This window comes from Streptomyces sp. NPDC087270, from assembly GCF_044744625.1.
Taxonomy (GTDB): Bacteria; Actinomycetota; Actinomycetes; order Streptomycetales; family Streptomycetaceae; genus Actinacidiphila.
Map to the genome: position 1 here is coordinate 276177 of NZ_JBIUYR010000004.1, position 56038 is coordinate 332214.

The 56038-nt window shown below is 73.4% G+C and carries 54 protein-coding genes (2 of these 54 only partly in view); 32 read left to right on the plus strand and 22 right to left on the minus strand.

Annotated features, from left to right (window positions below):
* The 3 genes from ACIPAE_RS10295 to ACIPAE_RS10305 form a co-directional block, all read right to left on the minus strand.
* Window positions 1-106: the 5' end (the start) of a DEAD/DEAH box helicase gene (locus ACIPAE_RS10295; protein ID WP_402444205.1), read on the minus strand. Its footprint begins 1541 nt before the window's first position; the window shows 106 of its 1647 coding nt (coding positions 1-106); it begins with the start codon at window positions 104-106; its stop codon lies beyond the left edge, outside the window.
* A gap of 219 nt (window positions 107-325) precedes the next feature.
* A complete protein-coding gene (locus ACIPAE_RS10300) occupies window positions 326-529 on the minus strand; it encodes a cold-shock protein (protein ID WP_010986199.1) in 204 nt (67 codons plus the stop codon).
* 280 nt (window positions 530-809) lie between these two features.
* Window positions 810-1580 (minus strand): hypothetical protein, encoded by a 771-nt coding sequence (locus ACIPAE_RS10305; RefSeq protein ID WP_402444207.1) that lies wholly within the window; start codon window positions 1578-1580, stop codon window positions 810-812.
* A gap of 344 nt (window positions 1581-1924) precedes the next feature.
* On the opposite strand from ACIPAE_RS10305, the gene ACIPAE_RS10310 reads away from it, so the two are divergent.
* Together ACIPAE_RS10310 and ACIPAE_RS10315 are read left to right on the plus strand one after the other, a co-directional pair.
* The gene (locus tag ACIPAE_RS10310; protein ID WP_402444209.1) at window positions 1925-2725 is read left to right on the plus strand and encodes a hypothetical protein; all 801 of its coding nucleotides are present in this window, start codon (window positions 1925-1927) and stop codon (window positions 2723-2725) included.
* Entirely contained in the window at window positions 2722-3594 is an 873-nt protein-coding gene (locus ACIPAE_RS10315) for a class F sortase (RefSeq protein ID WP_402444211.1), read from the plus strand. The genes ACIPAE_RS10310 and ACIPAE_RS10315 overlap by 4 nt, the downstream gene beginning before the upstream one ends.
* A 12-nt stretch (window positions 3595-3606) precedes the next feature.
* On the opposite strand, the gene ACIPAE_RS10320 is transcribed toward ACIPAE_RS10315, so the two are convergent.
* Entirely contained in the window at window positions 3607-4584 is a 978-nt protein-coding gene (locus ACIPAE_RS10320) for a D-alanyl-D-alanine carboxypeptidase (RefSeq protein ID WP_328466264.1), read from the minus strand.
* A 209-nt stretch (window positions 4585-4793) separates the two neighbouring features.
* Between ACIPAE_RS10320 and ACIPAE_RS10325 the strand changes: the two genes are divergently transcribed.
* The 3 genes from ACIPAE_RS10325 (at window position 4794) to ACIPAE_RS10335 (ending at window position 7831) form a co-directional block, all read left to right on the plus strand.
* Entirely contained in the window at window positions 4794-5528 is a 735-nt protein-coding gene (locus ACIPAE_RS10325; RefSeq protein ID WP_402444213.1) for an alpha/beta fold hydrolase, read from the plus strand.
* Window positions 5529-5819: 291 nt separating this feature from the next.
* Window positions 5820-6971, plus strand: coding sequence for an ATP-binding cassette domain-containing protein (locus ACIPAE_RS10330; RefSeq protein WP_402444215.1), 1152 nt, complete (start codon window positions 5820-5822; stop codon window positions 6969-6971).
* Window positions 6968-7831 (plus strand): ABC transporter permease, encoded by an 864-nt coding sequence (locus ACIPAE_RS10335; protein ID WP_329367329.1) that lies wholly within the window; start codon window positions 6968-6970, stop codon window positions 7829-7831. Before ACIPAE_RS10330 ends, ACIPAE_RS10335 begins: the two co-directional genes overlap by 4 nt.
* A 104-nt stretch (window positions 7832-7935) precedes the next feature.
* Here the strand turns inward: ACIPAE_RS10335 and ACIPAE_RS10340 are convergent, their stop codons facing one another.
* Window positions 7936-8307 carry a CrcB family protein gene (locus ACIPAE_RS10340; protein WP_329374158.1) on the minus strand — a complete coding sequence of 124 codons (372 nt, stop codon included), beginning with the start codon at window positions 8305-8307 and terminating at the stop codon, window positions 7936-7938.
* A gap of 2 nt (window positions 8308-8309) precedes the next feature.
* On the minus strand, window positions 8310-8783 hold the full coding sequence (locus ACIPAE_RS10345; protein WP_366414036.1) for a CrcB family protein: 474 nt from the start codon (window positions 8781-8783) through the stop codon (window positions 8310-8312).
* Window positions 8784-8994: 211 nt separating this feature from the next.
* Between ACIPAE_RS10345 and ACIPAE_RS10350 the strand changes: the two genes are divergently transcribed.
* The 11 genes from ACIPAE_RS10350 (at window position 8995) to ACIPAE_RS10400 (ending at window position 18821) form a co-directional block, all read left to right on the plus strand.
* Window positions 8995-9954, plus strand: coding sequence for an urea transporter (locus ACIPAE_RS10350; protein ID WP_329367333.1), 960 nt, complete (start codon window positions 8995-8997; stop codon window positions 9952-9954).
* A 51-nt stretch (window positions 9955-10005) separates the two neighbouring features.
* On the plus strand, window positions 10006-10311 hold the full coding sequence (locus tag ACIPAE_RS10355) for an urease subunit gamma (protein ID WP_328466252.1): 306 nt from the start codon (window positions 10006-10008) through the stop codon (window positions 10309-10311).
* 5 nt (window positions 10312-10316) lie between these two features.
* A complete protein-coding gene (locus ACIPAE_RS10360) occupies window positions 10317-11252 on the plus strand; it encodes a sirohydrochlorin chelatase (protein ID WP_402444218.1) in 936 nt (311 codons plus the stop codon).
* Window positions 11249-11704, plus strand: a complete 456-nt coding sequence (locus ACIPAE_RS10365) for an urease subunit beta (RefSeq protein WP_402444220.1) — start codon at window positions 11249-11251, stop codon at window positions 11702-11704. The genes ACIPAE_RS10360 and ACIPAE_RS10365 overlap by 4 nt, the downstream gene beginning before the upstream one ends.
* The gene (gene ureC, locus ACIPAE_RS10370) at window positions 11704-13428 is read left to right on the plus strand and encodes an urease subunit alpha (RefSeq protein ID WP_402444222.1); all 1725 of its coding nucleotides are present in this window, start codon (window positions 11704-11706) and stop codon (window positions 13426-13428) included. Before ACIPAE_RS10365 ends, ureC begins: the two co-directional genes overlap by 1 nt.
* A 3-nt stretch (window positions 13429-13431) precedes the next feature.
* Window positions 13432-14307, plus strand: coding sequence for an urease accessory protein UreF (locus ACIPAE_RS10375; protein WP_402444223.1), 876 nt, complete (start codon window positions 13432-13434; stop codon window positions 14305-14307).
* A 61-nt stretch (window positions 14308-14368) separates the two neighbouring features.
* Entirely contained in the window at window positions 14369-14989 is a 621-nt protein-coding gene (gene ureG, locus ACIPAE_RS10380) for an urease accessory protein UreG (RefSeq protein WP_328466242.1), read from the plus strand.
* A gap of 1 nt (window position 14990) precedes the next feature.
* The gene (locus tag ACIPAE_RS10385; RefSeq protein ID WP_366413320.1) at window positions 14991-15953 is read left to right on the plus strand and encodes an urease accessory protein UreD; all 963 of its coding nucleotides are present in this window, start codon (window positions 14991-14993) and stop codon (window positions 15951-15953) included.
* 97 nt (window positions 15954-16050) lie between these two features.
* Window positions 16051-17400, plus strand: coding sequence for an ammonium transporter (locus ACIPAE_RS10390; RefSeq protein ID WP_402444225.1), 1350 nt, complete (start codon window positions 16051-16053; stop codon window positions 17398-17400).
* Between the two features lie 161 nt (window positions 17401-17561).
* Window positions 17562-18104 carry a hypothetical protein gene (locus ACIPAE_RS10395; RefSeq protein WP_329367349.1) on the plus strand — a complete coding sequence of 181 codons (543 nt, stop codon included), beginning with the start codon at window positions 17562-17564 and terminating at the stop codon, window positions 18102-18104.
* A gap of 117 nt (window positions 18105-18221) precedes the next feature.
* Window positions 18222-18821, plus strand: a complete 600-nt coding sequence (locus ACIPAE_RS10400; protein WP_402444226.1) for a hypothetical protein — start codon at window positions 18222-18224, stop codon at window positions 18819-18821.
* A gap of 66 nt (window positions 18822-18887) precedes the next feature.
* Here ACIPAE_RS10400 and ACIPAE_RS10405 read toward each other — a convergent pair whose 3' ends face one another.
* Complete coding sequence (locus tag ACIPAE_RS10405; RefSeq protein ID WP_402444228.1) at window positions 18888-19811, minus strand: zinc-binding alcohol dehydrogenase family protein; 924 nt, start codon at window positions 19809-19811, stop codon at window positions 18888-18890.
* An 85-nt stretch (window positions 19812-19896) separates the two neighbouring features.
* Here ACIPAE_RS10405 and ACIPAE_RS10410 point away from each other — a divergent pair, with 85 nt between their 5' ends.
* Window positions 19897-20328, plus strand: a complete 432-nt coding sequence (locus ACIPAE_RS10410; protein WP_402444230.1) for a MarR family winged helix-turn-helix transcriptional regulator — start codon at window positions 19897-19899, stop codon at window positions 20326-20328.
* 279 nt (window positions 20329-20607) lie between these two features.
* A complete protein-coding gene (locus ACIPAE_RS10415) occupies window positions 20608-22704 on the plus strand; it encodes an ABC transporter ATP-binding protein (RefSeq protein WP_402444232.1) in 2097 nt (698 codons plus the stop codon).
* Here the strand turns inward: ACIPAE_RS10415 and ACIPAE_RS10420 are convergent.
* Together ACIPAE_RS10420 and ACIPAE_RS10425 are read right to left on the minus strand one after the other, a co-directional pair.
* Window positions 22683-24128, minus strand: coding sequence for a hypothetical protein (locus ACIPAE_RS10420; protein WP_402444234.1), 1446 nt, complete (start codon window positions 24126-24128; stop codon window positions 22683-22685). The two genes, ACIPAE_RS10415 and ACIPAE_RS10420, sit on opposite strands and share 22 nt — an antisense overlap.
* 148 nt (window positions 24129-24276) lie before the next feature.
* On the minus strand, window positions 24277-25275 hold the full coding sequence (locus ACIPAE_RS10425) for an aldo/keto reductase (RefSeq protein ID WP_402444236.1): 999 nt from the start codon (window positions 25273-25275) through the stop codon (window positions 24277-24279).
* Between the two features lie 288 nt (window positions 25276-25563).
* Here ACIPAE_RS10425 and ACIPAE_RS10430 point away from each other — a divergent pair, with 288 nt between their 5' ends.
* Window positions 25564-26490 carry a DUF5937 family protein gene (locus tag ACIPAE_RS10430; RefSeq protein ID WP_402444238.1) on the plus strand — a complete coding sequence of 309 codons (927 nt, stop codon included), beginning with the start codon at window positions 25564-25566 and terminating at the stop codon, window positions 26488-26490.
* Between the two features lie 129 nt (window positions 26491-26619).
* Here the strand turns inward: ACIPAE_RS10430 and katG are convergent, their stop codons facing one another.
* Window positions 26620-28857, minus strand: a complete 2238-nt coding sequence (katG, locus tag ACIPAE_RS10435) for a catalase/peroxidase HPI (RefSeq protein ID WP_329367364.1) — start codon at window positions 28855-28857, stop codon at window positions 26620-26622.
* A 338-nt stretch (window positions 28858-29195) separates the two neighbouring features.
* On the opposite strand from katG, the gene ACIPAE_RS10440 reads away from it, so the two are divergent.
* A complete protein-coding gene (locus ACIPAE_RS10440; RefSeq protein ID WP_328466221.1) occupies window positions 29196-29606 on the plus strand; it encodes a Fur family transcriptional regulator in 411 nt (136 codons plus the stop codon).
* A gap of 38 nt (window positions 29607-29644) precedes the next feature.
* On the opposite strand, the gene ACIPAE_RS10445 is transcribed toward ACIPAE_RS10440, so the two are convergent.
* A complete protein-coding gene (locus tag ACIPAE_RS10445) occupies window positions 29645-30748 on the minus strand; it encodes a MerR family transcriptional regulator (RefSeq protein ID WP_402444241.1) in 1104 nt (367 codons plus the stop codon).
* Window positions 30749-30823: 75 nt separating this feature from the next.
* Window positions 30824-31603, minus strand: a complete 780-nt coding sequence (locus tag ACIPAE_RS10450; protein ID WP_402444243.1) for a DUF4232 domain-containing protein — start codon at window positions 31601-31603, stop codon at window positions 30824-30826.
* A 175-nt stretch (window positions 31604-31778) separates the two neighbouring features.
* On the opposite strand from ACIPAE_RS10450, the gene ACIPAE_RS10455 reads away from it, so the two are divergent.
* Complete coding sequence (locus ACIPAE_RS10455; RefSeq protein WP_402444245.1) at window positions 31779-33263, plus strand: helix-turn-helix domain-containing protein; 1485 nt, start codon at window positions 31779-31781, stop codon at window positions 33261-33263.
* Window positions 33264-33379: 116 nt separating this feature from the next.
* Here the strand turns inward: ACIPAE_RS10455 and ACIPAE_RS10460 are convergent, their stop codons facing one another.
* Both ACIPAE_RS10460 and ACIPAE_RS10465 read right to left on the minus strand, forming a co-directional pair.
* Window positions 33380-35557 (minus strand): alpha-L-rhamnosidase C-terminal domain-containing protein, encoded by a 2178-nt coding sequence (locus ACIPAE_RS10460; RefSeq protein WP_402444247.1) that lies wholly within the window; start codon window positions 35555-35557, stop codon window positions 33380-33382.
* A 307-nt stretch (window positions 35558-35864) separates the two neighbouring features.
* Complete coding sequence (locus ACIPAE_RS10465; RefSeq protein WP_402444249.1) at window positions 35865-36749, minus strand: helix-turn-helix transcriptional regulator; 885 nt, start codon at window positions 36747-36749, stop codon at window positions 35865-35867.
* Between the two features lie 211 nt (window positions 36750-36960).
* On the opposite strand from ACIPAE_RS10465, the gene ACIPAE_RS10470 reads away from it, so the two are divergent.
* On the plus strand, window positions 36961-38013 hold the full coding sequence (locus ACIPAE_RS10470) for an aldo/keto reductase (protein ID WP_329367377.1): 1053 nt from the start codon (window positions 36961-36963) through the stop codon (window positions 38011-38013).
* An 88-nt stretch (window positions 38014-38101) separates the two neighbouring features.
* Entirely contained in the window at window positions 38102-39583 is a 1482-nt protein-coding gene (locus ACIPAE_RS10475; RefSeq protein WP_402444251.1) for an MFS transporter, read from the plus strand.
* Window positions 39584-39660: 77 nt separating this feature from the next.
* On the opposite strand, the gene ACIPAE_RS10480 is transcribed toward ACIPAE_RS10475, so the two are convergent.
* The 3 genes from ACIPAE_RS10480 to ACIPAE_RS10490 form a co-directional block, all read right to left on the minus strand.
* Window positions 39661-40170: a hypothetical protein gene (locus ACIPAE_RS10480; RefSeq protein WP_329367380.1), complete on the minus strand. Its 510-nt coding sequence runs from the start codon at window positions 40168-40170 to the stop codon at window positions 39661-39663.
* 146 nt (window positions 40171-40316) lie between these two features.
* Window positions 40317-40916, minus strand: coding sequence for an HdeD family acid-resistance protein (locus ACIPAE_RS10485; protein ID WP_402444253.1), 600 nt, complete (start codon window positions 40914-40916; stop codon window positions 40317-40319).
* Window positions 40917-41030: 114 nt separating this feature from the next.
* Window positions 41031-41399, minus strand: coding sequence for a DUF4267 domain-containing protein (locus ACIPAE_RS10490; protein ID WP_402444255.1), 369 nt, complete (start codon window positions 41397-41399; stop codon window positions 41031-41033).
* A 95-nt stretch (window positions 41400-41494) separates the two neighbouring features.
* Between ACIPAE_RS10490 and ACIPAE_RS10495 the strand changes: the two genes are divergently transcribed.
* Window positions 41495-42076, plus strand: a complete 582-nt coding sequence (locus ACIPAE_RS10495) for a TetR/AcrR family transcriptional regulator (RefSeq protein ID WP_328466193.1) — start codon at window positions 41495-41497, stop codon at window positions 42074-42076.
* Window positions 42077-42212: 136 nt separating this feature from the next.
* On the opposite strand, the gene ACIPAE_RS10500 is transcribed toward ACIPAE_RS10495, so the two are convergent.
* Together ACIPAE_RS10500 and ACIPAE_RS10505 are read right to left on the minus strand one after the other, a co-directional pair.
* Window positions 42213-42878, minus strand: coding sequence for a nitroreductase (locus ACIPAE_RS10500; RefSeq protein ID WP_366413305.1), 666 nt, complete (start codon window positions 42876-42878; stop codon window positions 42213-42215).
* A 146-nt stretch (window positions 42879-43024) separates the two neighbouring features.
* Window positions 43025-45202 carry an acyltransferase family protein gene (locus tag ACIPAE_RS10505; RefSeq protein WP_402444258.1) on the minus strand — a complete coding sequence of 726 codons (2178 nt, stop codon included), beginning with the start codon at window positions 45200-45202 and terminating at the stop codon, window positions 43025-43027.
* A 405-nt stretch (window positions 45203-45607) separates the two neighbouring features.
* On the opposite strand from ACIPAE_RS10505, the gene ACIPAE_RS10510 reads away from it, so the two are divergent.
* The 8 genes from ACIPAE_RS10510 to ACIPAE_RS10545 all read left to right on the plus strand — a co-directional run bounded on the left by ACIPAE_RS10510 (window position 45608) and on the right by ACIPAE_RS10545 (window position 53169).
* The gene (locus tag ACIPAE_RS10510; protein WP_366413303.1) at window positions 45608-46507 is read left to right on the plus strand and encodes a S8 family serine peptidase; all 900 of its coding nucleotides are present in this window, start codon (window positions 45608-45610) and stop codon (window positions 46505-46507) included.
* A complete protein-coding gene (locus ACIPAE_RS10515) occupies window positions 46504-47265 on the plus strand; it encodes a GAF domain-containing protein (protein ID WP_402444260.1) in 762 nt (253 codons plus the stop codon). The genes ACIPAE_RS10510 and ACIPAE_RS10515 overlap by 4 nt, the downstream gene beginning before the upstream one ends.
* Before the next feature lie 55 nt (window positions 47266-47320).
* Complete coding sequence (locus ACIPAE_RS10520; RefSeq protein WP_402444262.1) at window positions 47321-47464, plus strand: hypothetical protein; 144 nt, start codon at window positions 47321-47323, stop codon at window positions 47462-47464.
* A gap of 279 nt (window positions 47465-47743) precedes the next feature.
* A complete protein-coding gene (locus ACIPAE_RS10525; RefSeq protein WP_328466179.1) occupies window positions 47744-47908 on the plus strand; it encodes a hypothetical protein in 165 nt (54 codons plus the stop codon).
* 228 nt (window positions 47909-48136) lie between these two features.
* The gene (locus ACIPAE_RS10530) at window positions 48137-49378 is read left to right on the plus strand and encodes a radical SAM protein (RefSeq protein WP_402444264.1); all 1242 of its coding nucleotides are present in this window, start codon (window positions 48137-48139) and stop codon (window positions 49376-49378) included.
* A complete protein-coding gene (locus ACIPAE_RS10535) occupies window positions 49375-50604 on the plus strand; it encodes a glycosyltransferase (protein WP_402444266.1) in 1230 nt (409 codons plus the stop codon). Before ACIPAE_RS10530 ends, ACIPAE_RS10535 begins: the two co-directional genes overlap by 4 nt.
* A gap of 108 nt (window positions 50605-50712) precedes the next feature.
* Entirely contained in the window at window positions 50713-51519 is an 807-nt protein-coding gene (locus tag ACIPAE_RS10540; protein ID WP_402444268.1) for a class I SAM-dependent methyltransferase, read from the plus strand.
* A 120-nt stretch (window positions 51520-51639) separates the two neighbouring features.
* On the plus strand, window positions 51640-53169 hold the full coding sequence (locus ACIPAE_RS10545) for an MFS transporter (RefSeq protein WP_402444270.1): 1530 nt from the start codon (window positions 51640-51642) through the stop codon (window positions 53167-53169).
* A gap of 80 nt (window positions 53170-53249) precedes the next feature.
* On the opposite strand, the gene ACIPAE_RS10550 is transcribed toward ACIPAE_RS10545, so the two are convergent.
* The 3 genes from ACIPAE_RS10550 to ACIPAE_RS10560 form a co-directional block, all read right to left on the minus strand.
* Window positions 53250-54344 (minus strand): SIS domain-containing protein, encoded by a 1095-nt coding sequence (locus ACIPAE_RS10550; protein WP_402444271.1) that lies wholly within the window; start codon window positions 54342-54344, stop codon window positions 53250-53252.
* Window positions 54341-55627 carry a Gfo/Idh/MocA family protein gene (locus ACIPAE_RS10555; protein ID WP_402444273.1) on the minus strand — a complete coding sequence of 429 codons (1287 nt, stop codon included), beginning with the start codon at window positions 55625-55627 and terminating at the stop codon, window positions 54341-54343. The genes ACIPAE_RS10550 and ACIPAE_RS10555 overlap by 4 nt, the downstream gene beginning before the upstream one ends.
* A 115-nt stretch (window positions 55628-55742) precedes the next feature.
* Window positions 55743-56038 carry the 3' portion of a carbohydrate ABC transporter permease gene (locus tag ACIPAE_RS10560; protein WP_328466165.1) on the minus strand. It continues 541 nt past the right edge of the window, so only the last 296 of its 837 coding nucleotides appear in the window; its start codon lies beyond the right edge, outside the window; it ends in the stop codon at window positions 55743-55745.

The window sequence follows — 56038 nt, forward strand, 5'->3', positions numbered from 1 at the left end:
AGCCGCGGGAGGCGCCGGGGCGGCCGCCGCCCTGCTGGGGGCCGCGCGGCTTGCGCCGGGCGCGGGCCGGACCGCCCGAATAGGACTGGCGATTTCTTTCAGGCATGCGTGAAGCCTTCCTCGAAGGCGGCGCGTGCCGAAAAAGACTCCGCAAAAGGTGACATCAGGCGGAGACCCGCAGAACGAGCCGGAGAGATGAACAGCGGAGGAGGTGAACTGCGGTGGAACGGAAAACGTCCATCCGTCCGGGATTCGCACCCAGGTACGGAAAAGCCGGGCCCCGCGCCCAAAGTAGCGGGACCCGGCTCGAGTACTACTCGTCCGATCAGGCCGGGACGATGTTCTCCGCCTGCGGGCCCTTCTGGCCCTGCGTGACGTCGAAGGTGACCTTCTGGCCTTCCTGGAGCTCACGGAAGCCCTGGGTGGCGATGTTCGAGTAGTGGGCGAAGACGTCGGCGCCGCCGCCGTCCTGCTCGATGAAGCCGAAGCCCTTTTCCGCGTTGAACCACTTAACGGTACCGGTTGCCATGTCTAACTTCCTCTGATGGTGCAGTTCCCGAACTCGCACTTTACGAGCCAGGTGTCGCTGCAATGACCCCATCTGGAGGCCGGAAAACAAAATGCGCCCGAGGGTCACATCCCGTCAGGCGCACACAGAGTTCATGGGTACCACAACCGCAACAATTAAACGGTAGCACACCTGCGGCGAAGTGCGCAGTACCGCCGCCGCGCCGCAGCCGTACCCAGCCGTGCCACGGCCGGGTGAGCTGGCAGAACGTGATCGTCCGGCCGGCGCGCCCGCCGGGCGTTCAGTGCCGCTGCTGGGCCTTCATCACGTCCCGCATCGCCGCGACCAGCGCGCCGCGGTACCGGTTCAGGTCGTCGGGGCTCGCCGGGCGGCCGCGCAGCGAGTTCGCCACGGCCGGGTCGGGGGCGAGGTCGTTGAAGCCGGTCAGGGTGAGCGAGAAGACGGCGCCGCCGTGCAGCACCCGCAGCTCCTCCGTCTGCGTGCTGACGGTCAGCAGATACGCCTCGTCGCCGAGGCCCGGGACGGCGGTGTCGTGCTCGGCCGGGGTGAGGTCGCCGGTGTCGAGGCCGCGCTGGTCCTCGAACTCGGCCCGCGGGTCGGTGCGCTTGTGCAGGTCGATGGTGACGAACACCTGGTACCTGCTGGTGACGGCGCCGGGGGTGCGGGCCCCGACCGACAGGGTGCAGTGGATCTGGTCGAGCGCGGGGCCCAGGTGGGCGGCGGCCGGGGTGACCGCCTCGGTGTCGGTGGCCTTGAGCGCGGCGGTGAGCGCTGCGAGGCCGTCGCCCGCGCAGGGGCTGGCGCCGAGCGTGTAGCCGTGCAGGTCGGGCCCCGCGTGGCGGTGGTCGTCATACAGGTGCAGGCCGGCCGTCCACAGCGCGGACGCGACCGCGAGGCCGCCGAGTCCCCAGGTCCAGTGCCGCCGCGGCGGGAAGCGGAACCGGGAGCGGCCGCGGGTGCTGCGAATGCCGCGGGTGTCATCGGCGTTGTCGGCGATCACGTCGGGTCCGGGCTCCTCGGAGCCGCCGGTCAGTTCCGGCTCGGTGATCACGGCGTCCCTCCTCTCTCCTCGTCTCCTCGCGAACGGCCCGCCGGTGTGTGTATGCCCCGGCCGCGCCGTCCGGACCGACTTCCATGGGGTTTGTTCGGTGTCGAGGGCCCCGCGGGTTGCCCGGCGGCGCCTCCCCGTGGCGGCAGGGGGATCGCGCGGGCGACCGGCCACCGGCCGGTGGCCCGTCAACTCGCCCCAGCGGCCCGGGCCCCCGGGCCCGCTTGTCGCACATACGGACCAACCCGCGGGGCGCCCCGCTCCGAATGGCTGGGTGGAGAGCCCCTCCACCTGGCGCGCCGGCCCCCAGCCGGCTCGTTGGTTCCCGCCCGAGCGAAGGACACAGCATGCAGCACACCAGCGCACGCGTATTGACGGCGATAGCGGTGGCCGCGGTCCCGCTGGCACTCCCGGCGGCGGCGTGGGCGGCGCCCGCCTCGCCCGACGTCCCGTGGGTGAGCTACCAGGCGACGCTGGACCCGGTCACCGCCAACCACGTGACCGGCAGCGGCACCGCGATGGTCCAGCTCTCCGGCAACACCGCGAAGATCACCGTGACCGCGTCCGGCCTGGTCGGCGGCGCCTCCCCGCACGCGATGCACCTCCACGTGGACGGCGGCGGGGTCTGCCCGAAGCCGAGCGAGGCCAAGCAGCACAACGGACACAGCTCCACCAACGTCGCCGACGCGATGAAGGACTACGGCATGATCGGCACGTCGCTGACCACCAGCGGCGACAGTTCGGCCAAGAGCGCCCTGGCCGTCACCCGCTTCCCGTCCGGCTCGACCGTCCACTACAGCCGCACGCTGGAGGTCAGCGACGACGTCGCGGCCAACCTGAAGTCCGGCAAGGCGGTTCTGGTCGTCCACGGCATCGACTACAACGGCAACGGCAAGTACGACGACGTGCTCGGCGCCAGCGAACTGGACAAGTCGCTGCCCGCGGAGGCCACCGACCCGGCACTGTGCGGCGCGTTCACGACCTCGCAGATGACCACGATGCCCGGCGGTGGCGCGGACACCGGCGACGGCGCCACCCAGCACGGCCGCACCGACACGGGGATGGTCGCCGGCGGCAGCGCCGCGGCCCTGCTCGGCCTCGGCGTCGGCGGCTACGCGCTGCGCCGCCGGAACACCGCGGGCCGATGAACGACGACCCGGCGGGAGCGGCGGGCTCCGCGGACCCCGCGCGCGCCGGCCGTCCGGAAGGTCCGGACGGCCCGGCGTCCGCGGGCCCCGGCGCGCCGGGTGACCCGGCCGGCCCGGACGACCCGATCGGCCCCGCCGACCCGATCGGCCCCGCCCGCAAGGAAGTCGCGGACGCGGGCCCGGGGCGTACGCGGAAATCGCGCCGTACGGCGGCCTTGCTGGTCGCCTTCGCGGTGGCCTGCGTCGCCACCGGCGTGACGGTGATCCTGGCCGGCGCCGGCGGCGGGGCGAAGCCGCCGCCGCAGGCGGGCCCGGCCGCCGCCGGCACCATGCCGGGGATGCCCGGCATGCCGCAGGTGACCGCCTCGGGGCCGCCCGCGCCGACCACCGCGGCCGGCCCCCCGGCCGCCGGCGGCGCGCTGCCCGCGTCCCGCCCGACCGAACTGGACATCCCCGCGATCGGCGTCCACTCCGACCTGCTCGACCTGGGCCTGAACAAGAACGGCACCCTGGAGGTGCCGGGCAAGCCGCTCCAGGCCGGCTGGTACCACAACTCGCCGGCGCCCGGCCAGGTCGGCCCGTCCGTCATCCTCGGCCACGTGGACTCGTACGCCACCGGCCCGGCGGTCTTCTACAAACTCGGCGCGCTCCGCCCGCACGAGCGGATCACGGTGACCCGCGCCGACCGCAAGACGGCTGTCTTCACGGTCGACGCGGTCCGCTCGTACCGGAAGAGGGCCTTCCCGACCCTCGACGTGTACGGAAACACGTCCGACCCCGAGCTGCGCCTGATCACGTGCGGCGACTGGAACGCCCGCACGCGCAGCTACGACGGGAACACCGTCGTCTTCGCGCACCTGGCGACGTGACGTGCCGTCAGGTCACTTCTTGAAGGCGTAGTCCATCAGCTTCTTCGCGTCCGAGGTGCGCGCGGACACCGAGGAGGAGGAGAGCACCGTGCCGATCACGGTCTTCTTGCCGCGGGTGGCGGCGAAGACGAGGCAGTAGCCGGCCTCGGGGCCCGAGCCGGTCTTGACGCCGATGGTGCCGGAGTAGGTGCCCAGCAGGGTGTTGGTGTTGGTCCAGGACATGTAGCGGTAGCCGCCGGACTTGGTGGTGACCTTCTGCTTGGTCGACTTGGTCTTCACGACCGTGCGGAAGGTCGAGTACTTCATCGCGTTGCTCGCGAGCTTCGTCAGGTCGCGCGGCGTCGAGTAGTTCTTGCCGTTGCCTATGCCGTCGAAGGAGTCGAAGTGGGTGTTCTTCAGACCGAGCGACTTGGCGGTGGAGTTCATCGTGCCGATGAAGGACTTCACCCGGGCGGCGCGGGTGGAGCCGGTGCCGAACTTGTCGGCGAGCGCGTAGGCGGCGTCGCAGCCGGACGGCAGCATCAGACCGTAGAGCAGCTGCCGGACGGTGATCTTGTCCCCGACGATCAGGTGCGCGGACGACGCGCCCTTGGAGACGATGTAGTCGCTGTACGCCTTCTGCACGGTCACCTTGGCGTCCAGGTTGAGGTGCTTGTTGGCCAGGACCACCCGGGCGGTCATGATCTTGGTGGTCGAGCCGGTGGAGCGGCGGGTGTCGGCGGCCTTGGTGAAGAGGGTGGCGCCGGTGCCGTTGTTCATGACGTAGCCGCCCTTGGCGACGATGGACGGAGCCTTGGGCGCGGCCTTCGCGGCGGTCTTGGCGGCCGTGGCGGTCTTGGCCGCGGTGGTCGCGGCGCTCTTCGCGGTGGCGGGCGCGGCCTGCGGGGTGGCCTGGGCCGCGGGGGCGGCGAGCGCGCCCGCCGCGAGGAGGGCGGCGGCGGTGACCGCCGCGGCCGAGACCCGGCGGATGCCGCTGATGTCGGTTCTCACTACTGCTCCAGATGTTCGTGGGGCGGCGTGCGGAAGTGCCGCTCTGAGGAGAGACGTTGGGCGTGGCCCAACGGTGCGTCCTCGCAGGCAATATTTTCTGATATTCCATTTGATTGGTACCCGGGGGGCCGGGTTTCCGCGGGTACGGCAGACTCCTGCGGTGGCCCCGCGGTTCGCGGCGCGCGACGGGTGCGGTGAGGGGGGTGGGCGTGACGGAGCGGGGCGAAGAGCGGCTCGTGGTACGGCGGTTGCCTCCGGCGGCCGCCGGGGCGGTCCTGCTGCTGCACGGCGGCTACGAGCAGGACACCCGCGCGCCGTCCCGGCTGAACGTCCCCGCCCTGCGGATGCGGCCGTTCGCCACCGCCGTGGCCCGGGCCGCCGGGGGCCGGGGTGTGGCCGTCGCCGAGGCCCGCTACCGGTACCGGGGTTGGAACGGGGGGCGGGCCGACGCCGCGCGGGACGCCGCCGAGGCGGTCGAGCGGCTGGCGGAGCTGACCGGCGGAGCGCCCACCGTGCTGATCGGCCACTCCATGGGCGGGCGGGCCGCGCTGCGTGCGGCCGGCGCCGCGCACGTGGCCGGCGTGGTCGCCCTCGCTCCCTGGTGCCCGCCGGGCGAACCCGTCGCCCAACTCGCCCACCGTCGCCTGGTCTTCGCGCACGCCACCGCCGACCGCGTCACCTCGCCCGCCGAGTCGCTGCGGATGGCGGCCGATGCCCGCGCGGCCGGCGCCCAGGTGGCCCGGTACGAACTGCCCGGCGGCGACCACGCGATGCTCCGCCGGATGCGGGCGTGGCACCGCTTCGCGGCCCTCGGTGCCGCCGCCCTGCTCGGCCTCGCACCCGTGCCGGCCGAGATGTCCGCGGCCTTCGCCCGCAGCCCTGGCGACCCGGACGGCCTCGCCCTCCCGCTGCCCCGGGCCGCGTCGCCGCGCTCGTCGCCGTGAGCCGTGAGCAGTGAACCGTGAGCCGTGACCGGAAGGGCCCGCCGGTTCGCGGCGCCCCGCACGCGCTGCACCTGCCGTACCGCGGAGAGCGACGGGGGCCCGCTCGGCGCCGCCACCCCCGCTCGCGTGGCCGCCGGAGGGCCGAGTACCCGGGGCCGGGCGCCGTCCAGGGCCGCCCGGACCTCCCGCCCGGCCGCTCGCCCGGGCTGCCGCCGCCCCTCTGCGGTCCTGCCCGCCCGGAGCAAGAATGGAGGTGGAGGCAGTTCCGCTATGCCCGAGCGAGGTGGTCCCGTGGACCAGGCAGCCATCAGCGTCTCCGGCCTCAGCAAGCAGTTCGGTTCCGTCCAGGCACTGGACTCCGTGGACTTCGACGTCGAGCCCGGCACCGTTTTCGGCCTGCTGGGCCCCAACGGAGCGGGCAAGAGCACCGCGATCCGCATCCTGACCACGATCGTGCGCCCCAGCAGCGGGCGCGCCGAGGTGCTGGGGCACGACGTCGTCAGCGAAGCCGTCACCGTCCGGAACCTGATCGGGCTGGCCGGGCAGTACGCGGCGGTGGACAAGAACCTCACCGGCCGGGAGAACCTGCGGCTGATCGGCCGCCTCACCCACGTCCGCCGCTCCCGGATCAGGCGGCGCGCGGGCGAGCTGCTGGAGCGCTTCGACCTGACCGCGGCCGGCGACCGCCCCGCGCGCACCTACTCCGGCGGCATGCGCCGGCGGCTGGACGTCGCCGCCGCGCTCGTCCCCGACCCGCCGGTGCTCTTCCTCGACGAGCCGACCACCGGCCTCGACCCGCAGAGCCGTATCGCGCTGTGGGAGATGATCCGCCAGCTGGTGGCCGACGGGACGACCGTGCTGCTGACCACCCAGTACCTGGAGGAGGCGGACCAGCTCGCCGAGCGCGTCGTCGTCATCGACCACGGCCGGGCCATCGCCGACGGCACCCCCGCGCTGCTCAAGGCCGACCTGGGCAACACGGTCATCGAGCTCGACATGGGCGAGCCCGGCCGGGCCGTGCGGGCCGCGGAGGCGCTGCGCGACCGGGTGCCCGAGCCGCCCGACGTCGACGGCGTACGGCTCCGGCTGGTCTCTCGGGAAGGGTCCCGGCCGCTGCTCGGGGTGCTGCGCACGCTGGACGAGCGCGATCTGGTGCCCGCCGCCGTCGCGGTCAGGGAACCCAGCCTCGACGACGTCTTCCTGCAGTTGACCGGGCACCTCAGCGGTCCCGCGTCGCCCTCGGAAGGCGCGGACCCGCCCGCCGACGGCGATCCGCCGCCCGCCGACGGTGATCCGCCGCCCGACGACGGTGATCCGCCGCCCGACGACGGTGAGTCCCGCGCCGACGGTGAGCCCTGCGGCGACGATCCTCCCCGCGGCGACGAACCCCGCGGCGGCCCGCCTCCCGGCGGCGGCTCCTCCTCCGCAGGCGCGGCCTCGTGACCGGGGCCGCCGCGTTGCGCCGCTACGCCGGCCGCGGAGGCGCGGACACCGGCGGCGCCCTGTCGCCCGGCCCGCCCACCCGGCCGCTGTCGCGCCTGACCCGCACCGCCCAGGACGGCATGGCGGTCGCCTGGCGGAACCTGATCGGGCTGCGCCGGGTGCCCCGGCTGCTGGTGTTCTCCACCATCCAGCCGCTGGTCTTCGTGCTGATGTTCCGCTACGTCTTCGGCGGGGTCGTCTCCCCCGCGCTGCACGGGGTCAGCTACGTCGACTTCCTGATCCCGGGCATCTTCGTGCAGACCGCGGTCTTCGGCGCCATGAACACCGCGATCGGCCTGGCCACGGACATGCAGACCGGGCTGATGGAGCGGTTCCGGTCGCTGCCGATGGCCAGATCGGCGGTGCTGGTCGGCCGGACCCTGGCGGACCTGGTGCGGAACGTCTTCGTCGTGGCGCTGATGACGGCGGTGGGCTTCGCCATCGGCTTCCGCATCCACGCAGGCGTGCCGGCCTTCCTCTGCGGAATCCTGCTGGTGCTGGCCTTCGGGTTCGCGATGTCCTGGATCTTCGCGGTGGTCGGCATGGCGGTCGGCGACCCGGAGACCGCGCAGGCCGCGGCCTTCCCCGTCCTGGCCCCGCTGGTCTTCGCCTCCGCGGCCTTCATCCCGGTCAACACCATGCCCGGCTGGCTCCAGGCGTTCGCCCAGCACCAGCCGGTGTCCCGTACCGCCGAGGCGGTCCGCGCCCTGGTGCTCGGCGGGCCGACCGTCAACGACGTCTGGCAGGCGCTCGCCTGGGACGCGGGCATCGTCGCGGTCTTCGCGCCGCTCGGCGTGTGGCTCTACCGCCGGGCGGTATGACGTCGCGGCGCCCCTCCGACCCGCGCCCGTAAGCCCGGCCGTCCGCTCCCGTACCCCCGCGGAGCCGCGCCCGTAAGCCCGGCCGTCCGCTCCCGTACCCGTCCTCAGAACGCCGCGGCCGCCGCCGCCCCGGCGAAGGACAGCCCCACGCCCGTCCCCACGGTGAGCAGCAGGTAGGCCGCCGCGGTGACCAGTCGACGCTTGGAGGTGAGCGTCAGCAGCTCGTACGAGAACGTCGACCACGTGGACAGCGCGCCGCAGAAGCCCGCGCCGAGCAGGTAGGTGCGTTCGGGGGTGAGGTGGGCGCCCATGCCGGTGCGCACCACGTAGCCGAGCAGCAGCGCGGCGGCGGAGTTGGCGGCGAAGGTGCCCAGCGGGAAACCGCTGGACAGGCGGTGGTTCGCCTCGGCGCCCAGCAGGTAGCGGATCGGCGCGCCCACGAGCGCGCCGGCCACCACGAGCAGCCAGTCGGCCACCGTCATCGCCCGCCACCTCCCGTGGCCCGCACGCGGGTCAGGAGTGCCCGGGTGCCGAGCGCGCCCACCGTCACGGCGGTCAGCGCCGCCGCCGGCGTCAGCAGCAGGTCCCCCACCGCGTAGCCGGGCTGCCCGCGGTGGAAGAGCAGCCGCACGTTGTCGGTGTAGTGGGAGAACGACGTGAAGCCGCCGAGCACCCCGGTGCCGAGCAGCGGGCTGATCAGCCGGGGCGCGTTCGGGAACCCGAACTTGACGGTCGCCATGAGGATGCCCATCAGCAGGCAGCCCGTCGTGTTGACCAGCAGGATCGTCCAGGGGAAGTCCGGCGGCTGGTAGTCCGGCCACAGCCGTTCGGCGCCGACGCGCGCGCACGCGCCCGCGGCCCCGCCGACCGCGACGGCGGCCACCACCGGCACCTGGGCTCCCGGGTGGTGGTCCGGGTGGTCACGGCGGCTCATGGCGATCTTGTGCGGCATTCCGCCACATTGGCAGGTTCTTCCCGCCGACTTGCCACGCCTCCGCGTGGGGCGACGCGTTTTTGGTCCGAGCGGGTGTGATTCCGCGGCCGCTCCGAGCAGGCAGCCCATTCGACGTAAAGATTCTGCCAAGCTGCTCCCGCAGTCCCCGCCCACTTCCCTCCGGAATACCCGGTCGTATTCCGGTATTCCGCCGACGCTGGGATTTCCCTTGTCCATCGCAGAACCTGATTTCCTCCGGAGGATCGAGAGGAAACAGCCGCACGGTTTTCTCGTCGCGAGCGTGCGCGGTGTGGGCCAGGTCGATCTCCAGCCCTGTATCTGGACCGGCGTGCTCATCCTGGCCGGGCTGTGGGCCGCGGGCTGGCGGATCGGGCTGTTCGCGACGATCGGCACGCTGGTGTCGACCGCCACCGCCCACCTCGCCGGGGTCGACCGCTCCAACATCGCGCTCGGTCTGCAGGGCTACTGCGGATGCCTCACCGGGGTCGCCCTGGTCACCTCGCTGGGCGCCCACACGTCCACCTACGCCCTCGCCGTCGTCGGCGCGATCATGTGCACCGTGCTGATGGGCGCGCTCACCGTCCTGTTCAAGCCGTACGGCCTCACGGCGCTCACCGCACCCTTCTGCCTGGTCTCCGGGATCATGGTGGTCGGGGCGTCGTCCTTCAGCCGGGTCTGGCACGGCGCGGCCCCCGCGGGCTTCAGCAACACGGGAAGCACCTCGCTGTCCTGGAGCAACCTGTGGCACGCCTTCTTCACCAACGTGTCGCAGGTCTTCCTGGTGGACAAGTGGTACGTCGGCCTCATCATGCTGGTCGGCCTGGCCTGCGCCGGAGTCCGCGTGCTGCTGTGGACGGTGGCCGGCAGCGTCGTGGGCATCCTCGCCGCATGGGCCCTGGGCGCGCCGGCGTCGTCCATCGCCAACGGCATCTACGGCTACAACGCCGTCCTCGTCGCCATCGCCATGGGTGCGGTCTTCCTCGCCGCGACGGTGTGGAACGGCGTGTACACCCTCGTCGCCGCCGCGGTCACCACGAGTCTCACGGCGGCGTTGACGGCGATCTTCAAGACGTTCGGCGGCCACACCTTCACCTGGCCGTTCATCCTCACCACATGGGCGTTCATGGCGGCTGTCCCGGTGCTGACCCGATTTCGGCCGGCCGACTGACCGCCCGACGACCGGCCTTTCCCTGCTGGACTCCCCGAGGAAGGTAACGACGTGAATCTCGCCCCTCGCGAGGTAGACAAACTGCTGGTGTACGTGGTGGCCGATCTGGCACGGAAACGCCAGAGCCGCGGTCTCAAGCTGAATTACAGCGAGTCCGTCGCACTGATCACCGAGGCGATTCTGGAAGCCGCCAGGGACGGCAAGAGCGTGGCCGACTGCATGGAACTCGGCCGGCACGTCGTCGGAGAGGACGACACCATGCCGGGCGTGCGGGACATGCTCGGGCTGCTCCAGGTCGAGGCGTCCTTCGTGGACGGCACCAAACTGGTGTCCTGCCACGACCCCATCGGCGGCTGACCGCGGTGTCGGAGCGCTGCCGGGTGGTCGCCGTCCGCGGCCACGAGGCCGGGTCCGGGCAGGAACTGTCGGAGTCGGCCGGCCCCGAGGTGCCCGTGGTCGGCAGCGGTCGCGAACTGTTCCGGTGCGTCTCGCGGCTGCGCGGCCAGGGCGAGCAGGTGTGTGTCGTCCCCATGACGCTGGGCCGGCACCCGGACCTCGTCGCGGACACCGCCCGTACCCTGCGGGCGCTTCCGGCCGGCGAGCGGCACGGCACGGTGCTCGCCGAGCCGTTCGGCACCTCGCAGCACCTGGTCGCCTGGCTGCGGGCGGCGGCGGGCCGGATTCCCGCGGACAGCGCCCTGCTGCTCACCGCGCCGTCCGGGGACCCGTTCGACGACGCCGAGTTGTACCGGCTCGGCAGCCTGGTCGGCCGGCACGGCGGTCACGAGCTGGTCGAGGTCGCGTTCCTCGGGGGCACGCCCGATCCGGGCGAGGGCGTACGCCGCTGCGCGCTGCTCGGCGCCTCCGCCGTGACGCTGCTGCCCGCCGCTTTCGTGCCGCCCGAGATCCCCGGCGACGCACGGGTGCCGGTCCACCGGCACGGCCCGCTGCTCTCCCCGGCGGCGCTGGCCCGGGTGCTCGCCGAGCGGGTCGCCGACGCCCGACGCCGGTGGACCGAGCACGGTGACGACGGCGTCGCCGCCGCGCTGGGCTACGCCGACGACCACGGCTACGCCCACACCCACGGCCCCGGCGGCCATGACCACGGCCACGACCACGTCGATGGCCATGACCAGGACCACGGCCATGGCCACGGCTCCGGCAGGAACGGCCACGAGCACAGCCACGGGCTCGCGCACGAGCACGGCCACCCCCACGCGCACCCGCATCAGCACCCACCGGCGCCTCACCATCCGCCCGCCCCTGGTGCGGGCCAAGTCAACAGGAGTACGTCATGACGCCCCGTCAGAAGTACCTGTACGGCGAAGGTCCGATCGAGATCAACGCCGGCCGCCGCACGGTCAAGCTCTCCGTCAGCAACACCGGTGACCGGCCGGTCCAGGTCGGTTCGCACTACCACTTCTTCGAGGTGAACTCGGCGCTGCTCTTCGACCGGCAGCAGGCGCTCGGCATGCACCTCAACATCGCGGCCGGCACCGCCGTACGCATCGAGCCCGGCGACACGCGGGAGGTCGAGCTGTGCGAGTACGCCGGCACCGGCCGCCTCGTGGGCTTCAGCGGGCTGCTCAACGGCAGCACCGCCTCCCACCCGATCAGGGTCGAGGCGGTGCGCAAGGCGATCGAGCGCGGCTACCAGGGCGCCCAGGAGTCGGCCGGCGCCGACTCCGGTGCCGCCGGGACACCTCCGAAGCCCACCAAGAAGTCCCAGCAGAAGAAGGGTTCGCACTGATGCCGATCCTGCCCCGCAAGCAGTACACCGACATGTTCGGTCCGACCGTCGGTGACCGCTTCCACCTGGCGGACACCAATCTCGTGGTCGAGGTCGAGAAGGACTTCAGCGAGGGCCAGTACGGCGACGAGGTCCTCTACGGCGGCGGCAAGACCATGCGGGACGGCATGGCCTCCGACCCGCAGGCGACCGCCGCCCAGGGGGCGCTCGACACCGTCATCACCAACGTCGTGGTCATCGACCCGATCGTCGGAGTCGTCAAGTGCGACATCGGCATCAAGGACGGGATGATCGCGGGCATCGGCAAGTCGGGCAACCCGCAGACCCAGAACAACGTCCACCCCGACCTGGTCATCGGGCCCGGCACCGAGGCGATCGCCGGCGAGCACCTCATCGCCACCGCGGGCGCCATCGACAGCCATGTGCACCTGATCGCCCCGCAGCAGGCCGAGCAGGCCCTCACCAACGGCATCACCACCCTGATCGGCGGCGGCACCGGGCCGTCCGACGGCTCCAACGGCACCACCTGCACCCCCGGCCCGTACAACATCGCGCGGCTGCTGCAGGCGGCCGAGGGCCTGCCGGTGAACCTCGGCATCATGGCCAAGGGCAACGGCAGCCTGCCGGAGGCGCTCAACGAGCAGATCGTCGCCGGCGCGTGCGCGCTGAAGGTCCACGAGGACTGGGGCGCCACCCCCGCGGTGATCGACAACGCGCTCAACGTGGCCGACCGGCACGACGTGCAGGTGGCGATCCACACCGACAGCCTCAACGAGTCCGGCTTCTTCGAGGACACCCGCTCGGCGATCGACGGCCGCACCATCCACACCTTCCACAGCGAGGGCGCCGGCGGCGGTCACGCCCCGGACATCATGCGGGTCGCGGGCGAGCCCAACATCCTGCCCTCCTCGACCAACCCGACGCTGCCGTACACCCGGAACTCCGTGGACGAGCTGCTGGACATGGTGATGGTCTGCCACCACCTCAGCCGCGACATCCCCGAGGACGTCTCGTTCGCCGACAGCCGGGTCCGGGCCGAGACGATCGCCGCCGAGACGGTCCTGCACGACCTCGGCGTGATCAGCATGTTCTCCTCCGACTCCCAGGCGATGGGCCGGGTCGGGGAGTCGGTCACCCGCGCCTTCCAGACCGCGCACCACTGCAAGGACCAGTTCGGCCCGCTCGAGGGCGACTCCGCGCGCAACGACAACCAGCGGGTGCTGCGCTACCTGGCGAAGCTCACCATCAACCCGGCGATCGCCACCGGCATCTCGGACCACATCGGCTCGATCGAGAAGGGAAAGATCGCCGACATCGTGCTCTGGCCGATCCACTCCTTCGCCGCCAAGCCGAAGATGGTGATCAAGGGCGGCATCATCTCCTGGGCCCAGATGGGCGACCCCAACGCGTCGCTGCCGACGCCCCAACCGGTGATCTACCGGCCGATGTTCGGGCAGTACGGCAAGGCGCTGCCGTCCACGCACGTCACCTTCATGTCGCAGGCCGGCATCGCCGCCGGGGTCCCGGCCGAACTGGGCCTGCGGCGCAAGATCCTGCCGGTCGGCCGTACCCGCACCATCGGCAAGCACAACATGGTGCGCAACAGTGAGCTGCCGGACATCAGGATCGACCCGGAGACGTTCAAGGTCACCCTCAACGGCAAGGTCGCGACCATCGATCCGGCCGCCGAGCTGCCCCTCAACCACCTGTTCTTCCTGGTCTAGGGCATGTACCGCGACGAGCAGGGCGGCTCCGGGCCGGCGTCCACCACCGCCGGCCCGGAGCCTGCGCCCGAGTCCGAACCCGTGCCCGAGTCCGGCCTCTCGCCCGAGTCCGGCCTCTCGCCCGAGTCCGAACCCGAGTCCGAACCCGGGTCCGAACCCGGGTCCGAACCCGGGATCGAGTCCGCGCCCGAGCCCGGGATCGGCTCGCTGCTGGTCAGCCTCCAGCTGACCGACTCCGCCTTCCCGAGCGGCTTCTACACGCTGTCACACACGCTCGAAGGCTTCGCCCAGGCCAAGGAGGTCGACGCCGACAGCCTGCCGGCGCTCCTGCACGGCCTGCTGCTGCACGCGGTCGGCCCGGCCGACGCCACGGCGCTCGCGCTGGCCCACCGGGCGACCGCCGCGGGCGACCCGGAGACGGTGGTCCGGATCGACGAGTACCTGTTCGCCACCAAGCTGGGCCGGGAGATGCGGCTCGCGTCCACCCGGACCGGCCGCCAACTGCTCGACCTGGCCCGGGAGGTCTTCGACCACCCGGAGATCGGCGCGCACTTCGAGCGGGTCCGCGGCGGTGCGGCGCCCGGCACGCAGGCGGTGGCCGCCGGGATCATCTACGCGGCGGCGGGCGTACCGCTGCGCCAGGCCGTCGTCTCCGACCTGTTCGCGTTCTGCGCGAGCTTCGCGGGCGCGGCCCTGCGGCTGCGGCTGACCGACCACCGCAAGGCGCAACTGCTGCTGCGGCGGGCCGCGCCCGTCATCGAAGCCGCCGCACAGGCCGCGATGCGCCGCGAACTCGCCGACGTCGGGGCGACCGCCTTCGCCTCGGACGTCATGTCGGGCCGCCACGAACGGGCCGAGGCACGGCTCTTCGCGAGCTGACCGGCCCCCGCCCGCCGGCGCCCACCGCCGGCCACGCCCACCACACACTCCAGGGAGCACCGTGAACGACAACGTCCTGCGGATCGGCATCGGCGGACCCGTGGGGTCGGGGAAGACCGCGCTCATCGAGGCGCTGGTGCCGGTGCTGATCGCCCGCGGCCACCACCCCTCGGTGATCACCAACGACATCTACACCCAGGAGGACGCGCAGCACGTCCGCCGCACCCTCGACGGCATCCTGGCGCCCGAGCGCGTCGTCGGCGTGGAGACGGGCGCCTGCCCGCACACCGCCGTACGCGACGACCCGACCATGAACCTCGCGGCCGGCGCCGAGATGCTGGAGCGCTTCCCGGACACCGACATGCTCTTCTTCGAGTCCGGCGGCGACAACCTCACGCTGACCTTCAGCCCCGCGCTGGTCGACCTGTTCCTCTTCGTGCTGGACACCGCCGAGGGCGAGAAGATGCCCCGCAAGCGCGGCCCCGGCATCACCGACTCGGACCTGCTGGTGATCAACAAGATCGACATCGCGCAGTACGTCAGGACCGACATCGGCGTGATGGAGGCCGACGCCCACCGGGTCCGCGAGAACCGCCCGGTGGTGCTGACCGACTGCCTCACCGGCGTCGGCATCGACGACATCGCCGGGTACCTGGAGTCCCGCCGCAAGGTGCTGGTCTGACGTGCGGGGCGCCCCGGCCCGTCCCCGTCCCGACCGGCTCGCCCCCGGCTACTACAGCGCGGCCCGGGTCCCGCCCGAGGTGGTCGGCCCGTCGGGGGCGCCCGACACGCTGCCCGCCGGCTCGGCGGCCAAGGTCGGCATCCTCGACCTGGCCTTCGCGGTGCGGGGCGGCCGCACCGAACTCGTCGAGCGCTACCAGAAGACGCCGCTGCAGATCATGCGTCCGCTGTGGATCGACCCCGAACTGCCCGGCATGAGCTACGTCTACCTGATGGCCACCGGCGGCGGCATCGTGCAGGCCGACCGCTACCGGATGGACGTCCGCTGCGGCCCCGGCACCCAGGTGCACCTGACCACCCAGGCGGCGAGCAAGGTGTTCAGGACGGAGTACGACTACGCGACCCAGCTCGTCCGGCTGACCGCCGAGGCCGGCAGCTACGTGGAGTACCTGCCCGACCCGGTGATCCCGTTCCGGGACTCCCGGTTCTACCAGCGCACCGAGGTCACCGTGGCCCCCGGCGCGACGGTCCTGCTCGGGGACACCCTGACCGCGGGCCGGCTCGCCCGGGGCGAGCGCCACCAGTACCGGGCGCTGGCCACCGACCTGGTGGTGGCCCGGCCGGACGGCACGCTGCTGGCGATCGACACGCTCCGGCTGACCTCCGGCCGGGACGGCGACGTGCCCGGCGGCGGTCCCGCGGTCTTCGCCGGCGCCGACCACGTCTCGTCGTTCTTCGTGGTCACCGACCTGCGGCCGGCCGCCGAGATCGCCGACACCCTGCACGAGGCGCTGGCCGGCCTCGGGGTCCGGTACGGCGCCAGCGTGCTGCCGCGGGACTGCGGCGCCTGGGTCCGGCTGCTGGACAGCGACCCGATCAGGGTCGCCGCGGCCCGTACCGCCGCGTGGCACCGCGTGCGCGAGCTGCTCACCGGCCGTCCGGCCCCCGACCTGCGCAAGGCGTAGCGACGGTACGGGCCGCGGCGACGGTCCGCGCGCGGCGCAGCCCCCATCCGACGATCCGCACCCCGCCCCCTGTGAGGTAACCCGTGAGGTACTCCCTGTGAACGTCGCTCCCGCGCCGATGCCGCCCGCCTACGACTCCGGTGACACCGCGTGGCTGCTGGCCGCCACCGCCATGGTGCTGCTCATGACGCCGGGGCTGGCGTTCTTCTACGGCGGCATGGTGCGCACCCGGCACATCCTGATGATGATCAAGATGAGCTTCGCCGCGCTCTGCTTCGGCACGCTCGTCTGGTGGGCGATCGGCTACACCCTGGCGTTCGGGCCGGACGTCGGCGGGGTGGGGCTCATCGGGAACGTGGACCACGCGTTCATGCGCGGCATCGGGCTGACCACACTGAGCGGGCACATCCCCACGTATGTCTTCAGCACCTTCCAGATGGGCTTCGCGATCATCACGGTCGCCCTGATCAGCGGCTCCATCGCCGACCGGGCCACCATGAGGGGCTGGCTGGTCTTCGTGGTGCTGTGGCTGCTCATCGTCTACGTGCCGCTCGCCCACTGGGTGTTCGACCCGGACGGCTGGATCGTGCGGCACCTGGGCGCGCTCGACTTCGCGGGCGGCCTGCCGGTGGAGCTCAACTCCGGGGTCTCCGGGCTCGCGGTCGCGCTGGTGCTGCGCGCGCCGCGCGACTTCGCCCGCCGGGAGGAGCGGCCCAACAACATCCCGCTGGTGGTGATCGGCGTCGCCCTGCTGTGGTTCGGCTGGTTCGGCTTCAACTCCGGCTCGGCGCTGACCGACCAGGGCGCGGCGGCCGGCGCGTTCATCAACACCCAGCTGGGCGCGGCGGCCGCGATGGTGACCTGGCCGCTGGTCGAGAGGTGGCGCACGGGCACCGTCACCACCGTGGGCGTGGTCTCCGCCGCGGTCGCCGGCATGGTCGCGATCACGCCCGCGTGCGGCGAGATCAACACCCTCGGCGCGGTCATCACCGGTCTGGTCACGGGCGCGGTGTGCGCCTTCGCCATCACCCTCAAGTTCCGTCTCAACCTCGACGACACGCTCGACGTGGTCGGGGTGCACGGGGTCGGCGGGCTGATCGGCCTGATCATGGTGGGACTCCTCGCCACCGCGCGGGTCAGCGGCAAGAAGGGCCTGTTCTACGGCGGCGGAGGGGGCCTCCTGGGCCGCCAGGTCGTGGCGATCCTCGCCGTCATGGCGTTCTCCTTCGTCCTCACCTGGATCATCGCGAAGGCGGTCGACCTGACCGTCGGGTTCCGCGCCGAGGAGGAGTACGAGAAGGTCCCCGGGCAGGAGCGGGAACGCGCGTACGACTTCCAGACCGCGGAGCGGCTCGGCGCCCTGGTCTCCGGCAAGCCGGTCTCCAGCAACGACGAACTCGTGCGGCAGATCGCCACGTTGCTGCGGGCCCGGAAGGAGTCCGACTGATGGGGCCGGGCGGAGGGGCGCGCGCGTGGGCGCGTGGGCCGGGTGCGCGCGCGGGCCGTGGGCCAGGCGGTCGGGTGGGTCCGGGGCGGGCGGTCGCGCCGGGCGGGCGGATTGGCGGGGGCGGCCACGAGGCCGGGCGCGCGGGTTGGCATGATGCCTAAATGAGCCGAAACCGCCGAACCGCCTTCCGGTCGTCCCGAGCCTCACGCGCCACCCGGGCGATCGCGGTCGCGGCGGCCCTCACCGCGTGCGCCACGGCCTGCACGCACTCCTCCGGCACGTCCCACGCGGCGCCGTCGCAGGCCCCGACGACGGACACGCCCGGGCAGGTCACCGTGCACGAGGCCGACGTCGATCTGACCATCACCGACGCCGTCGCCCACCTCGACAGCGCGGGCAACGGCACCCTGACGATGGCGGTCCGCAACGACAGCGGGGTGCCCGAGCACCTCGACATGGTGGGCACCCCGGACGCCGGTCGCGGCGCCATCGCCGGGGCCGGCAAGAGCGGCGCCCCCGGCTCCCTGATGGACGCGGGGATCTACCTGCCCGACGGCACCACGGTGACCTTCGGCGGCACCGGCCCGACCGTCACCTTCAGCGCGGTGCACGGCGTCACCGCCGCGCACACGCTGCCGCTGATGCTCCAGTTCGGCGTGGCCCGCCTGGTCCACCTCTCCGCCCGCGTGGTCACGACCGGCTGACCCGCGGGGCCCCGGGTCCGCGGGTCGCCGGGTCCGCTGATCGGCAGAAGGTGCCGGCGGTTCGTGGACGCTCCGGGGTGTTGGACGGCGGGTGCGCGGTGGTGCGAAGCTCGCGTCATGACTGAGACCCTGCGGCCGCCCCCTGAGGGGTTGTTGCTCGCCGCGGCCGCGGAGAGACAGGGCCTGTCCGGGCGGATGGTCGCCGCGCGGACCGAGGTGAGCGCGGCGGTCGCGAAGAAGCTGGGCTACTCCAAGCGGAAGCTGAGCGAGCCGTGGTGGCGCTGCATCATCAAGGGCTTCCAGTCGGTGAACCGGACGAAGGTGGCGTACCGCGGCACCGGTGAGACCGTGGCCCGCTTCGCCCACGCGGTGGGGGCGACCGCCGAGGAGCTGACGGCCGCCGGCCGCGCCGACGCCGCCGACGCGGTCCGCGCACTCGCGGCCGTGCTCGCCCTGGAGGAGAAGGAGCGGCGCGACACCGCCGCCGCCCGCCGGATCTCCGGCAATCCCGCGCGGGTCGAGGAGCGCTGGCTGATGCTGGAGCCGGTGCTGCGGCAGGCGCCCGTCGGCCTCGACCCCTCCGAGCGGGACGACCTGCGCGGCCGGATCGACGGCCTGCTCGCGGAGAGCCCCCCGTGGCAGCCGGTGGACGGGGACGAGGACGCCCCGCCGCCGCGCGCCGCCGCCGCGCAGCGGAAGCGCACGAAGCGCGGGTAGTGCGGGCGGCGGACCGGGCCCAGAGCCCGTCACGTGACGGCGACGGCGACGGCGACGGCGACGGTGCTAAGGGATCAGGACCACCTTGCCGAGGTTGCGGCGCTGCTCGATGAGGGCGTGCGCCCGGGCCGCTTCGGCGAGCGGGATCTCCTCGTGCACCGCGGTGCGCAGCGTGCCCGCGTCGCGCAGGTGCCAGAGCTCGCGCAGCCAGCGGCCGTAGAGTTCCGGTCGGCCGAGGGCGACGGCTCTCATCTGGAAGCCGATCACCGAGGCGCCGCGGACCAGGAGTTCGTACGCCTCCACGGTGCCGCCGCCGGAGCTGAAGGCCACCAGCCGGCCGCCCGTCGCCAGGGTCCGCACGGCGGGGCCGAGCAGGTCGCCGCCGACGCCGTCGAGGATCGCGTCGAACGGGCCGCCCCAGTCGGCGTCTTCGTACCGTACGACCTCGTCGGCGCCCATGCCGCGGACGAAGTCGGCCTTGCCCGCGCTGCTGACGGCGGCGACCACGCGTCCGGCGCCGCCGGCCCTGGCGTACTGGAGGGCGAGCGTGCCCACCGCACTGGCCGCCGCCGTGACCAGGACCGACTCGCCCGGCGCGACCCGCGCGGCCTCGTACGCGCCGCGTGCGACCAGCCCGCTGCGGACCAGCGCGACCGCCTCCACGGCGCTCGCGCCGTCCGGCACGCGGGACGCCATCGCGGAGTCGAGGACCGCGTACTGCGCGTAGGCGTCGGCGAAGCACAGCCCGGTCACGCGCTCTCCGACGCGGAAAGCCGTGTCCCCCGTGCCGACGGCGACGACCTCCCCGGCGACCTCGCCGCCGAGCGGGACGGGCTCGGCGCTCTCCCGGAGCTTGCGCACGGTGGGCAGGGTCACCCCGATCGCCTCGACCCGGATCAGCACCTCTCCGGCTCCCGCCTCGGGGCGCTCGACCTCCTCGGCGGACAGCACCTCGGACCCGCCGTTCGCTTCATGGCGCATGCGCAGCAATGGACTCCCCGATCCGTTTCGTTGGGCATCCCAACGATAGGAGATTGTCGTTGGGGAGTCCAATGAATTTGGGTAGGCTCGGTCCATGACGTCAGCCCTCGCGCACATCCAGTCCCTGCCGACCTGGCTGGTCGGCCGCGTCGCGGCGCGGGGCAGGGGGCTGGTCGCCGAGGCGATCGCCGCGGAGGGGCTGAAGCTGATGCAGCACGCGGTGCTGGCCGCGACCGCCGAGTACGGTCCCGTCGCGCAGGCCGACCTGGGGCGCCGGCTCGCGGTCGACCCCAAGGACATGGTCGGCATCCTCAACCACCTCCAGGAGGCGGGGCTCGTCGAGCGTGCCCCGGACCCCGTCGACCGCCGCAAGAACGCGGTCACGGTCACCGCCGAGGGCGAGGCCGTCCTCGCGCGCTGCGCGGTGCTGGCCGAGGCGGCCAACGCCGAACTGCTGGCACCGCTCGGCCCGGCCGACCAGCGCCGGTTGACGGCTCTGCTGACCCGGCTCCACGAGGCGCCGTGAGCGAGGCGGGTCCGCCGGAAGGGGCGTGACCCGGGCCGGGTGTGCGGCGGGCGTGCTGCCCGGCGATCCCCCGCGGTGATCGCCTGCGCGGTGGCGGTGGCGGTGGCGGTGGCGGTGGCGCGCCGGGCGAGGGAACGCGCCGGGGTGGAAGCGCCTGGGCGTACGCCGCTCGGTGGCGGGTGCGCCCGCGCGCCGGGGGGTGTTTCGGCGTCGTCCGGGTTCGTGGGCGGGGCCGGGGGCAGACTGGTGGGCCGGATCGCAGGGCGGAGGGGGACCCCGATGACCGAGCCGTCACCCGGGGCCCAGGCCGTGCCGCCGTCGCACGGCTCCGCGGGAGAACCGCCGGACGGCGGCACGGCGTCCGATGCGGACACCGGGGCCGGCAACGGCACCGAGGCCGGCACCGGCACCGGGGCGCCGTCCGAACAGCCTCCGGAACCTCCGTCCGAGCAGATGCGGTGGGAGATCCCCGGCGGTCGGCTGCTCGACGCCGGCCACGCCATCACCCTGCGCGCGATGGCCCGCCGACTGCCCCAACTGATCAGCCGGGCGCTGCGGATGGCCTGGCAGGTGGACCGCGGGGCGGTGACCGCGCTGCTGGTCTGCCAGGTGCTCTCCGGCGTGCTGGAGGCCGTCGGCCTGCTCGCCGTCACCGGCACCATCACCGCCGTGATCGCCTCGGGTCACATCACCGAACGCCTGCACCAGGCCGTGCCGTCGATCGTGTTGCTCGCCTCGGCGGCGGGCATCCGGGCGGTGCTGGGCATCGCGGTCGGCGGACTGTCCACCCGGCTGGCCCCGCGGATCGCCCGCGAGGCGGAACTGCGGCTGCTGGACGCGGCGACCCACGCGGAACTGACGGCATACGACCACCCCGGGTACAACGACCGCTGGGACGCGGCCGATCGCGGTGTCGAGGTCTCGCAGGACCTGCTCAACCAGTCGCAGAACATCCTCGCCGCGGCCGCCTCGCTGGTCGCCGCGGCTGCCGTGCTGACCTCCGTGCACCCGCTGTTGCTGCCGCTGCTGCTGCTCGCGGCACTCCCGCAGGCGGTCGCCGGGGTGCGGGCCGCCCGTCTGAACTACCTCGCCTCGCTGGACACCATGGGCGACCGGCGCCTGCTCGGGCTGCTGCGCTGGCACCTGGTCGACAAGGACAACGCCGACCAGATCCGCTCCGGCACGATGGCCGACTTCCTGCTCGGCAAGTACCGCGCCGCCGGCGCCCGGGTGGACGCCGCCACCGACCGCGCGGCCTGGCAGGCGGCCAAGACCTCGCTGATCGGCAGCCTCGTCGGCGGGCTCGCGGCCGGCGCGGTCTGGGCGGCGCTGATCGCCCTGATCGGCACCGGCCGGATCTCCGTCGCCTCCGCCGGCACCGCGACCTTCGCGCTGCGGTCGGTGGCGTCGGGGCTGCACGGCATCGTCGGCTACGGCGCGATCATCTTCCGCACCGGCATGTACCTCGACGACTGGTCCGGCTTCCTCGACGAGGCCGGCGGCCACCGCATCCGGCGCGGCGCGGCCGTGCCCACCGGACCGGTGACCGTACGCGCCGAGCACGTCGACTACACCTACCCGGACGCCGACGGGCCGTCCCTGCGGGATGTCACCCTCGAGGTGCGCCGTGGCGAAGTCCTCGCCCTGGTGGGGGAGAACGGCTCCGGCAAGACGACGCTCAGCAAGCTGCTCGCCGCGCTCTACCTGCCCACGGCGGGCGCCGTGACCTGGGACGGCGCCGACACCGACACCCTTGACGCGCAAGCGGCCTGGCGCCGGGTCGCGGTCGTGCCGCAGGACTACGCGCAGTGGCCGTTGACCGCCCGGGAGAACATCACCCTGGGCCAGGCGGTGCCGGGCGACGGGGCGTCGGACGCCGACGCCGCCGTGCACTCCGCCGCCCGCGCCTCGGGCGCCGACGACGTGGTGGCGTCGCTGCGCTCCGGCCTCGACACCCTGCTCGCCCGCGAGTGGTGGGGCGGCCAGGAACTGTCCGGTGGCCAGTGGCAACGCGTGGCCCTGGCAAGGGCGTTCCACCGCCGGGCGGGCCTGCTCGTGCTGGACGAGCCGACCGCCGCGCTCGACCCCCGCGCCGAACACCGCATCTTCACCGGGCTGCGCGCGCTCGCCGCCGACCGCGCCGTGGTCCTGGTCACCCACCGCCTGGCCAACGTCACCGTCGCGGACAAGATCGCCGTCCTCGACAAGGGCCGCCTCGTCCAGTACGGCACCTTCCCCCAACTCCGCGACGCCCCGGGTCTCTTCCACGACCTCTGGGTCCTCCAGAACGACCGCACCGCCCTCATCCCCACCCAGTCCGCGGCCGCGCCCGGTGAAGAGGCTTCCGCCGGGGGTCAGTTGGGGGAGAGGCGGTAGAGGGACGCGGCGCCCGGGGGGAGGATGACGGCGAGGGTGGGGGAGGCGGGGACGGGGGTGTAGGCGGCGGTCGCGGGGGTGAAGCTCGCGACGGCCTTGACCTGGGCCGGGTCGACGCGGATCTGGACGGATGCGGGGGCGTCGGGGTCGCGGTTGACCACGAGGAGGTGGCGGGTGCCGTCGTCGGCGGCGCCCGGGGCCGGCTTGAAGAGCCCGAGGACGGCGGCGTCGCCGGTGACCGCGGTGAGGCGGTCGCCCGGGGTGAACGCGGTGGTGCCGGGCGGCAGCGGGGTGTCGTTCGCGTGCTGCACGGACTCCGAGACGAGCGGCTTGAGTTGGCGGCCGACCGGCTGGAGCCAGCCGGTGTTCAGCGCGGTGGCGGCGTCGTAGAGCGGGGTGCGCTCGCCGTCGGTGGTGATCAGGGCCTGGGTGTAGCCCTCGCCGCGGGCCGGGTCGGGGGTCCAGTAGGTGAAGTACTGGATGCCCTTGCAGCCGTACGCCAGGCTGATGTTGACCTGCCACGCCAACTGCGAGGCGGTGGGCACCCGGTGGTTGTTGTAGCCGGTCGACTGGATGTAGGTCCACGCGGGCAGGCCGGACTTCAGCGACGCGGCGCGGACGATCGCCCAGGTGTCGAAGTAGTCGATGTCGATCCCGTCGGTGAGGATCGGGTAGCGGTCGAAGGAGATCAGGGCGGGCTTGACCGTGTCGAGGTAGCTCTGCACGAAGTCGGCGTAGGTCGCGCCGTTGCCGCGGTTGATGTTGGCGTACGGCAGCAGGGCCGGCGCGGTCTTGCGGACGATGCCGGTCAGCGCGCCGACGTTGGGGAACCGGGCGCGGGCGGGCTCGTCGTAGACGCTGAGGCCCGCCAGCGACGGGTGGTTCGCGTAGCTGCCCAGCGAGGTGCGCACCCAGGAGGCGGCGTCGGCCGTGGTGATCGACGACGGCACGGTGCGGTCGTCGGTGATCGTCAGGTACTGGGCGATCGCCTCGATCCGCGGGTCGCCCGCGACCACCACCTTCAGCCCGACCTGGTCCGCCATGCCCAGCGCGTAGCCCGCGCTGCGCGCGTCGAACTGGTAGTTGCCGGTGATCAGGAAGGTGAACCCGGCGTCCGTGATCTCCCGGTAGCGGGCGAGCGTCGTCTCGTACGGGTGCGGCGGCCAGAACAGCCCGATCGGGAAGTCCGGTCCCCCGGTGAGCGGCAGGTCCGCGCTCACCGCGTCCAGCGGCGCGTCCGCCGGGCCCGCCGCGCCCGCACCGCTCCTGGTGGCCGGGATGCCGCCCAGGCCCGCCGCGTCCGCGCGGCCGGCCGCCAACCCGCCGGTCGCGAGCACCCCGGCACCCAGGCCGGCCGCCTGAAGCAGCGCCCGCCGGTTCACCCCGCGAGCCGATCCGTACGACGAGAGCTCCTGCTCCGGCATGCTCCACCCACTTCACTCGGAACCCGCGACCGACGACAGACACCCGCCCCGCCATCATGCAGACCCCGACCCCCGATATCCGCGCCGCCACGCCCCATTCGTCCGGTATGCCGTGCGCGGCTCGGGGCGGCCGGTCGGCGCGACCGCGTCACCGGCGCACCGCGTCCAGGCGGGCCACCTCCGCCGGAGTGAGGCGCAGCGCGCTCGCGGCGAGGTTCTCGGCGAGGTGGCGGGGGTCGCCGGTGCCGGGGATGGCGAGGACGTGCGGGCCGTGCTGAAGGGTCCAGGCGAGCCGGACCTGCGCGGGGGTCGCGCCGTGCGCGCGGGCGACGGCGAGCACGTCCTCGCTCTCGGTGCCGCCCGCGCCCGCCTGGCCGCCGGCGCCGGCGATCGCGTAGAACGGCACGTAGGCGACGCCCTGCTCGCCGCAGGCCCGGACGAAGTCGCGCTGCTCGGGCGCCGAGCCGACGCCGTACGCGTTCTGTACGCAGACCACCGGCGCGATCGCCCGGGCCTCGGCGAGCTGCGCGGGGCGGACGTTGGAGACGCCGAGGTGGCGGATGAGGCCCGCGGCACGCAACTCGGCCAAGGCGCCGAAGCGTTCGGCGATCGAGTCGGTGCCGACGATCCGCAGGTTCACCACGTCGAGGTGGTCGCGGCCGAGTTGCCGCAGGTTCTCCTCGACCTGGCCGCGCAACTGCCCGGGCCCCGCGTGCGGCTGCCACCGGCCGGACGGGTCGCGGCCGGGTCCGACCTTGGTGGTGAGGACGAGGCCGTCGGGGTAGGGCGCGAGCGCGGCGTTGATCAGCTCGTTCGCCGAGCGCAGCGGCGAGAAGTAGAAGGCGGCGGTGTCGATGTGGTTCACGCCGAGCTCGACCGCGCGGCGCAGCACGCGGATCGCCTGGCCGCGGTCGCGGGGTGCCGCTCCGGCCGCGAACGCCTCGCCGGTCTGGGGCAGCCGCATCGCGCCGAACCCGATCCGGTGGACGGGAAGGTCGCCGAGCACCCAGGTGCCGGACGCGGCCGCGGTGACCGGGCGGGGGCGGGAGTCGGCGGGGCCGGCGGCGGTCGTACGGCTGGGGCCGTCGGGGCCGGCCGTGCTGTCGGTCCTGTCGGTCCTGTCGGTCCTGTCGGTCCTGCCGGCCATGGAGCTGGCGGGTCCCGCGGGTGCCGGCTCCCCGGTCCCGCCCGCCGCCGGACCGGGCTCCCCTGCCGGCGCCGCGGAAGGAGCCGGGCCGGCCGGACCAGCCGGACGTTCCGGATTCGCTTCCGCGCTGCCCGAGGCCATGTTCTTCGAGGTCATGCCGGCATGCTCGCCGCGCACTAGGCTCGGTGCCAACGATTAAGGAATACCGAAATCCCGGAGGCCCCGATTCCCGCGGAACTGGCGTTCTCGACCAGCGATCTGGCGCAGACGCGGTTCGCCGTCTCGCCGATGTGGGAGGTCGGCACCAGCTTCCGGCTGCTGCGCTCGCGCGCGGCGCACGCCGTGCACCAGCCCTGGATCGACCAGGTGCGGCCTCGGGTGGCCGCCGCCGGGCTGGACCGCGGCCGGCTGGCCGAACTCATCCCGCCCGACGCGCCGGACGGCTACGTTCCGGACTTCCTCAACCCCGCGCCCGCAGGCCCCGCCCCCACCCTCGCGGCGGAACTGGCCCGGGTCCTCGCCGCCCCCGCCGCCCAGGTCCGCCACGACCTCGATCGGCTCCGCGCGGCTCCGGGCGGTCTCGGCCCGCGCGCCCGCGCCCTGCACGCCGAACCGCGCGCCCAACTCCCGGCGCTCGCCGAGGAGATCACCGCCTACTGGGAGGTGGCGCTGGCTCCCTACTGGGCCCGGGTCCGCGCGGTGCTCGACGCCGACATCTTCCACCGCGCCCGCCAGGTCGCCGAGCACGGCGCGGCCGCGCTGCTCAACGACCTTCACCCCTCGGTGAGTTGGAACGACAGCGCGCTACGGCTCGGCCGCCGACGGCGGGCCCTGGCCCGGAACACCGCGGGCGCGGGGCTGCTGCTGATCCCCTCCGCCTTCACCGGTCCGGGCCCCCTCACCCTCGTGCGGCCCCCGGACCCGCCCCAACTGGCCTACCCGGCAAGGGGCGTCGGCACCCTGTGGGCATCCCGCCCGGTGGTCCGGGGCGGCGCGCTCGCCGCCGTACTCGGCCGGTCGAAGGCGCTGCTGCTCGCCGAACTCGACTCCCCCGCCTCCACCACCGAACTCGCCGCCCGTACCGGCCTGTCGGCCCCCGCCGTCTCCCAGCACCTCACCGCGCTGCGCGACGCGGGCCTCACCACCGCGCACCGCACCGGCCGCAGCGTCCTGTACGCCCGCACCGCGACGGCCGAATCCCTCCTGGCCCCCTGAGCCCTGGCCCTCCTGAGTCCTGGCGCTCTGAGCCGTGGCCCCCTGAGCCCTGGGCGCCGAAACGGCGCGGACCGCGCCCGGGCCATGGCCCCGGCGCGGTCCGCGCGTTCGGCAGTGCAGAGCGGTCGCTCAGGCGAGGTCGAACCGGTCGAGGTCCATCACCTTGGTCCACGCCGCCACGAAGTCCGTGACGAACTTCTGCTTCGCGTCGTCGCTCGCGTACACCTCGGCCAGCGCGCGCAGCTCGGAGTTCGAGCCGAACACGAGGTCGGCACGGGTGCCGGTCCACTTGACCGCGCCGGTGGCGTCGTCGCGGGCCTCGAAGGTGGTCGAGTCCTCGGAGGTCGGCGTCCACGTGGTGCCCAGGTCGAGCAGGTTGACGAAGAAGTCGTTCGTCAGGGTGCCCGGGGCGTCGGTGAGCACACCGAGCTTCGAACCGTCGTGGTTGGCGCCCAGCACGCGCAGGCCGCCGACCAGGACGGTGGTCTCCGGAGCGGTGAGCGTGAGCAGGTTGGCCCGGTCGAGCAGCAGGTACTCGGCACCCAGCCGGTTGCCCTTGCCGACGTAGTTGCGGAAGCCGTCGGCGCCCGGCTCCAGCGCGGCGAACGACTCCGCGTCGGTGTGCTCGTCGGTCGCGTCGACCCGGCCGGGGGTGAAGGGCACCTCGATCGCGTGCCCGCCGTCCTTGGCGGCCTTCTCGACCGCCGCGGCGCCGCCGAGCACGATCAGGTCGGCCAGCGACACCTTCTTCGCACCGGAGGAGGCGTTGAACTCCTGCTGGACGCCTTCCAGGGCGCGCAGCACCGTGGCCAGCTCGTCCGGGTTGTTGACCTCCCAGCCGCGCTGCGGCTCCAGGCGGACCCGGGCGCCGTTGGCGCCGCCGCGCTTGTCGCTGCCCCGGTAGGTCGAGGCCGACGCCCAGGCGGCGGAGACCAGTTGCGGGACGGTCAGGCCGGTGCCGAGGATCTTCGCCTTGAGCGCGGTGACGTCCGCGGCGTCGATCGCCTCGTAGTCCGCCGTGGGCAGCGGGTCCTGCCACAGCAGGGTCTCCGCGGGCACCTCCGGGCCGAGCAGCAGCGACTTCGGGCCCATGTCGCGGTGGGTCAGCTTGTACCAGGCACGGGCGAACGCGTCCGCGAACTCCGCCGGGTTCTCGTGGAAGCGGCGGGAGATCGGCTCGTAGACCGGGTCGAAGCGCAGCGCCAGGTCGGTGGTGAGCATCGACGGCGCGATCTTCTTCGAGGCGTCGTGGGCGTGCGGGACGGTGCCCTCGCCGGCGCCGTCCTTCGGCTTCCACTGGTTGGCGCCGGCCGGGCTCTTGGTGAGCTCCCACTCGTAGCCGAAGAGGTTGTCGAAGAAGCCGTTGCTCCACCGGGTGGGCGTGCTGGTCCAGGTCACCTCCAGGCCGGAGGTGATGGCGTCCGCGCCCTTGCCGGTGCCGTAGCTGTTCTTCCAGCCCAGGCCCTGCGCCTCGATCGGCGCGGCCTCGGGGTCGTCGCCGACGGCGTCGGCCGGGCCGGCGCCGTGGGTCTTGCCGAAGGTGTGGCCGCCCGCGATCAGCGCCACGGTCTCCTCGTCGTTCATCGCCATCCGGCGGAACGTCTCACGGATGTCGCGGGCCGCGGCGATCGGGTCCGGGTTGCCGTTGGGGCCCTCGGGGTTGACGTAGATCAGGCCCATCTGGACGGCGCCGAGCGGGTTCTCCAGCTCGCGGTCGCCGGTGTAGCGCCGGTCGTCGAGCCAGGTGGTCTCCGGGCCCCAGTAGACGTCCTCCTCCGGCTCCCAGACGTCCTCGCGGCCGCCGGCGAACCCGAAGGTCTCCAGGCCCATCGACTCCAGCGCCACGTTGCCGGCGAGGATCAGCAGGTCGGCCCAGGACAGGCTCTGGCCGTACTTCTTCTTCACCGGCCACAGCAGGCGGCGGGCCTTGTCCAGGTTGCCGTTGTCCGGCCAGCTGTTGAGCGGGGCGAAGCGCTGCTGCCCGGCGCCGGCGCCGCCGCGGCCGTCGCTGATCCGGTACGTGCCCGCGCTGTGCCAGGCCATCCGGATCATGAACGGGCCGTAGTTGCCGAAGTCGGCCGGCCACCAGTCCTGCGAGGTGGTGAGCACCTCGGCGACGTCCTGCTTGACGGCCGCGAGGTCGAGGGTGCCGAACGCCGCGGCGTAGTCGAAGTCCTCGCCGAGCGGGTTGGCCACGGCGGGGTTCTTGGCGAGGATCTTCAGGTTGAGCCGGTCCGGCCACCAGCCGCGGTTCCCGCCGCCCTGGGTCGGGTGCGGGGCGCGGTCGTGCGCGACCGGGCAGCCTCCCGCGCCCTCCGTCTTGGCGTCCACGACGATCGCGTCGTTGTTGTGGGTGTTGTCAGACATGGAAATCCTTCCGGACCTGGCGGATCACGGTGCTCAGGCACTGCGGGCGGTGGAGGAGCCGGGGAGGCGGGACAGGGGAGCCGCGGAGCGCCCGGCGGAGCCGGAACGGCCCGGAAACCGCGGGTGAGCGGCTCGACGTCTGTGTCTCCTGCTCCTGCTCCTGCCGTGTCGGCGTCTCCTGCCGTACAGGGCGCTTCCTGGCCCTTGGCTGTCGCCGGAACCGATCCTACGATGGACGCAGTCCAAGTCAAGAAGGGGCCCAAGGGCATATCCGGTCAAATTCCGGACGCTCACTGGTAAACTGCGGTCATTCCGCGATCCCGAATAGGTGAACCGACATGAGCGACCTGGTGGAGCGACTGCGGGCCCGCGGCTGGCGGATGACCTCCCAGCGGCGTGTCGTCGCGCAGGTGCTCGACGGCGACCACGTGCACCTCACCGCCGACGAGGTGCACGCCCGCGCCATCGCCCGCCTGCCCGAGATCTCGCGGGCGACGGTCTACAACACGCTCGGCGAGCTGGTCTCCCTCGGCGAGGTGATCGAGGTCGCCACCGACGGCCGCGCCAAGCGGTACGACCCGAACGCCCACCACCCGCACCAGCACCTGGTGTGCGCCGGCTGCGGCACCGTGCGCGACGTCCACCCCACCGGCGACCCGCTCGCCGCCCTCCCGGTCGAGGAGCGCTTCGGCTTCACCGTCTCCGCCGCCGAGGTCACCTACCGCGGGCTCTGCCCGGACTGCACGTAGCCGTACGCGCAGCTGCACGCAGCGGCCCGGCCGTGCGCTCAGCTCTCCAGGCGGACGGGCATCAGCACCGAGAAGGTGTCGTCGGTGTCGGCCCGCCGGATCGCCAGGGGCGCCGTGGGGGCGCCGAACTCCAGCACCAGCCGGTCGCCGGCCGCCGCGTCCAGGGCGTCCAGCAGGTATCGGCGGTTGACGGCGACCCGGCCCGGATCGTCGTCGCCGTCCGCGCAGACGGTCACCGCGGAGCCGTCCCCGGTCACCTTGAGGAGGCTCAGCTCCGCCGCCTGTCCCCCTCGCTCGCCCGCCGGCGCCTCGCCGACGCGCACCGGGCCGGTTTCCACCGCCCGGCGGAAGGCCGGGGCGTCGACGGGGACGCGGGTGCCCGCCGGCAGCCGGACCAGCCGGCGGTAGTCGGGGAAGCCGTGGCCGAGACACTCGCCGGCCGCCTGGCGGCCCCCGGCTTCCAGGGCCACCTGGTCGCCGTCCAGGGCGAGTTCGACCTCTCCCGCGGCGGGCAGCAGCGCGCGCATCGCGTCGGCGAGCGGGGAGGGCACCACGAACCGGGCGGGCGGCCCGTCCTGAGCGGTGACGGCGGCCCGTGCGACGGCCAGCCGGTAGCGGTCGGTGGCCACGGTGTGCAGCGCCCCGTCCGCGACGTCGACCAGCACGCCGCCGAGCACGGGAAGGTCGGGGTCGGTGCCGGCGGCGAAGCGGACCGCGTCCAGCGCGGCGGCCAGGGCGGGTGCGGCGACGGTGAGACGGAGGGCCGTGGTGCGGAGCGGAGCCATGGGGTTCTCCCTGCGGTCGAGGAGTGCGCGGACCGTGGACAGCTCGCCGCGAGCCTCGGCCAGGCCCCGCTCCAGCCGGCGCACCTGCGCCCGGAGCAACCCCCGCACCAGGTCGGTGTCCGCACCGGACCAGCCGGCCAGCACCAGCCGGATGTCCGCCAGCGGCATACCGGTCCGGCGCAGCCGTGCCAGCAGTCGCGCCTCGTCGAGCTGCTCCGGGTCGTACCAGCGGTAGCCGCTGACCGGGTCCACCCGGGCCGGGGGCAGCACGCCCGCGCCGTCGTAGAACCGCAGGGCGCTCACGCTCAGTCCGCTGTCCCGGGCCATCTCGCCGATGCTGCGCATCTCGCTCTCCACTTCTGGAACTGTCGACCCTCGACATGGTCGAGGGTCAACCACGGCCGGCCGGAGCGGGAGCGGCGCGCCGCGCGGTCAGGAACTGGTGTCGGCGGTCCGCATGGACGCGACCGCCTCGGCGACGGTGGCCCCGTACAGGCCCAGCTTCGGCTTGAGCACCAGGGAACCCGAGCCGAGCCGGAAGTTGACGGTGTCGGCGTTCGGCATGTGGTCGCCGTTCGCCAGGACGTTCAGCTCGTCGATGCCGTCCACGGTCCCGGAGGTCGCGCCGCTGGGGTCGAGGTCGAGGACCGCGTAGGCGGTGTGCCCCGCGTAGACCGGGAAGGCCGGCGCGCCGCCGAGGCCGCTCGGGATGAGCGGCTTGACGGCCTTGCCGCCGTCCGCGGCGTGCGAGTCGTCCAGGGAGACCAGCGGGAAGTAGCTCAGGCCGCAGGAGGAGGCGCCGGTGTTGCGGACCTCGATCACCCGCTGGGTGGGCGCCGAGTCGCGGCGGGTCACGGTCACCCGCACCTGGCCCGCCGTGCAGGGGTGGGCGAAGGCGTAGCTGTCGCTGGTGGCGTGGGAGCCCGAGGTGCTGCCGCCGGAACCACCGGTGCCGCCGGAGTTGCCGGAGCCGGTCGAGCCCTTCGAGCCGGCCGAGCCGCCGGAGGAGGAGCCGCCGGACGTCGACCGGCCCGAGGGGGAGGCGGCGGGCGCGGAGGCCGACTCCTTGCCACCCGAGGCGACGGAAGCGGCACTCGCCTGCTGCGAGGGAGTCGCGTCACTCGCGGAGGTGGAACCGGACTGGCAGGCGGTGAGGCCGAGGGCGCTGACGAGGAGGACCGCGGAGGAGGTCAGGACGGATTTCACGTTCACGGTGGCATGCCTTCGCTGTGAGTGGTGGAGCGGTGGGATGCCGTAACTCTGCGCCGTGCCGCGTCCCGCGTTCGACAGTCTGGCCACAGTTGAGGGCACTGGAACCGTTCCACCCCCCTGAACTGCGAGAATGACGCTTCCTGGAATGTCGGCCCGGGACGAGCAAGAGGGCGGAATGAGCACATATGTCGAGGAGTTCGCGAGTCGGCTGCGCGAACTGAAGCACCAGTCGGGGCGTACGTACGGTGCGCTCGCCGCCCGGACGCACGTGAGCACCTCCACCCTGCACCGCTACTGCAACGGCGCCGCGGTCCCCACCGAGTACGGCCCCGTGGAGCGGTTCGCGCGGCTGTGCGGTGCGGGTCCGGAGGAACTGGTGGCGCTGCACCAGCTGTGGCTGCTGGCGAGCGCGGAGCGGCGCCGCGAGCAGTACCGCACGTCTGCCGCGCCGGCCGGGCCGGAGCCGGCGGCGCCCGGATCGGCCGCACCCGCCGACGTCCCACCGGACGGCGCGGACGAGGCGGCGCCTCCGGACGCGGCAGGGCCCGGCGCTACGGGCGTGGCCGCGGCGGGGGCGGACGGCGCGGGGGTGGACGGCGCGTCGCGAGTCATGGGGCCCGGCGACGCGGGAGCGGGCATATCGGCGCCGCATCCGCCCGCAGCCCCTGGTCAGCCCGAGGCGCCCGGACCGCCCGGTCCGCCCGAAGCACCCGAGTTGCCGGACCTGGCCGAGCTGCCCGAGGCCGGTGGCGAGCCCTCCTCGTCCTGGCGGCGCCGGACCAGGGTCGCGGTGGGAGCCGCCGCCGCGATGGCCGCGGTGCTTCCGCTGGCGCTGCACTCCGCGCACGGCGCCGACCGCGGCGCTCCCGCCGCCTCGCGCCCGCGGACCACGGCCGCGGCCGTCGTCGGCGCCCCCGCCGCGACCACCACGACCACCGCGCCGGCGAGCCCCGCTCCCACCACGACGGCGTCCGGCCGGAAGGCCGGCGCGCCCTCCCGATCCACCGCGCCCACCACGCCGCCAGCCGCGGGCAGCTCGTCACCGCCGGTCCAGGTGACCGTGCTGTCGGACAACTGGGACACCCAGTGCGGCCAGTGGTTCCTGCTGCGGCAGCCGCCGGGCAAGGTCCCGCCCCCGCCGTCACTCCAGCAGGACGACGCGTGGGCCGGCGCGCTCGGCGGCGTACCGGCCGGGGACCTGCGGCTCCAGGTGACCGCGCAGAGCGTGTCCGGGCAGCCGGTGGTGCTGCACGCGCTGTACGTGCGCGTCGTCAGCAGCACGGCCGCGCCGAAGGGGAACGGCTACACCCCCGGCTCGGGATGCGGCGGCGGCCTCGAACCGGCGTCGTTCGCCGTCGACCTCGACACGACCGCTCCGCGGGCCCGCCCGGTGCGCGGCTACGTGGACGACGGCTCGACGCCCGTGCTGTCCACCTTCCCCTTCCAGATCGCCCGCGACTCGCAGGTCCTCGACGTGGACGCGCACACCTCGGACCGCGACGTCAGCTGGTACCTGGAACTCGTCTGGACCTGCGGCGACCGCCAGGGCACCCTGCGGGTCGACGACCACGGCAAGCCCTTCCGCACGGTGGGACTGAAGAACGACCCCACCTACTTCTACGACGGCAGCGCCTGGTCGCCGTCGACCCCGCAGAGCTGACCACGCCGAGGGCCGGCCGATCGCGCACCCGAGACCGGCCGGCTCCGACGTCACCCGGCGGGACAGCTCACCCGGCGGGACAGCTCACCCGGCGCACGATCTCCGGGTGCGCGACCTCACAGGGTGTGGGACGTCAGCGTGTGGTGGCCCGGGCCGACATGGCCCACGCGGACGGTGGTGCCGTCGGCGCTGACCTGCGCGCCGCCCACCGCCCGGGTGCCGTTCCAGACCGTACGGCCGTCGAGTGCGACCCGGACCTTGTGCCCGCCGGTCGGGACGGCGAGTTCGCCGACGGTGCCGCGCGGGGCGGTGGCGGTCAGCGTGAAGCCGTGCGCCGAGGACCGCCAGGAGGCGGTGATGGCGCCGTGCGGGGTCGGCACGCTGCCCTGCGCCCAGGTCAGGCCACCGGGGGTGGGCACGATCGAGTAGCCGGAGAAGCCGGCCGCGGTCGGCTGGACGCCCAGCACCTGGGTGGTCAGCGAGATCGTCGGGCCGGCCGCCCAGCCGTGCGCGAGGCTGGTGAACTGCGCGATACCGGGGTCGCCGTCGAGGTTCGCCTTCTCCCACAGGGTGCTGCCGGGGTCCTCGCTGAGCTGGTGGCCCCAGAAGGTCCGCATGAGCTGGAGCGCCTGCTGCTGCTCGGCGCCGCTGGGGTCGGGCACGTCCAGGCGCGCGCTCGCCTCGAAGCCGCTGGGCAGCGGCTCGTAGAAGGGCTGGATGGAGGCGTTGGGGGTGCTGGGCGAGACGGTCAGCGAGCCGTAGGTGCTCCAGTTGTTCTTCCGCAGGTACTCCATGGCCCGCGCGGAGCGGTCGCTGCTCGCGATGCCGGTGAGCACGGCGGCGGCGTTGGCGTCCTGCGGGTACGCGGTCGGGATCTCGGTGGAGAGCCGGTAGGCGCCGGTCGAGGCGTCCCACAGCTGGGAGTTGATCGCGTCCTTCACGTCGGTGGCGCGGTCGGCGTAGGTACGGGCGCCGGCGGCGTCACCGCGGGAGGCGGCCAGCGCGGCCATCTCGTCGAGGTTCCGCTTGTACAGCGCGTTGACGTACGTCTCGTGGCCGCAGTCGCTGTAGCCGTAGTGGCCGCAGGAGTTGGCGCTCGCGAAGGAGATCAGCCCGGTGCCGTCCTGGCTGCGGACCGACTCCAGCCAGGCCATCGCCTTGGTCAACTGGGGCCACCACTTGGCCAGATACGCCTGGTCGCCGGTGTAGAGCCAGTGCTCGTAGTGGTTGTACACGAACCAGGTGACGTACTCGCCGTAGGTGCGGATCTCGTCCTGGTTGTGCGGGCCGACCAGGCTCTCGGCGGGCATGTAGCCGTCGGGGAGCTGCTGGGAGGCGAGCGAGGAGAGCGAGTTGTCGACGGCGGGCACGTCGTCGGTGCTGAGGTAGGTGACCGGGGCCTGGATGGCGAGGTCGCCCTGCCAGACCACCCGGTCGCGCTTGGCGCCGTCGAAGATGACCTCCTGCCCGGGGTCGGCCCCGGGCACCTGCGCGTCGGAGTGGTCGTCCTCGCCGGTCTGGTAGGGCCAGCTCTTGGCGGTGTCCGACATCCAGGTGTCCAGCTGGACGGTGTACGCGCCGCTGTACCAGATCTTGTTCAGCTCGTTGTCGCTGGACAGGAACCAGCCCTGGTACGCGGCGGGGTCGGACTGCTTGGGCGCCGCCGAGAAGTCGAGGGAGACCGCGCCGAGGTCGACCCAGCCGGGGCCGTCGAGGAAGACGGTGGCGTAGCGGAAGCCGCCGCGCAACTGGCTGTCGGTGAGGGTGGCCGGGAGCTTGGCCGGGTCGAGGGTGAAGGTGTGGCTGTCGGCGTCGTAGGTGTAGGGCTGGCCCGGGTAGCCGTTCCAGATGTTGGCGGTGTCGCAGCCGGGAGCGACCGCGTCCTCTCCGTTGTTGCTCTGTGCCGGGGAGGCCGCGAACTGCTTCGACTCGCTGAAGCACACGTGCAGTCGGGGCGGGGTCTTCGACGCGCCGGCCACCCGTATCCGGATCTTGCCGCCCACGTCCTTGCCGAAGTCCAGGGTCACCAGCGGCGATTGGGTGCGGTCGCCGGAACCGGTCAGCCGCAGCGGCTTGCTGCCCTTGCCGAGCAGCGCCTTCGGGTCGCCCTGGACGGAGCCGCCCCGGGCCGAGACCGAGGACACCGAGACCGGTTCGACGACGTGGCCCCGGGGCGCGAGGACGTAGGGCCGCCAGTCCCCCTGCCGGGGCTGGTAGCCGGTGTCGGTCCACGGGTTCTTCGCCGGCTGCGCGCCGTGCGCGGGCTGCGCCGCCGCCGCGTTCACCGTCAGCATGCTGATCACAGTGACGCCGGCCGACACCGCGGCCAGCGTTCCTCTGTGCCTCGACAGGTGGATCATGGCCCCTCTTCCCGTTCCACACGCGTGACGGCGGTATGGCGCCCGCTGGTACGGCCCCACCGCCCACGATCCCGACTGAGACGATTCAATCCGCCAGCGCACGCTAGCCCCGGGGCTGCGTTCAATCAACAGTTCAACCAGGAATGATCTGCGCCGACGGGTGCGGCGGGTGTCAGCCGGGGGCGGCCGGACCGATTGAAAGCTTCAAGTGGCGGGCTCCGCGGCGGACGCACGAAGGGCGTTACGGCGTGCCTGTCGCTGGTAGGGCGCCGTGCTCTTCGGCGTCGGCCGACAGGGCGCGCAGCGCCTTCCGGGTGGGGGAGTCCGGCTCGGCCGCGTAGAGCAGGAGGGTCAACTCGTCGTCCGGCGGCGGCAGGCGCATCGCCTGGAACTGCAACTCCAGCAGGCCGTGCCGGGGATCGATGACGCGCTTGACGCCGTACGTCTTCTCCTCGACCTCCTGCGACTCCCAGAGCCGGGCGAACTCCGGGCTGCTTTCGAGCAGTTCGCCGACCACGTGGCACAGCCGCACGCTGTCCGGGAAGCGGCCGGCCTCGGCGCGGAGCACGGCGACGATCTCGCGGCGGACCTGCGCGACCTCCGGGTGGCCGGCCTCGACGTCCGCGCGGAGGAACATCTGCTTGGCGATGTTGCGCTCGCCCGGGGGCAGCCGGGCGAAGTCGCAGCCGATCAGCCCGCCCAACCGGTTCCACGCCAGGACGTCCATGGCCCGGCCGTAGACCACGGCCGCGACGCCGTCCATCGCGTCGATCATGACCCGCAGCCCGGGCCGTACGACCTGCGGGGCCTCCTCCCCGACCTGGCAGCGGGTGGTCGCGGCGTGCGCCGCGCGGTGCGCGACGTTCCGCAGGTATTCGTGCTCGGCCGCGGTCAGCCGCAGCCCGCGGGCGAGGGAGTCGAGCACCTCGGGTGAGACGTTGCCGCCGCGGCCCTGCTCGATGCGGGTGTAGTACTCCACGCTGATCTCCGCCAGGTGGGCGGCCTCGTCACGGCGCAGCCCGCGCACCCTGCGGCGGGTCCCGCCGGGCGGCAGGCCGAGCCCGGCCGGGTCGAGAGCGGCCCGGCGGGCCTTGAGGAACGCGTTGATCTCCGGCTCGGCGTGCATGGCCCCATTCTCCGGCATGCCCGGTCCGGCCCGCCCAGCCAGGCCCCGCGGGTACCAGCCTCGGCCCGGTCTGGTCGCCCCCCGGCCCGACCGGCAGGGTCGAACCCGGGTCCGGCGCAACGGAGTTCGCCACCAGGCTCATCCGGCCCACCCCGACACCGGACCCACCCGAACACCCCGACCCACCGAACCACCCGAAGGCAGGCACCCCATGGATCGCAGGACACTCGGCGGCACCGGCATCTCCGTCAGCGAGTTCACCCTCGGCGCGATGATGCTCGGCGCGTGGGGCACCAAGGACCACGACGAGGCCGTCCGGATCGTGCACACCGCGCTCGACGCGGGCATCAACACCATCGACACCGCCGACATGTACTCCGACGGCGAGTCCGAGGTGATCGTCGGGAAGGCGCTCAGAGGCCGCCGGGACGACGTGGTGCTCGCCACCAAGTTCCACTACGGGATGGGCCAGGACGCCAACCACCGCGGCAACTCCCGCCGTTGGATCGTCCGCGCGGTCGAGGACAGCCTGCGCCGGCTCGGCACCGACCGGATCGACCTGTACCAGGTGCACCGCCCCGACCCGGACACCGACATCGACGAGACCCTGTCGGCACTGTCCGACCTGGTGCGTTCCGGCAAGGTCCGGGCGATCGGCACGTCCACCTTCCCGGCCGCGGAGATCGTGGAGGCCCAGTGGGTCGCCGAGAAGCGCGGCCACCTCCGCTTCCGCGCCGAGCAGCCGCCGTACTCGATGCTGGCCCGCGCGGTCGAGCGGGACGTGCTGCCCGCCGCGCGGAAGTACGGCATGGGCGTCCTCACCTGGAGCCCGCTCGCGGGCGGTTGGCTGTCGGGCAAGTACGGCGGCCCCGACGGCGCGGACCCCGCCGAGGCCACCCGCTCCGGCTTCCTGCCGCAGCTCTTCGACACCGGGCTGCCCGGCAACGCGGCCAAGCTCGCCGCGGTCACCGAGCTGCGGAAGGTGGCCGCCGACGCCGGGCTGACCCTGCCCGCGCTCGCCACCGGCTTCGTGCTCGCGCACCCCGCGATCACCTCGGTGATCATCGGCCCGCGCACCCGCGACCAGCTCACCTCGCTGCTGGACACCGCGGGAACGGTGCTCAGCGGCGACGTCCTCGACCGTATCGACGAGATCGTGCCGCCCGGCACCGACCTCAACCACGACGTCACCCACTACGACCCGCCCGCGCTCACGGACAAGGAGCTGCGGCGCCGGCCGCCCGCACGAATCTCGATCGGGTGACTTCGGCCGCTGCGCCTGACGGGGCCGCCAGCCATGGCGGTCCACCATGGTGACAGCACATTTCCGCCGAACGAGGAGAAAACGACCGATGCGACGGGGTCCCCTGGCCGGCCGCTATCCCGCGGTGGCGGCGATGGTCGTGTTCGCCCTGGTGCCGTTCCTGGCGCTCTCGGCGGCGCTGAGCAGCATCACGCCGCTGATCGCGAAGGACCTGCACATGAGTACGGAGGCGCTCAGCGTGACGTCCGGCATGGCCAACGCCGGGTACGCGGTCGGCACGGTGCTGGCCGTCCAGTTCGCCCAACTGCTGCCGCAGCGCCGGATGCTGCTGGTCTACGGCAGCGCGCTGGTGGTCGGCTCGGTGCTCACCGCGGCGGCGACCGCCCCGGCGATGTTCGTCGTCGGGCACGTCCTCCAGGGCCTGTGCACCAGCCTGCTGCTGATCGCCGCCGTGCCGCCGCTGATCATCGGGTATCCGGCGGCCCGGCTGCGCACGACCGCCGTCGTGATGAACATGTGCATCTTCGGCGCGGTCGCGCTCGGGCCGGTGCTCGGCGGCGTCCAGGCGTCCGCGCACGGCTGGCGGCCGCTGTTCTGGGCGATCGCCGGCGTCGCGGTGGCGGCCCTGGCGCTGTCGTTGATGACCTACCAGGAGGTCCCGCCGGCCGCGCCGGACGCACCCATCGACTACATCGCCCTGTGCCTGGCCACCGTCGGATGCGTCTCCGCGTTCTTCGGCGCCTCGGAGCTGACCGCCCACCGCTTCGCCGAAGCCCGCACCTGGGGGCCGCTGATCGGCGGGCTGCTGCTGATCGTCGTCCTGTTCGTCCACGAGTACACGAGCAGGCATCCGCTGCTGTGCGTGCAGAGCCTGCTCAGTACGCTCCCGGTCGCCGGGATCGTGGCCGCGATCTGCGCGGCGGCCGCGTCGGTGTCGGCGATCTCGCTGACCCAGATCTCGCTCGCGCACCGGACCACGCCGCTGCACCTGGGGCTGGTCTACCTCCCCGAGTTCGGCGGCGCGGTACTCGCGGCGCTGTTCTTCGGCGCCACGTTCCACACCCGCCTGCTGCACTACTTCGTCCTCGTCGGCCTGCTCTTCCTGGCCGCCGGCGTCCTGGTCATGAACGCTGCCGCCCCGCCGACCTCCACCCTCGTCGCGGTGGGCTCGGGCCTGGTCGGTGTCGGGGTCGGCGCCTCGGTCGTCCCTGCCCTGTTCATCGCGGGCTTCTCGCTGCGCTCCAGCAACGTGCAGCGGGTCTTCGCGATCGTCGAACTCGTCCGCGCGGTCGCCGCGTTCCTGATCGCCCCGGTGCTGCTCTACGTCGCCGCCACCGTCGGCGCGAACGCGGACTCGGGCACCAGGACGGCGCTGTGGATCTGCTTCGGGATCTCCCTCGCGGGCGCGCTGATCGGTGTGGCCCTCTACTACCTCGGCCGGGTCCGCCCGCCGACCCCCTCGGTCGACGGCTGGCTCAGCGGCGAGCGCACCGGCTGGGACTCCCCGCCCCTGCTCGCCCGCTTCTCCCGCTTCGCCCGTGCCGGCGGGGACGACGACCCCTGCCCGTAGCTCTCGGCGGTCGCGGTTTTCGGCGCCCCCGGGGGCCGCGTGCGTACGACGCCGCGGCACCCGGGCGCCCGTGCTGCTTACGGGTGGTAGATCTCCTCCATGGCGGTGACCTGGTTCTTGCTGTTGACGCGGTAGTAGAAGTCCGCGTTGGTCAGCTTGTGGGAGACCAGCCAGCGCGGGGCGACCTTGTGCGGGGACGTGTCGACGTTGAGGTTGAGGACCTTGACGGAGGCGGTGGACGGGACGACGAGGGAGCGGGCCGCGCCGCTCGGCGTGTAGACGACGTCCTCGTCGTTGTGCGTGTTCACCTTGCAGGTCTCCGGGGTGACGCGCACCGTGACCTTGCCCTTGACGAGCTTGGCGGAGTGGTACGCGAAGAAGTGGTCGTAGCCCTTCGGCTTGTAGCACGCCTTCCAGTTGCCGGCCGCCGCCGCGGACACCTGCACGGACTCCTTCGCCACGGCGCTGACCGCCTTGGCGCCGCCCGTCGGCGTGCCCGAAGCGGCGTAGGACGACCCGCACGCGGTGCCGAGGAGCACGGCGGCTGAGCCCAGGACGACGGTGGTGAGCGCGAAACGGCGGTTCATGTATTTCCCCTATGCGACGGTCTGGTCATGTGCGTCGACTGACACTCATGAGGAGGGTGAGCCGTCGGAAGGGGTTTCCACGGAGCGTTCCCTGTGACGAGACGGTGACCACTGTCATACGACCGCGACGAACACCCGCGCGAACCTCAGGCGGGGGTGGGGGCGGGCGGCCGGGTTCGGGTGGTCAGGGAACGGAGGCTGATCGCGTGGACGACCTCGGCCACGCCCAGGACGATCAGCCAGATGCCGGAGACGATCGTGAGGGCGGTCAGCGAGCCGAAGGGGGAGACGATCAGCACGATCCCCGCCACGAGCGTGATCGCGCCGAAGAACACCTGCCAGCCGCGGGCCGGCAGGTCCTCGGTGGAGACCGCGACGGCGACCATCATGATCCCGCGCAGCAGCCAGCCGAAGCCGATCCACAGCGCCAGCAGCAGCAGCGACTCCGCGGCGCCGCGGAAGCAGATCAACCCGAGCAGCACGCTCAGCGCCCCGGTGACGAAGGACAGCGCCCGCATGCCGCCGGGCACGTGCGGGCCGAAGGCGCCGGCCAGTTGGAGGACGCCGCTCGCCACCAGGTAGACGCCGAACAGGATGCCCACCACCAGCAGCGTCGAGTGGGGCCAGGCGAGGATGATGACGCCCAGGGCGATCGCGGCGATTCCGGCGGTGAGCAGTACCTGCCAGGCGGATCGGGCGAGCGCGGCGAGCGCGCCTCCTGGGACATCGCCGGAGAGATGGGTCATGGCACTCCGCCTTTCGCGCACCGGCCGTGACGGGCCAGGGGTCGTTCCACCGTCGCACGACCGCCGGAAGCCCGCAGGTCGAGGCGGTGCGGGGGCCGTGCGGCCCCGGCCGGCTCAGACGGTGAAGAGCAGGCCGGCGCTGATCAGGAGGGTGACGGCGGTGGCGAAGTGGATGCCGAACGCGACCGCCCGGGTGCCGCCGTGGCGCAGCACTATCAGGGTGTCGCCGAGCGGCAGCAGCGCCACCACCAGCATGAACCAGGCTTCGGCACGGGCGCCGACCAGGATCGGCAGCACCAGGCCGAGCACGCCGTACGTGCCGTCCCGAACGCCCTTGACGGTGAGGAAGGCGGCATCGCCGTCCGGCTTGGCGGGCACGCCGTAACCGGCGGCGGCCGGCCGGGGCTGGAGCAGGAACCGGGCTCCGATGAAGACCACGAAGAGGTTGAGGACGACGGCGAGGGTGTACGCGGTGGCGGTCATGGCGCATCTCCGTTTCAGCGATTCTAGCGGTGCTAGCGACAGGAATGAAGCTAGCAGATCGATGGCACGGATTCTAGCGATGCTAGAATCGGGTCATGTCGATCCAGACGCGCCGGGAGCGCGAACGAGCGGAGCGCGAGCAGTTGATCGTCACGACCGCGCGGGAGCTCGCGGAGGCGGAGGGCTGGGACGCCGTCACCACCCGGCGGCTCGCCACCGAGATCGAGTACAGCCAGCCCGTCCTGTACAGCCACTTCAAGGGCAAGGGCGCCATCATGGCCGCCGTCGCCGTACAGGGCAGCGCCGAACTCGCCACCGAGCTACGGGCGGCGCGCACCGCGGCCCACGGCGCCCGCGCGGCGCTCACCGCGGTGGGGGCGGCGTACACCTCCTTCTCGCGGCAGCGCCCGGCGCTCTACGACGCGATGTTCACCCATGCCGTCGAACTGCCCTTCGCCACCCCGGAAGCCCCCGCCGCCCTGCACGACGCCTTCGGTGAGATCCTCCGGGCGGTCCGGCCGCTCGCCGCCGGCGACGACCCGGGCGTCCTCACCGAGACCTTCTGGGCCGGCCTGCACGGCCTGGTCACCCTCACCCGCAGCGGCCGACTCCCCGAACCCGCCCGCGCCCACCGGCTTTCCCTGCTGATCGCCCGCTTCGCCCCCGCACCGGACTGACCCCGCCCGCGGAACGCGCCGTTCGCGGAACGCGCCGTTCGCCGGTCCGCCCGTTCGCCGGTCCGCCCGTGCGGCGCTGGCCGGTGCGGCGAACTCCCCTTGCCCGCAGGGCCGTTCACGGATGCCGCGTCGGCTGTCAGGGGCCGATGAAGCGGACCGTCTCCGTCATGTCCGCGCGGTCCGTGCGCAACGGCGGGACGCGGTCCTGCTCGTGGCCCACGGCGAGGCCGCACAGCAGGACGAGGCCGTCGTCGGCGCCGGTCGTCTCGCCGACCGTCCTGCGGTACATCGTCCACATCACCTGGGGGCAGCTGTGCAGGCCCTCCGCCCGCAGCAGGAGCATGACCGTCTGCAGGTACATCCCGGCGTCGGCCCACTGTCCGGGGCCCATGGTCCGGTCGAGGTAGCAGAACAGGACGACCGGGGCGCCGAACGCCGCGGAGTTCAGGGTGGCGATCTTCGCGGGACGGTCCGCGTCGTCCCGCGCGATGCCGAGCGCGGCGTACCGCTGGGCGGCCGCGGCGGCGAAGCGGTCCCGGTAGGGCGGGACGAGTTCGGCCGGGTACATCGGATACTCCCGGTCGTCGCCGGGGTCGCCCGCCCGGGCCCGGGCCGTCGCGCGCCGCTTGAGCGCGGCCAGCGGCTCGCCGGTCACGACGTACACGCGCCAGGGCTGGAGGTTCCCGCTCGACGGCGCCCGCGTCGCCGCGGCCAGCACGCGTTCGAGCGCGTCCCGGGCCACCGGTTCGTCGCTGAACGCCCGCACGGCCCGGCGGCTGTCCACGGCTTCGTACACGTCCACGTCCGCACGTCCTCCCGCTCGGCGACGGCTGTCCCCGTATCCCCGTACCGTGCGCGACCGTATACGCCCGCGTACGAGGGGACTTCAGCGGGCGTCGTCAGGGGGCGGCCGTCTTCACGGGCGGGCGCGCTCCCGGGTCCGCGCCTTCACGGGCCGGTGCGCAGCGGCGAGGCGAGCAGGGACGACAGGCGGCGCCCGAGCGCGGGGGTCAGCGCCTGGGAGTAGCCCTCGGCCATGTGGCTGTCGTCGCGGTAGACGAACGTGTCGGCGGCGACGACCGGGCAGGCGCCGGCGCTCGGGCACAGCCAGGGGCGCGGGTCGATGACGCCGACGTCCTGGGCGCCCGCCGCCGCCCGGGCCGCGGCCGCGACCACCGGCTGCTTCGCCGAGCCCGCCACGGTGTTCGCGCACCGCCGAAGGTCCAGCGGGTAGGCCGCCGCGCAGTCCACCGGGTCGCCCTTCGGCCAGGGCGTGTCCAGCAGGGCCACCACGCGGGCCCCGGTGGCGCGCAGCGTCCGGAAGGTACGGGCGTACCCGTCGGTCCACTGCCGCAGCGGGTCCTTCGCGCGGGCGGCGGGCGTGGCCGAGTCGGAGGACGAGGTGACCACGAGCCAGGGGTGCGACTCCGCGATCCTGGCCAGCGCGTGGGCGCGCCAGGTGTCGCAGGAGGTGTACGTCCCGCTGCCCCGCTTGACGGGCACGTCGGCCACCTTGCAGGACGCCTTGGTCAGCGACACCAGCTTCCAGTGGTTCGCGCGCGCCAGCCGGTCCATCGGCTCGAACCACTGCGCCGCGTGCGAGTCGCCGAACAGCACGACCACCTTCGTCGAGTCGAGGTCCCCGTACGCGCACTCCGGCGAGTCGGTCGCGTCGTACCCGACATGGCAGTCGTCCCGGTAGACGGGCGACCGGACCGAGGTGACCTGCTCCAGCCGCGGCGTGAGGTTGCTCGGCAGCGCGTCGTTCGGCGCGGCCAGCAGCCGCGCCAGGCTCGCCTCTGGGTCGGGCGCCGCCGCCAGCGTGCCGGCGAGCGAGGGCGCGTGCCCGCGGGTGGCGATCGCCGGCGGGAAGAGCTGCGCCACCAGCGACACCGCCACGGTGCCCGCGGTGATCCCGAGCCCGACCGCCAGCGACCGGCGGGGGCGGGCGCGCAGTGCCCGGTGGAAGCGCACCGGGTTCTCCACCAGCCGCATCGTCACCCAGGCCAGCGGCAGCGCGACCGCGGACAGCGCCAGCGCCAGGCGGACGGACCCGGGCCGGTGCAGCGCGGCGGGGCCGATCACCAGCAGCGGCCAGTGCCACAGGTACCAGCCGTACGAGAGGCCGCCCAGCCACGTCGCCGGGCGCAGCCCCAGCAGCGCCCCCGCGCCGGCCCGTCCGGCCGCGCACCCGCCGCCGACCACCGCGACGGCGGCCAGCACCGGCAACAGGGCGCGGCTGCCGGGGAAGACGGTCGCGTCGTCGAACCGGAGGGCCGCGTAGCCGATGCCCGCCAGCCCCGCCCACGTCGCCGGCGCGGCCACCCACCACGGCAGCCGCTCCAGCCGGCCGGCCGCCAGCGCCACCAGCGCGCCCGCGCCGAGCTCCCAACCCCGCGTCTGCGGGCCGAAGTACGCCCACGACGGCGAGTCCGCGGTGGTCGTCACGCTCCACCACAGCGACACCAGGCAGAGCGCCCCCAGGGGCAGCGCCAGCACGGCCGGCGGCAGCGCGAACCGGCGGGCCAGCCTCCAGCCGGCCAGCAGCAGGAGCGGCCACACCAGGTAGAACTGCTCCTCCACGGCCAGCGACCAGAAGTGCTGGAACGGGGAGGGCGGGCTGTTCTGCGCCAGGTAGTCCGTGCCGGTCGCCGCCATCCGGATGTTCACCGCGTACAGCGAACTGCTCAGCGCGTCCGCGACGTACTGCCCGAACCGGGCCTTGTACAGGTAGAGCCAGCTCCCGGCGAGGGTGGCGACCACCACGAGCGAGGAGGCGGGCAGCAGCCGCGTCATCCGGCGCCCGTAGAACGCGGGTATGGACAGGCCGCCGGTCGAGGACAGCTCGCGCAGCAGCGCCGAGGTGATCACGAAGCCCGACACCACGAAGAAGACGTCCACGCCGACGTATCCGCCCGCGACGTGCCGCACTCCGGCGTGCGAGAGCACCACGAGCACGACGGCGACGGCCCGCAGCCCCTGGATGTCCCCGCGCAGGGCCTTCCGCGCGGGTGGGCTGCCGCTGGGGGAGCCGTTTCCGGAGCCGCTCCGGGTCTCGCTCCGGGTCTCGCTTCGGGTCTCGCGCGCTCGGCGCCGCTGCTCGGTGGCCGGGAAAAAGTTGCTCACGGGTGTACGACCGCCCGGCCGTCCCTTCGTTGCCCCGATCGCCAAAGCGTCACCGGCCCGCCGTTTCCCGTCCACCCGCCCGGCCGCCGTCCCCGCGGGCGAGGCGCGGAGCTGCGGGTTAACCGGATGTGAACCGGATACCAGCCACCGCCGAACCGCGGCCGCGAAGACTGGGGCCTCCGGGACGCGCACGACCCGCACGACCCGCAGGACCCGCACCACCCGCACGACGCACACACAGCACACGGCACACACAGGACACGCAGGAGCACCGTCGAGGCGCTGTGGAAGGGGCGACCCATGGCTTCCGAGCCTGGTGAAGCGGTCGGGCCGCCGCATGGGACGACCCCGGGCAAGCCGCCGGCCGGAGTGCCTGAAGCGGTGCGTGAAGGGGTGTGTGAAGGGGTGCGCGAGGGGGTGCGCGAAGGGGCGGCCGACGCGTCGCCCGCGGAGTTATCGGCCCCCGCGCGGGTGGTGGCCCGGCAGCGGATTCGCTTCGCGCACGCCTCGGTGGGCGGCGCGCTGGACGCGGGCCGGGTGGCCGCGGCGCAGCCGGTGGAGCGCGGCTGGGCCTGGGGCGGCGCGACCGGGCGCGGGGTGCGGGTGTGCGTGATCGACAGCGGCGTGGACAGCTCGCATCCGGCGATCGGCGGCAGCGCCGAGTCGTACGTGGCCGAGCCCGACACGCCCGCGCCGGGGGCGCGTTGGGACGTGGTCCCGGACACCGCGGGTGACCTGGCCGGGCACGGTACGGCCTGCGCCGGCATCATCCGTTCGCTGGCGCCGGAGTGCGAGCTGACCAGCGTCCGCATCCTCGGGTCGGGTCTGCGGGGCAGCGGCGAGGCGCTGGTGCGGGCCCTGGAATGGGCGGTGGAACGGCGGTTCGCCGTCGTCAACGTCAGCCTGTCCACGCGCCGCGAGGAGCACAAGGAGCGGCTGCACGACCTGGCGGACGCGGCGTACTTCGCGGGCGTGACGCTGGTGTCGGCCGCGCACAACAGCCCGGTGGACAGCTATCCGTGGCGCTTCCCCTCGGTGCTGTCCGTGGGCGCGCACGCCGAGCCGGACCCGGAGTACGTGGAGGCCAACCCGGACCCGCCGGTCGACCTGTTCGCGCGGGGCGTGGCCGTCGAGGCGCCCTGGCCGGGCGGCGGCAAGCGGGTGGTGTCCGGCAACAGCTTCGCCGCCCCGCACGTGACGGGCCTGTGCGCGCGCATCCTGGAGCGCCATCCGCGCTTCCGCACCCCCGAGTTGCGCCACGTCCTGACCGCCACCGCGGGGAACCTGAGGAGGAGCCAGGGATGAGCGGTCCGCAGCACCCAGCACAGTCGCCGTCGTACGACGAGATCCTGCGGTCGACGGTACGGCTGGCCCGGCTGTCCTTCTCCGCCGCCGCGGCCTCGGTCTTCCTGCGCGACGAGGACCAGGGCCTGCTGGTCTTCGAGGCGTCCTCGGGCGTGGGCGAGGACCGGTTGGTGGGCACGGCGATCCCCGCGGGGCAGGGCATCGCGGGCTGGGTGGCGGCCACGGGCGAGACCGTGATCGTACGAGGCGTCGCCGACGACGACCGGTTCGACCGCGACTTCGCGCTCAGCACGGGCCTGGTGCCCGACGTCCTGATGGCCGTCCCGATGGAGCACGCGGGCGAGATCATCGGGGTGCTCGAAGTGCTCGACCCGAAGACCGACGGCGTCGGCGACCTGGACGCCATGGACCTGCTCTCCGAACTCGCCCACCAGAGCACGGCCGCGCTGGCGCTGCTGCTGAGCCACCGGCGCACGGCCCGTACGGGGCTTACCGGGGACGCCGGTTCGGCCACGGGGGCCGGTACGGATGCCGGCCGGGCCACGGTGTCCCGGCCCACCGCCGAACCCCTCGACCGGATCAGGTCCGCCCTCGCCGGAGCCACCGGCCGGCGTGCCGACGCCGGCCACGCGCTGCTCGCCGCGCTCGCCGACCTCCTGGACCCGGCGGCCGGTCCGCCCCCTGGCCCGACCCCGGACCCGACCCCCGGCCCGACCCCCGGCCCGACCCCGGACCCGGAAACCGGCCGGGCACCGTAGGGACCCTGTTCGGCACACGCACCTCCACGCACCCCACAGCTACGAGGAGGAATTCATGCAGGATGATCCGGAGCGGTTCGACGGTATGTCGTCCGCACTGTGCCCGCTCTATGTCGACCCCGTTCTGATGGAGGTCGAAGCGCATTCCGCGGACGCCGGCGCCGACGATTCCGGCGAATCGGAAGAAGTCGCGGAATAGCTTCGCAGAAAACGGATTGTCACTCGCGGAGTACGCGGGAATTGGGCTCTCGGATGTCTCTGGCCTGCCCTTTTGCCGTTTCCTCGGGAAATTCACGTCACCTTTCACGGTGCGCTGTTCGGAGTCGGAATTCCTCTTGCCGTTTTACGGCGTGAGGTCGGAAAATGCGGCGAAGCGCAAGGGGAATCGACTTATTGACACCCTGGTGGGGCTGCCGTAATCTCGGAAATCGGGGGCGCTCAGCACCCCGAAAACACCTTTACTTCCCTGGAGGAATCCATGTCTGGTGGGGCCGAGAAATTCGAGGGCGTCGAGGTCATCTGCGGCGTGTACGACAAGGACGCCGCGCCCGCGCTCTTGGGCAACGACGTCGAGGGCCACTCCGCCGAGCAGCTGCCGTCGGACGGCGTCATCTGTGGCGTGTACGACAAGGAAAACGCCTGAGCCACAGGGGAGCGGGCGCCGGCGCGCCCGCACCGCCGTTGACGCACCGCCGTTGACGGCACCGGTCCCGGAGGGCCCGGACCGGCGCGTCGCCGCGAGGCCGCGCGCCCGGTCCGGGACCCCTCACGTCGGCCCCCTCGTCCGGCTCCTCGGCCCCTCGTCCGGGACCTTCGTCCCGCCCGTCAGCCCCGCCCGTCACGCCCCTCGACAGGAAGCCCACGGCGAACGATGAGAGTCCTCGAAGGAAAGTCCGGTGTCTGGTACCTCGGTCCCGGCTCCACCGTGCTCATGCCGAAGCGGTTCCACGACGGCGGGCGGCTGACCGCCGAAGGACAGGCCGAGTTGGAGCGGTTCGGCGTCGAGCAGCCCAAGCCGGCCGCCCGCTACAGCCTCACCGTGGTCACCTCGACCGCCTGCAACCTCGGTTGCCCGTACTGCTTCCAGAACACCGAGGCCGCCCGGCCCGGCCGCTTCGACCCGCCGCGCATCCCGCGCGAGGTGCTCGACGGCCCGATGATCGACAAGATCGTGGCCTTCACCGAACCCCGCCTGCGCGCCACCGGACTCGACCGGCTGTTCGTGCTGCTCTTCGGCGGCGAGCCGCTGCTCAACCGCTGGGGCTGCACCGAACTGCTCACCCGGCTCTCCCGGTTGGCCCCGCTGACCGCCTCCATGGTCAGCAACGGCGTCCTGCTGACGCCCCGGACCGCGCGCCGGCTGGAGGAGGCCGGGCTGCGTTCGGCGCAGATCACCCTGGACGGGCCGCGCGAGTTGCACGACAGCACCCGCTTCACCCGGTCCGGACGCGGCACCTTCGACAAGGTGCTGGACAACTGCGCCGCCGTGCAGGAGGCCACCGGCCTGCGGCTGTCGCTGCGCCTCAACACCACCGCCGAGGGGCTGCCGCTGCTCGGCGGCCTCGTCGCCGACCTCGCCGGCCGGATCGACCCGGCGCGCTGCACCTTCGACATCGCCCCGGTGCTCAACTACGAGGGCATGTTCGACCCGGTGATGAAGCGCTCGGCGGACGACGTCGAGGTGCTGCTGCGCGCCTACGCGGACGCCCTGGAGCTCGGGTTCACCGTGGGCTGGCCGGGCGGCAGCGCCTGCGGCTTCTGCGGCGAACGCGACGGCGGCACCGGCGCGGTGATCAACGCCGACGGCACGCTGTACAGCTGCTGGGAGACGATCGGCAAGCCGGGATACGAAGTCGGCAGCGTGGACGACGGCTACCGGGAGTACCCGGCCGACCGGTGGGTGAGCTGCGGCGAGTTCGCGGTCAGCGCCACGACGGCCGCGCAGTCGCGGGCGTTCGACGACGCGCTGACGGTCGGCCTGCTGGAACTGCTGCGCGACCACAGGCGCCGAGCCGCCGCGGCGGCGGCAACCGCCGCACCGACAACGTCCCCGGCCGCGAACGGAGTCGGCGCACGGTCCGGGCCCGGGTCCCTGGCGGTGACCCGCTCGTGAAGGTCCTGCTGTGCCCGCTGAGCAGCGGCGGCTTCCTGCACCCGGCGACGGCGGCGGCCCTGGAGCTGCACCGTCGCGGGCACGACGTCACGCTGTTCGCCGCGGGCGCGGCGGGACGAGCGGCCGCCGCCGCCGGGATCGCGGTCCTGCCCGCGGCGACGGAGCGGGAGCCGTACGCCTTCGACGTGAGCCGCTGGTTCCGGGACGGCGAGTCCCAGTACCGGGTGGTGCGGGACGCGGCGCGGGCGCTGCGGCCCGATGTCGTGGTGACCTCCGTGCTGTGTCCCGGTGCGCTGCTGGCCGCCGAGGTCCTGGACCTGCCGGTGGTCGTGCTCGGCCTGACCTGCCACCTGTGGCCGTACGCGGGCCCGGCGGTCGGCGGGGACACGGCCGGCCCGGACCCGGACCCGGACACCGACTCGGACGGAGGCTTCGACGCCGACTCGGACGCGGAGGACCGGCGTTGGCGGCTGGCCGAGACCCTCAAGCACCACCAGGCGCTGCGCGACCGGTTGGGGCTTCGCACACCGCAACCCGCCGATCCCGCGAGGCAGTTGCTCGGCCGGGCGTTCCTGCTGCGCGGGCACCCCGGCCTCGAACTGCCGGGAGCGGTGCTGCCGCGGGGCGTACGGCACGTCGGCCCGCTGTGGTGGGAGCCGTCCCCCGACGACGACCCGCCCTCCGCCGGCGCCTCGCCGCACCCCGATGACGACACCCTCGCGGAGCACCTGGACCGGGTCGGAAAGCCGCTGGTCTACGTCCACTTGGGGCGCACGTTCGGCGGCGAGAGCCTGTGGCGCTGGATCGACGCCGCCTTCACCGGCACCGGCCACCAGGCCGTCGTGGAGCTGGCCCGCACCAGCACGCGTGCGCCCGCGCCCGGGTCCGATGTCGTCACGGTCCGCCGGCCGCGGATGGGCGATCTGCTGGCGCGGGCCGAGGCCGTCGTCAGCAACGGGACCAGCGCTCCGGTGCTCGGCGCGCTGCTGCACGCACGGCCGTTGCTGCTGCGGCCGAACGGCGGTGAGCAGCGGTTGCTCGGCGCCGCGTGCCTGCGCGCCGGGGTCGCGGCGGAACTGCCCGTGCACCCGGCGCCCGGTGACGCGGTGAGCCGCGCGGTCGGCGACGCGCGGCTGCGTACCGCGGCCCGCACGCTCGGGACCGCGCTGGCCCAGGCCAAGAGCGCCACGGCCGCGGCCCAGGAGATCGAGGAGGCCGCCCGCTGACCACGCCGCAGCCTCGCCTGACGGGGCGTCAACGCACCCGGCCCACAAGCCCTTGAGCCCACCAGCCCCGCCCGAGCCCGCCCCGTCCCGCCGGACCGAGGAGCGCACGTGACCTCCACCATCCCCACCGACCACGCCGCCGTCGCCTACGACGCCACCGCCCCGTTCTACGACCTGCTGTCCCAGGGCGACGACTACACCGTCTTCGGGAACATCCTGGAGACGCTGATCAAACGCGCGGACCCGCCGGGGAACAGACTGCTGGACGCCGGTTGCGGCACCGGCCGCAGCACCGTCGCCTTCGCCGAGCGCGGCTTCGACCCGGTGGGCGTGGACATCAGCGCGGGGATGATCGGCGTCGCCCGCGACAAGTACGCGGACCGCGGCATCGAGTTCCATGTCCACGACCTGCGGCTGCCGTTCACCGCGAGCGGCAGCTACGACGTGGTGCTGTGCATGAGCGACATCGCCAACTACCTCGCCGACAAGGCCCACTTGACCGACGCGCTGGCGAGCATCGGCAGCGTGCTGCGGCCCGGCGGCGTGCTCGTCTTCGACGCCAACACCAGCCGCGGCTACACGCTGATGACGTCCACGCACGTCTACGAGTACGACGGCCTGTACGCCACCATGAGCGGGCGCTTCCTGACCCGGGAGGGCGACCCTAAGCGGTTCCGCATGGTCATGAACGCCTTCCGCAGCATCCCCGGGCAGCCGGACACCTGGCGCCGGGAGCGCGTCGAGCACCTCCAACGGCACCACAGCCGCGCGGAGTTCGCCGCCGCGCTGGATGCCGGCGGACTCGACCTGGTGGCCGCCCACGGGCTGGAGCGCGACGGCTCGCTCTCCGACAGCGTGGACGAGGAAGCGCACACCAAGGGCCTGTACGTCGCCAAGCGCCGCTCCGGTGCGTGACCCGGCGCGCGATCGTCGCCCGTTCCGGCGCCCGCCTCGTACCCCTCCTCGTATCCCGCCCCGTATCCCGACCCGCTGTCCGACGCATGGACGATCCGGCTCACGCCCCGGGGGCATGACGTGATCAACCGCAGTTTCACCCTGATCTGGGTCAGCCAGGCGCTGTCCGACGTGGCCAGCGAGATGACGTCCCTCGCGCTGCCGCTGGCCGTTCTGGCGGCGACCCGCTCCGCCGTGGACGCGGCGCTGGTCGCCACCGTCGTCGGCATCGCCCAGCTCCTGGCGAAGCTGCCCAGCGGGCTGATCGCGGACACGTACAACCGCAAGGCGCTGATGCTGCTGTGCGACGCGGGACGGGCGGCCGTCGCGCTGCTGCTCGCGTGCGCGCTCGCCACCGGGAACCTCACCACCATCGTGGCGGTCGGGTCGGCGGCGACGATCGCGCTGTTCTCCTCGGTGTTCGGCCCGGCCGAGTCCGGGGTGCTGCGCCAGGCGGTGCCGTTGGAGCGGCGCCGGGAGGCGATCACCCGGAACATCGTGCGCAGCAACATCGCCATCGCGGTCGGGCCGCCGCTCGGCGGTCTGCTGCTCGCGGTCGGGGCGCCGATGGCGTTCGTCGCGGACGGCTGCTCGTACCTGCTGTCGCTGGTGCTGGTGACGCGCGTCGCCTACCGGCACATCCCGCGCCCCAAAGCCTCTGCGGCCACGGGCACGGGGACGGGCAAGGGCACGGGCGCCGGCGTCGCGGCGGTGAGTCCGCTGCGCAGCACGGCCACCGAGCTGACGCTTGGCTTCGGCTGGGTGTTCCGCCGCAGCGGTCTGGTGGTGCTCGTCGTCTTCGCCGCGTACGTCAACCTGCTCGGCCGCTCCATCGAACTGCTGGCCGCGTTCGGCGTCTCGCACGACGGCGCGCACCCCGTCTCGGCCGGGCTGGTGCTGACCGCGGCGGGTGTCGGCGGCATCGCCGGCGGCCTGTGCGCGGGGTGGATACTGAAGCGGCTGAAGCCGACCACGATCGTCGCCGCGGCGTCGGTCGCGTGGCTGCTGATGATGCCGTGCGCGTCCACCGGCGACGAGTTGACCAGCGCGGTGGCCGTCGGCCTCGTGGTGTTCTCGCTGCCGTCGGTCGGCTCCCTGGTGGGCCTGACGATCAGCGTGGAGGCCCCGACGCATCTGCAGGGCCGGGTCGGCGGCGCGGTCACCCTGCTCGCCATCAGCATCGCGTGGGCCGGGCCCGGCCTCACCGGCTTCCTCATCGCCGGCCAGGGGCCGTTGACGGCGTCCGTGGTGCTCGCGGCGCCGATGGTGGTGCCGCTGATCGTGCTGGCGGCAAGTCCGCGGCTGCGGGCGGCCGTTCGCAAGATCGGCACCGTCGCGGCCCCGGACCCGGAACCCTCCTCCGGTGACGCGGGCGACACGGGCGACGCGGGCGACGCGGGCGACGGCGCGGACGGCGCGGACGGCGCGCCCGGCGCGGCTCCCGTCGAGGAGGACGTCATGGCGCACGCCTACGAGTCCGCCGACGCCGGCGGCACCCCCTCGCCGTCTCCGGCAGCCGCCGCCCGCACGCCACTTGACGATCTCCCGGGCGCCCTCGGCCCGTTCACCATGCTCGCCCTCGGTCTCGGCCGGGCCCGACCCCTGCCGTGACCGACCGGGGCCCACCCGCCCGGCACGTCGAAGGACCCCAGGAATCCGCCGGACTCCCGGGGCCCTTCGCGCGCGGCGGCCTACAGTTCCGCGAGCGCCGCGATCTTCGTGTCCTCCCGGGCGAACGCCACCTCGTCCACCGGGTTGCCGCGCACCGCCGCCGTGGCCGCGACCAGCTCCTGGAGCACGCACACCTCCACCAATGCCCGCTGCGGCGCGGTCAGATGGGCCGGGACCGTCACCGGCCGCACGCCCGCCGGGACGGGCGCCGAGCCGTCCGTCACCGCCAGCACACCGGTGGGCTTCTGCGTCAACTGGCGCGCGAGGGCCAGCTCCCGCGCGCCGCCCACCACCACATGGCTGGTGTGCTCGCTCGCGCAGTCCATCGGCCCATGCAGGTATGCCCGGGTGCCGTACGCCGCCGACGGCACGAGCGGCCCCTCGCGCAGCAGCAGCGCGACGGCCTCGGCCGTGGTGAGCTGCGGCGCCGCCGCGACGATGTCGGCCGAGCCGCGGGCGAGCGGTCCTGCCGCGAACTCGCCGAGCACCTCCGCGTTGCGCGCCACCGACTCCTCGATCAGGTCGGGGAGTTCGCGCCAGCGGCCGTCCACCGCACCGTCTACCGAGCCGCTCGCCGCACCGCTCGCCGCGCCACTCGCCGCGACCTCGGCGAGCATCGCGACCGCCGCGTACGTGACGACGAAACCGACGGTCGAGACCCGGCTGTCCGGCTGCGCGCCGAGCGTCAGGGCGGCGCCGGCGGCCTCCCGCAGCGGGCTGTCGTCGGCGTTCGTCACGGCCAGCGTGGGCACCCCCGCCTGGCGGAACCGGGTCACCAGGTCCGCGGTCTCCCTGCTGCGCCCGCTCTGGGACAGGGCGACGACCACGTCCGGCCGGCCCGCCGCCACCGGGTAGTCCGAGCAGTCCGTGCGCCAGGCGTCCACCCCGGCCGCGCGCAGCGCGTACAGCGGCGACGCCAGCGCGGCGGCACTCGCCCCGATCCCGGCGAACAGCACGCGCCGCCACTCGGGCCGCCAGACGCCGCCGGCGAGCCGCGCGGGCAGCGTGGCCACGGTCTCCCGCAGCGCGTCGACCTCGGCCAGCCGCCCTTCGTCGTAAGTACGGCCGTACACCGGGCCGTTCGAAGCGGTGGGTCCGGTCGGGCCGGCGGTCATGCCTGAGCCCCCTTCTCCTCGCGCGCACCCTGCTCCGCGCGCGGGTGCCAGGCGCGCCGCGCGATCGCGGGCACGTAGTCGCTCAGGTCGACGGGGAAGCGCACCACGGTCTGGGTCTCCGCCGCGTAGTAGGCGGCCATCAGCAGCTCGGTCACCGCGACCCCGCTGTCCAGCGACTCCAGCGGCGTGCGCCCGTCGGCGAACGCGCGGGTGATGTGCGTGTTCTCCGCGGTGTAGCCGTACGCGGCGGGCTCGTCGGCGATCACCGGCATCAGGCCCTGCTCGGCGTTCTGCTTCTCCAGCATGTCCTCGCCCGCGGCCTGTTCGAGCGCGCGCGAGAAGAACACGTTCGCGTCGCCGCTCAGCGAGTTGGCGTTCATCGAGTACTCGGGGCCGAGCAGCTCGAACGACAGCCGCATGCCCGCCCCGACGTATCCCCAGGACGTCATGGCCTCCACGATGACCGGCTCGCCGTCGCCGTTGACGAAGGTGAACGTCGCGTTGGCGTAGTCCTCGGACGGGGTGGTCCGGTAGTCCTGCACTCCCGGGTGGGTCTGCTCCAGTTGTGCCGCGTACCGCTCGCGGCCCCACCGCAGCGAGGCGACGGTGGCGGTCACCGACACCGGCCGCAGCCAGTCCGAGGGGTCCTTGCCCGGCGGGGTCAGCAGGAAGCGGCCGGCCTCCAGGGAGTGGCACATCAGGTCGTTGAGGACGCCGCCGCCCTGGGCCTCGCTGTCCCAGAACCACGCGGAGTGCGGGCCCGAGTGCTCCTCGGTGCAGCGGGCCAGGTACGGGGTCCCGGAGCGTTCGGCGCCGCGCGCCCACATCAGGTCGCGGGTGCGGGTCAGCCGCGGCGAGTAGACCTGGTTCTCCAGGTAGGCGTGCGGGATGCCCGCTTCGTGGACCAGCGCGGCGACCTGCCGGGCCTCGGCGAGGTTGCGGCCGAGCGGCTTCTCCACGGCGATGCCGCGCAGCGTCGCCCGCCCGGCGACGACCTCGTCGCAGATCGCCCTGACCACCTGGACCCGGGTGTGGTTGGGGGTGAGCACCCACACCGCGTCGACCCGCTCGTCCCGCACCAGGGCGGCGATGTCGTCGTACGGCGTGACGTCCTCGCCGACGCGCAACTCCTCCGCGTAGGAGGCGAGTTCGCGGGCCCTTTCCAGGTCGCGGGACTGGGTCGCGACGATGTCGGAACCGCGGATCGCCTGCCAGGACCGTACGTGGAAGTGGGCGATGAAGCCGGAACCGATGATGCCGATCCCGAGGGTCTTTCCGTTCATGGACTGTCCTTCATGCGTCGTGCGTGGTCGTGCGTGGTCCGTGTGCGGACGTGCGCTGCTGTGTGCTGCTGTGTGCTGCCGCGAGGCGGTGCGGGGGTGGGTGCGGGTCGGCGCCTCACCCCTTCACGCCGGTCAGCGTGATGCCCTCGACGAAGGTGCGCTGGGCGAGGAAGAAGACGAGGACCACCGGGAGCGTGGCGAGGGTGGTGACCGCCATGATCACGCCCCAGTCGGTGGAGTGGGAGCCGTGGAAGGAGGCCAGGCCGTAGGAGACCGTCCACAGGTCCGGGTTCTCCGAGGTGTACAGCAGCGGCCCGTAGTAGTCGTTCCAGCACTGGAAGAACATGAAGATCGAGGCCGCGGCGATCCCGGGCTTCGCCATCGGCACCATGACGCGGGTCAGGATGCCCC

What these genes read in the sequence shown, in the direction of transcription:
- ACIPAE_RS10485 (WP_402444253.1), bottom strand. Translation starts at nt 40,916, where the DNA reads ATGACCCATCTCTCCGGCGATGTCCCAGGAGGCGCGCTCGCCGCGCTC.
- ACIPAE_RS10415 (WP_402444232.1), top strand. Translation starts at nt 20,608, where the DNA reads ATGACCGAGCCGTCACCCGGGGCCCAGGCCGTGCCGCCGTCGCACGGC.
- ACIPAE_RS10550 (WP_402444271.1), bottom strand. Translation starts at nt 54,344, where the DNA reads ATGACCGCCGGCCCGACCGGACCCACCGCTTCGAACGGCCCGGTGTAC.
- ACIPAE_RS10490 (WP_402444255.1), bottom strand. Translation starts at nt 41,399, where the DNA reads ATGACCGCCACCGCGTACACCCTCGCCGTCGTCCTCAACCTCTTCGTG.
- ACIPAE_RS10375 (WP_402444223.1), top strand. Translation starts at nt 13,432, where the DNA reads ATGTACCGCGACGAGCAGGGCGGCTCCGGGCCGGCGTCCACCACCGCC.
- ACIPAE_RS10495 (WP_328466193.1), top strand. Translation starts at nt 41,495, where the DNA reads ATGTCGATCCAGACGCGCCGGGAGCGCGAACGAGCGGAGCGCGAGCAG.
- ACIPAE_RS10455 (WP_402444245.1), top strand. Translation starts at nt 31,779, where the DNA reads ATGAGCACATATGTCGAGGAGTTCGCGAGTCGGCTGCGCGAACTGAAG.
- ACIPAE_RS10400 (WP_402444226.1), top strand. Translation starts at nt 18,222, where the DNA reads ATGACTGAGACCCTGCGGCCGCCCCCTGAGGGGTTGTTGCTCGCCGCG.
- ACIPAE_RS10470 (WP_329367377.1), top strand. Translation starts at nt 36,961, where the DNA reads ATGGATCGCAGGACACTCGGCGGCACCGGCATCTCCGTCAGCGAGTTC.
- ACIPAE_RS10430 (WP_402444238.1), top strand. Translation starts at nt 25,564, where the DNA reads ATGTGGGAGGTCGGCACCAGCTTCCGGCTGCTGCGCTCGCGCGCGGCG.
- ACIPAE_RS10525 (WP_328466179.1), top strand. Translation starts at nt 47,744, where the DNA reads ATGTCTGGTGGGGCCGAGAAATTCGAGGGCGTCGAGGTCATCTGCGGC.
- ACIPAE_RS10530 (WP_402444264.1), top strand. Translation starts at nt 48,137, where the DNA reads ATGAGAGTCCTCGAAGGAAAGTCCGGTGTCTGGTACCTCGGTCCCGGC.
- katG (WP_329367364.1), bottom strand. Translation starts at nt 28,857, where the DNA reads ATGTCTGACAACACCCACAACAACGACGCGATCGTCGTGGACGCCAAG.
- ureC (WP_402444222.1), top strand. Translation starts at nt 11,704, where the DNA reads ATGCCGATCCTGCCCCGCAAGCAGTACACCGACATGTTCGGTCCGACC.
- ACIPAE_RS10365 (WP_402444220.1), top strand. Translation starts at nt 11,249, where the DNA reads ATGACGCCCCGTCAGAAGTACCTGTACGGCGAAGGTCCGATCGAGATC.
- ACIPAE_RS10315 (WP_402444211.1), top strand. Translation starts at nt 2,722, where the DNA reads ATGAACGACGACCCGGCGGGAGCGGCGGGCTCCGCGGACCCCGCGCGC.
- ACIPAE_RS10460 (WP_402444247.1), bottom strand. Translation starts at nt 35,557, where the DNA reads ATGCTGACGGTGAACGCGGCGGCGGCGCAGCCCGCGCACGGCGCGCAG.
- ACIPAE_RS10425 (WP_402444236.1), bottom strand. Translation starts at nt 25,275, where the DNA reads ATGGCCGGCAGGACCGACAGGACCGACAGGACCGACAGGACCGACAGC.
- ACIPAE_RS10515 (WP_402444260.1), top strand. Translation starts at nt 46,504, where the DNA reads ATGAGCGGTCCGCAGCACCCAGCACAGTCGCCGTCGTACGACGAGATC.
- ACIPAE_RS10465 (WP_402444249.1), bottom strand. Translation starts at nt 36,749, where the DNA reads ATGCACGCCGAGCCGGAGATCAACGCGTTCCTCAAGGCCCGCCGGGCC.
- ACIPAE_RS10420 (WP_402444234.1), bottom strand. Translation starts at nt 24,128, where the DNA reads ATGCCGGAGCAGGAGCTCTCGTCGTACGGATCGGCTCGCGGGGTGAAC.
- ACIPAE_RS10395 (WP_329367349.1), top strand. Translation starts at nt 17,562, where the DNA reads ATGAGCCGAAACCGCCGAACCGCCTTCCGGTCGTCCCGAGCCTCACGC.
- ACIPAE_RS10310 (WP_402444209.1), top strand. Translation starts at nt 1,925, where the DNA reads ATGCAGCACACCAGCGCACGCGTATTGACGGCGATAGCGGTGGCCGCG.
- ACIPAE_RS10555 (WP_402444273.1), bottom strand. Translation starts at nt 55,627, where the DNA reads ATGAACGGAAAGACCCTCGGGATCGGCATCATCGGTTCCGGCTTCATC.
- ACIPAE_RS10480 (WP_329367380.1), bottom strand. Translation starts at nt 40,170, where the DNA reads ATGAACCGCCGTTTCGCGCTCACCACCGTCGTCCTGGGCTCAGCCGCC.
- ACIPAE_RS10345 (WP_366414036.1), bottom strand. Translation starts at nt 8,783, where the DNA reads ATGCCGCACAAGATCGCCATGAGCCGCCGTGACCACCCGGACCACCAC.
- ACIPAE_RS10410 (WP_402444230.1), top strand. Translation starts at nt 19,897, where the DNA reads ATGACGTCAGCCCTCGCGCACATCCAGTCCCTGCCGACCTGGCTGGTC.
- ACIPAE_RS10475 (WP_402444251.1), top strand. Translation starts at nt 38,102, where the DNA reads ATGCGACGGGGTCCCCTGGCCGGCCGCTATCCCGCGGTGGCGGCGATG.
- ACIPAE_RS10440 (WP_328466221.1), top strand. Translation starts at nt 29,196, where the DNA reads ATGAGCGACCTGGTGGAGCGACTGCGGGCCCGCGGCTGGCGGATGACC.
- ACIPAE_RS10520 (WP_402444262.1), top strand. Translation starts at nt 47,321, where the DNA reads ATGCAGGATGATCCGGAGCGGTTCGACGGTATGTCGTCCGCACTGTGC.
- ACIPAE_RS10300 (WP_010986199.1), bottom strand. Translation starts at nt 529, where the DNA reads ATGGCAACCGGTACCGTTAAGTGGTTCAACGCGGAAAAGGGCTTCGGC.